This window comes from Enterobacter sp. A8 (genome assembly GCF_004296595.1).
Taxonomy (GTDB): Bacteria; Pseudomonadota; Gammaproteobacteria; order Enterobacterales; family Enterobacteriaceae; genus Enterobacter; species Enterobacter cloacae.
This window is the reverse complement of sequence record NZ_SCMF01000009.1, coordinates 1-56,862: the sequence shown is the minus strand read 5'-3', so window position 1 is coordinate 56,862 and position 56,862 is coordinate 1. Positions and strand designations below refer to the sequence as shown.

Genomic DNA, 56,862 nt, shown 5'->3' with positions numbered 1-56,862 from the left:
CATCCAGACCCTGGGCGGTTCAGGCGCGCTTAAAGTGGGTGCGGACTTCCTGAAAAAATACTTCCCGGATTCAGGGGTATGGGTCAGCGATCCCACCTGGGAAAACCACGTGGCGATTTTTGAGGGTGCCGGCTTTAAGGTGGCGACCTATCCATGGTTCGACAGTGAAACCAACGGCGTGCGCGTTGACGCGTTGCTGGAAAAACTAAATACCCTGCCAGAGCGCAGCATAGTGCTGCTGCACCCGTGCTGCCACAACCCGACCGGGGCAGATCTCACCAACACCCAGTGGGATGCGGTGATTGAGGTGCTGAAAGCGCGCAACCTGATCCCCTTCCTCGACATCGCCTATCAGGGCTTTGGCGCAGGGATGGAAGAAGATGCCTATGCCATCCGTGCCGTGGCCAGCGCTGGTCTGCCTGTTCTGGTCAGCAACTCGTTTTCAAAAATCTTCTCCCTGTACGGCGAGCGCGTGGGTGGCCTCTCTGTGGTGTGCGAAGACGCCGAAGCGGCAGGTCGCGTACTGGGGCAACTGAAGGCGACCGTGCGCCGCATCTACTCCAGCCCGCCAAACTTTGGCGCGCAAGTGGTGGCGACCGTGCTGGGAGACGAACAGCTAAAAGCCAGCTGGCTTGCAGAAGTGGAATCCATGCGTAAGCGTATTCTGTCGATGCGTCAGGAGTTGGTTAACGTGCTGAAAGAGGCCGTACCGGGGCATAACTTCGACTATCTGCTTAAACAGCGCGGGATGTTTAGCTACACCGGGCTGAGCGCCGCACAGGTTGAACGTCTGCGCGAAGAGTTCGGCGTCTACCTGATTGCCAGCGGACGTATGTGCGTGGCGGGTCTGAATGCCAGCAACGTTCATCGCGTGGCGCAGGCATTTGCTGCAGTAATGTAAGTACTTACTCACCCTCCCTCTCCTCGTTGGAGAGGGCCGGGATGAGGGCATCAGGCCGCACAAACAGGTTGCCCGGCATTCTGTGATCTTCTTCTTTTTATCCAACCTCATAAGCAAAAACTCCTTCCCTTCATCTCCCGCTGGGGTTATGGTCGGATAGATTTTTGACCAGTCGCTCAAATTAAAACGATAACAAACTGAATATTCAGGGGAAAATATGCGCAAGATCACACTGGCGCTCAGCGCCGCCTGCTTATTGTTCTCGCTTAACAGTACGGTCGTCGCGCGCGCTTCCGCACCGACGCCGCTTTACACCGGCACTACCGCCGCTATTCTGGCTGAACAAGCCCCCATTCACTGGGTCTCTGTAGCCCAGATTGAAAACAGCCTGATGGGCCGCCCGCCAATGGCCGTGGGCTTTGATATTGACGATACCGTCCTCTTCTCCAGCCCCGGGTTCTGGCGCGGTAAAAAAACATACTCACCGGACAGCGAAGCGTATCTGAAAAACCCTGAGTTCTGGGAAAAGATGAACAACGGCTGGGACGAATTCAGCATCCCGAAAGAGGTGGCCCGCGCGCTTATCGCCATGCATGTAAAACGCGGCGACAGCATTTACTTCGTTACCGGACGCAGTCAGACCAAAACGGAAACCGTCTCTAAAACCCTGCAGGATGATTTCCTGATCCCGGCGGCCAGCATGAACCCGGTGATTTTCGCGGGTGACAAACCGGGACAAAACACCAAAACCCAGTGGCTGGAGCAGAAACATATCAAAGTCTTCTACGGTGATTCAGACAACGATATCAGCGCCGCGCGTGATGTGGGAGCCAGAGGGATCAGGGTGTTACGCGCCTCAAACTCGACCTATCGCCCGCTGCCAATGGCCGGGAAGTTTGGCGAAGAGGTCATTGTGAACTCAGAGTATTAAACCGTTGGCGGCGAGTTTGGCTCTTTTTTAATCAAATCTCGTCGCTGCGGGTTTTACCTTTCGTCTTCTTGCTGCACACTTAGAAAGATTCACTTTCATAACGGAGCAGCACATGTGGTACCAACAAACCCTGACCTTAAGCGCTAAACCTCGCGGATTTCACCTGGTGACGGATGAAGTTATCGGGCAGATCCGCGATCTGTCGCGCGTCAAAACGGGTTTGCTGCATCTGCTGCTTCAGCACACGTCGGCCTCTCTCACGCTTAATGAAAATTGCGATCCCACCGTCCGGTCTGATATGGAGCGGCATTTTCTGAAAACCGTTCCGGACAACGCCTCCTACGAGCATGACTATGAGGGGGCGGACGACATGCCTTCGCATATCAAATCTTCTCTGCTGGGCGTATCGCTAATGCTGCCGGTACACAACGGGCGGCTTCTGCTGGGAACATGGCAAGGGATCTGGCTGGGAGAACATCGCATTCACGGTGGTTCGCGTAAAATTATCGCAACGCTACAAGGGGAATAAAGATGACAATTTCGGAGCTACTGCAGTACTGCATGAGTAAGCCAGGCGCGGAGCAGAGCGTTCACAGCGACTGGAAAGCCACGCAGATTAAAGTGGGAGATGTGTTGTTTGCGATGGTGAAAGAGGTGGAAGGCCGCCCGGCGGCGTCGCTGAAAACCAGCCCGGAGCTGGCGGAGCTATTACGTCAGCAGCACGACGATGTCCGGCCGAGCAAACATCTGAACAAAGCGCACTGGAGTACGGTCTATCTCGACGGTTCACTCCCGGGATCGCAGATTTACTACCTTGTGGACGCGTCTTATCAGCAGGCGGTTGAGCTGCTGCCGGAAGCGACCCGACAGCAACTCTCCGTGTGACAATTACAACAACGGTTTAAGGAAGCGCGCGGTGTGCGAGGCTTCGCACTCTGCAACGGTCTCTGGCGTACCGGAGACGAGGATTTCACCGCCGCCGCTGCCGCCTTCCGGGCCGAGATCGACAATCCAGTCCGCGGTTTTAATCACGTCCAGGTTGTGCTCAATGACCACAATAGTGTTGCCCTGATCGCGAAGCTGATGCAGAACGTCGAGCAACTGCTGGATATCCGCAAAGTGCAGACCGGTGGTCGGCTCATCGAGAATGTACAGTGTCTGCCCGGTTCCGCGTTTGGATAGCTCACGCGCCAGCTTCACGCGCTGCGCTTCACCCCCAGAGAGCGTGGTCGCTGACTGTCCCAGACGAATGTAGGTCAGGCCTACGTCCATCAGCGTCTGCAGCTTACGCGCCAGCGCAGGAACGGCATCAAAGAACTCGCGCGCCTCTTCGATGGTCATATCCAGCACTTCGTGGATGGTCTTGCCTTTGTATTTAATCTCCAGCGTTTCACGGTTATAGCGTTTGCCTTTGCACTGGTCGCACGGCACGTAGATATCCGGCAGGAAGTGCATCTCAACCTTGATCACGCCGTCGCCCTGACAGGCTTCACAGCGGCCGCCGCGAACGTTAAAGCTGAAACGTCCTGGCGTGTAGCCGCGCGAACGCGCTTCCGGTACACCGGCGAAGAGTTCACGGACGGGCGTGAAGACGCCGGTATAGGTCGCCGGGTTGGAACGCGGCGTACGGCCAATCGGGCTTTGGTCGATGTCGATAACTTTATCGAAATGTTCCAGCCCCTGAATGTCGCGGTACGGTGCAGGTTCGGCCAGCGTCGCGCCGTTCAGCGCCGTCTGCGCAATCGGGAACAGCGTATCGTTGATCAGCGTCGACTTACCGGAACCGGATACGCCGGTGATACAGGTAAACAGCCCGACGGGCAGCGTCAGCGTCACGTCTTTCAGGTTGTTGCCGCGAGCGCCGGTGAGCTTAAGCACTTTTTCCGGGTTCGCCGCCACGCGCTGTTTCGGCACCTCAATTTTGCGCTTGCCGCTCATGTACTGGCCGGTTAACGACTCTGGCACCGCCATGATATCTTTCAGGGTGCCTTCCGCGACCACCTGGCCGCCGTGCACGCCCGCACCCGGGCCGATGTCGATCACATGGTCGGCAGCACGGATAGCATCTTCGTCGTGCTCGACCACAATCACCGTGTTGCCGAGGTTACGCAGATGAATAAGCGTTCCGAGCAGACGCTCGTTGTCGCGCTGGTGCAGGCCGATGGACGGTTCGTCCAGGACATACATGACGCCCACCAGGCCCGCGCCAATCTGGCTGGCCAGACGGATACGCTGGGCTTCACCGCCGGACAGCGTCTCTGCGGAGCGGGAAAGCGTCAGGTAGTTCAGGCCGACGTTCACCAGGAATTTCAGACGGTCGCCGATCTCTTTCAGCACTTTTTCGGCAATCTTCGCCCGCTGGCCGGAGAGCTTCAGGTTGTTGAAGAAGTCCATTGCGTGACCGATGCTCATGTCTGAGATGGTCGGCAACGCCGTGTTTTCGACAAACACGTGGCGCGCTTCGCGACGCAGACGCGTGCCCTCACAGGTGGCGCAGGAGCGGTTGCTGATGAACTTCGCCAGCTCCTCGCGCACCGCGCTGGATTCGGTCTCTTTGTAGCGGCGCTCCATGTTGTGCAGCACCCCTTCGAACGGGTGGCGACGCACGGAGGTATCGCCGCGATCGTTCATGTATTTGAACTCGATGTTCTCTTTACCGGAACCGAACAGGATCACTTGGTGCACGTTCGGGCTCAGGCTGGCCCACGGCGCTTCCACGTCGAACTTATAGTGCTCTGCCAGCGATTTAAGCATCTGGAAGTAGTAAAAGTTACGCTTATCCCAGCCACGGATCGCACCGCCAGCCAGCGACAGTTCAGGATTCTGGATCACGCGGTCCGGGTCAAAATACTGCTGTACGCCCAGGCCGTCGCACGTCGGGCAGGCTCCCGCCGGGTTGTTAAAGGAGAACAGACGTGGCTCCAGCTCACGCATGCTGTAGCCGCAAATCGGGCAGGCAAAGTTGGCGGAGAAGAGCAGTTCTTCCGCGTTCGGGTCGTCCATATCGGAGACCACCGCCGTACCGCCAGAGAGTTCCAGCGCGGTTTCAAAGGATTCCGCCAGACGGGTCGCCAGATCGTCACGCACTTTAAAGCGGTCAATCACCACTTCGATGGTGTGTTTTTTCTGCAGCTCCAGCTTCGGGGGATCGGACAGGTCACACACCTCGCCGTCGATACGGGCGCGGATATACCCCTGGCTTGCCAGGTTTTCCAGCGTTTTGGTGTGCTCGCCCTTACGCTCTTTAATGATTGGGGCAAGCAGCATCAGGCGTTTGCCTTCTGGCTGCGACAGCACGTTATCCACCATCTGGCTCACGGTCTGCGCCGCCAACGGCACGTCGTGATCCGGGCAGCGCGGCTCTCCTACGCGGGCATACAGCAGACGCAGGTAGTCATGAATTTCGGTAATGGTACCGACCGTTGAACGCGGGTTGTGGGAGGTGGACTTCTGCTCAATAGAGATAGCAGGCGAAAGCCCCTCGATATGGTCTACATCCGGTTTTTCCATCAATGACAGGAACTGGCGCGCATACGCAGAGAGTGATTCAACGTAACGGCGCTGTCCTTCGGCATACAGAGTGTCGAAAGCCAGTGAGGATTTGCCAGACCCCGAAAGCCCGGTCACGACGATGAGTTTGTCGCGAGGGATTATGAGGTTGATATTCTTGAGATTGTGGGTGCGGGCGCCCCGAACTTCGATCTTATCCATTCACCTTTCCCGGTTGGAACACGGATTGCCTGGTTTGTTTGAAGGACAAACGGCTGTCAGAAACGGCTAATTATGACACAATTTAACCTGTTTGAATATACAGTATTGGAATGCATTTTCTGATTAGCTGTGTAACAATGTCGAGTTCGCGAGAGATTTCTGAACCCGCCACGCAACTATGCAAATTGAGGCGTGGAAATGGTACACTCGCGCGTTTACACTATTAAGAAACGTATTCAGGAGACACGAACATGGCCAGCAGAGGCGTAAACAAGGTGATTCTCGTCGGTAATCTGGGCCAGGACCCGGAAGTACGCTACATGCCGAGTGGTGGCGCAGTTGCCAACATTACGCTGGCTACTTCCGAATCCTGGCGTGACAAAGCGACCGGTGAGATGAAAGAGCAGACCGAATGGCACCGCGTTGTGCTGTTTGGCAAACTGGCAGAAGTGGCCGGTGAGTATCTGCGTAAAGGCTCTCAGGTTTATATTGAAGGCCAACTGCGTACCCGCAAATGGACCGATCAATCCGGTCAGGAAAAGTACACCACTGAAGTGGTGGTAAACGTTGGCGGCACCATGCAGATGCTGGGAGGCCGTCAGGGCGGCGGCGCACCAGCAGGTGGCGGCCAGCAGCAGGGCGGTTGGGGCCAGCCTCAGCAGCCACAGGGCGGCAACCAGTTCAGCGGCGGCGCGCAGTCTCGCCCGCAGCAGCAGTCCGCACCGGCACCGTCTAATGAACCGCCAATGGACTTCGACGACGATATTCCGTTCTGATTCACGGATATGCAAAATATAAAAACCCAGACATCGGTCTGGGTTTTTTATTCAGTCAGGTATCAGGTAATTACCATCGGCCAGTCTGGTGGCGTATGGCTCATTGCCTCAACCATCACTACTTTAATATTTTCCCAGACGGCGGCAATATCCAGCAGGGTGATACCAAGCAGACCCGTTGCAAACCAGCAAGCCGCGCCCAGTCCTAACAGCGTACTGATGACCGCAAGACCCGCGTAGTCAGATTTACGAAACTGAATGTTCAGCGTGCTGGCTAAAAACATCAGTACCGCACTCAACAAAGGCCAGCGCAGGAGAACCATGCTGGTCGTAATGGTTGCCATAAAACCCATCCTCTCCAAAACAGACGAACTGAATGAAACAGTGTTTCTCGTTACATGATATGTGTGAACTATATCACATTTGTTGATTTATTCGCCAGTGCCTGTGCGAGCAGATTGGGGATTTTATTACGCTGAAAAAGAGAGGCGGCAGGATGGGGTTGCCTTCGACATCGGCGGATGCGAACCCACCACGTGCCGGGAGCAACCTCCTTTGGCCGAGTAGAGGAGGGCAACGGCGTTCCCAGCGATGCCTTTTTATAAATGAAGCCTTATTCTCTGCTGATCCTGGAAATAATGTGGTAATAGCAGAACGTTTATAAAACATTGATCAAATTACACCCGTTCAGGCTGGATAAATATTTCCCTTAATAGAAACGGAACGAATACTTTTAGTTTAGCTTACGGACAAATATTATCGTCATAACGAAATTTAAGATTTTTAATACTAAAAGTCAGTTGCTAACTTCGCATGATTCATGCAACGTAATCACCTGTTTATCAAAGCATCCGGCCTTCATTACTACAGGCGTACAACATGCAGGGATATAGGGCGGGAAATGAATCGTAGCGCGCGGCGCAAGATGCTCAGAGTGGTAGGGATCATCATGGTAGTTATGCTGCCGGTGATGCTTGCGCTATGGTTTGCCCAGCTAAGAGCGGTGTCGGAAACAAGCGCGCAGTTACGCACATTTGCTGAACTGGCTTTAGACAAAACTGAACTGGTTATTGAACAGGTTGATCTGGCCCGGGCCGAAGCGGAAAAATATCAGGGTAAAGTTTGTACGCCGTCACATCGGCAATATATGTTGAACGTGGTTCGCGGCCGTCTGTTCATCGCTGATTTAATTTATGCCGAAGGCCAGAATTTTCGTTGTTCATCCATTTTTACCCCGGATCGGCCTTATGCGATCTCCCCCGCTAATTACATCCGAAAACCTGATATCGCTATCTATTATTACCGTGATACGCCATTTTTCACTGGCTATAAAATGACATATATGCAGCGCGGGAATTATGTCGTGGTGGTTAATCCACTCTCGTACAGTGAAGTGATGTCCACCGATCACTCTCTCTCATGGGGCGTGTACGATACGGTAACGAATGCCTTCTTTTCCGTCAGTCAGAAAGCCAACGTTTCTTTATTAAACTCGATGATTCGGGATAAGGACGTGGTATTTCAAAAAGATGACCGTTTTTATACGGTGGTAAAATCGGATAAACGCCCGATTGCCGCCATCGTTTCAACGTCGAATAAACGCTTCTATGAAACGCTCTACCATCAGGCGACGTTGACGCTGCCGCTGGGAATGATCTGTAGCATCATTATTTTGCTGGTCTGGTCGCGCACCCACCGTGAGCTGAACTCCCCAGGACGATTGCTGCATCGGGCGCTGAATAAACGTCAGCTTTGTGTCCATTATCAGCCAATCATCGATATCAAGAATAATCAGTGCGTGGGGGCAGAGGCATTGTTGCGCTGGCCTGGTTTTAACGGGCCTGTCATGAGCCCGGCGGAATTCATCCCGCTGGCGGAAAAAGAGGGGATGAGTGAACGCATCACGGATTATGTTGTAGAAGAGGTCTTCAGCGATCTGGGCCATTTCCTGGCCGCGCATCCTGACCTCTATATTTCGATCAACCTGTCGGCGACGGATTTTCACTCTTCGCGGCTGATCGCCATGATTTCCGACAAAGCGCGGCACTATGCCGTGCGTGCGCAGCAGATCAAAATCGAAGTGACGGAGCGCGGTTTTATTGATGTGCCGAAAACTACGCCGGTTATCCAGGCTTTTCGTCAGGCGGGTTATGAAGTGGCAATCGACGATTTTGGTACAGGTTACTCGAACCTGCATAATCTCTACTCGCTGAATGTCGATATTCTGAAAATCGACAAATCCTTTATCGACACCTTAACCACCAACAGCACCAGCCATCTTATCGCCGAGCATATTATCGAGATGGCGCAGAGCCTGCGGCTCAAAACCATTGCGGAAGGGGTAGAAACTGCCGAGCAGGTAAGTTGGTTGTTGAAGCGCGGCGTACAGTTCTGTCAGGGATGGCACTTCGCGAAAGCGATGCCGCCCCAGGAGTTTATGACCTGGCAGCAGCAACCTTTGCACTGATAAACCTTAATTCAACTGGTGACGGTAATCGCTTGGCGTGCGGTCAAACTCGCGGCGAAACACGCGGGAAAAGGTTTGTTGCGACACATACCCCAGATCCATCGCGATATCAAAAATAGGCCGCTGCGTAGAGCGTAACGCCTGCGCTGCCAGCAGTAACCTGCGCTGACGAATGTACTCACCCAGCGTCTGGTGCATTACGGTCCGGAACATTCTCTGTAAATACCATTTCGAATAGCCCGACTTTTTCGCGACCACATCAATGTTCAACGGTTGGTCGATATGTTCATCAATCCATTCAATAAGTGTCTGAATAATTTGCTGATGCGACATAAGGTTGCCCTCTGTAGATACAACTTTCCTGGTTGATTCGTCGTTTTCTCTGTGGGGGAGTATAATTCCTCAAGTTAACTTGAGGTAAAGAGGTTTTATGGAAAAGAGATTGCCGAGAATAAAAGCGCTTTTGACCCCGGGTGAAGTGGCTAAGCGAAGCGGTGTGGCAGTATCGGCGCTCCACTTCTATGAAAGTAAAGGGTTAATCAAAAGCATTCGTAACGCCGGAAACCAGCGGCGCTACACCCGTGACGTGCTCCGCTACGTGGCGATTATTAAAATTGCGCAACGAATCGGAATTCCCCTGGCCACCATCGGTGAGGCGTTCGGCGTGTTACCGGAAGGCCACACGCTGAGCCCGAAAGAGTGGAAAGAGCTGTCATCCCAGTGGCGAGAGGAGCTGGACCGGCGTATTCATACGTTGGTGGCGCTGCGTGACGAACTTGACGGGTGCATCGGTTGCGGTTGTTTGTCGCGCAGCGATTGCCCATTACGCAACCCCGGTGACAAACTGGGCGAACAGGGGACGGGGGCGCGGCTGCTGGAAGAGGATTGAGATCTGTTTGCCGGGTGGCGGCTGCGCCTTACCCGTCCTACAAAACCGAGAACGTAGGCCGGATAAGCGAAGCGCCATCCGGCAAAAAGCATAATAAAGAACTAAAGCGCCACATAAGGGCGCTTTAGTTTTTTCCGGTCTTTGTCTTTCTCTCTATCCCGCTGGCTCACGGGAGGGTTTCCCCCGACATCAGCACCCCTCATGTCGAGCTGGTTGAGGAGGTTCCGGTTTGTGCTGACACTTTAATTCTATGTAAGGGCCGCTTTTTAGCCAGTCACCGGGGCCGCTTTTTTGACGAATATTTTTCGCGGTGTTGTTCAATTTTCTATAGTTAAAAAGTATGAATAACAGGAGACCTCTATGCTCACGGTACATCACCTTAACCAGTCGCGCTCACACCGCGTGATCTGGGCTCTGGAAGAACTTTCTCTGCCCTATGAGATTGTTCACTACCAGCGCGAAAAAACGATGCTGGCTCCCGAGTCCCTTAAACGCGTGCATCCGTTGGGCAAGTCACCGGTCATTGAAGACAATGGGCTGATCCTTGCTGAATCCGGTGCCATTCTGGAATATCTGCAGGAAACCTACGACGCAGAATCGCAGCTTAAGCCGCTGGATCCTGCCCATAAGGTGCAATACCGCTTCTGGCTACACTATGCAGAAGGTTCTCTTATGCCGCTGCTGTTAATGAAGCTGGTATTTAGCAGCCTCGGTAAACCGCCCGTGCCGTTTGGGATACGAACGCTGGGGAAAGCGCTGGGTCAGGGCGTGCAAAAAGCCTATCTCAACCCCCAGCTCGAAACCCACGCGCGTTTTATTGAATCTCACCTGGCTGAAAATAGCTGGTTTGCCGGAGAGACTCTCAGCATGGCCGATATTCAGATGAGTTTCCCGATTTTTGCTCTGCTGGCACGCGGCGGTGTCGAGGATCTTCCGCACACCCATGCCTGGAAGAAAAAGGTCGAAAATCGTCCTGCCTGGCAGAGAACCCTGGAACAAGGTGGGCCGTTAACGATCCCTGGCGAGGCGTAATTTGTAACCCCATTGCGCATAAACGATAACGTTTGCGCATCCTCTGCTTATTTCTTCATCGTCATAAGGGAAATTTAGCGAAAAACGAGAAAGTTCAGTTGAAAAGGGCGGTGATTAGGCTGGATAATCGTTTGCCTAAATTTGACCACCCGTTTTGTAAGCGCGGAGCTAAACGTTTGCTTTTTTTGTGACGCCCCTTTTCGTCGCAAACGCAGCACAAGGATTTGACGTTTTGCTGGCAGTGGAGTCTCCACCACGCTTACGGACTTTCTATAAAAACTCTCAGGGGATGTTTTCTATGTCTACGCCATCCGCGCGTACCGGCGGTTCACTTGACGCCATCTTTAAAATTTCTGCTCGCGGCAGCACCGTGCGCCAGGAAATCGTTGCCGGTCTGACAACGTTTCTGGCAATGGTGTACTCCGTCATCGTTGTGCCGGGCATGCTCGGTAAAGCAGGCTTCCCACCGGCAGCGGTCTTTGTTGCAACCTGTCTTGTCGCCGGTGTTGGCTCCATCGTAATGGGGCTGTGGGCGAATCTGCCGATGGCGATTGGCTGTGCCATTTCCTTGACCGCCTTCACCGCGTTTAGCCTGGTGCTGGGCCAACACATCAGCGTACCGGTTGCCCTGGGCGCCGTCTTCCTGATGGGCGTGCTGTTCACCATTATCTCGGCAACCGGTATTCGTAGCTGGATTTTGCGCAACCTGCCGCACGGCGTAGCACACGGCACCGGTATCGGTATCGGGCTGTTTCTGCTGCTGATTGCCGCCAATGGCGTGGGTCTGGTCATTAAGAACCCGCTGGACGGTCTGCCGGTGGCGCTGGGTCACTTCGCCAGCTTCCCGGTGATCATGTCCCTGATTGGCCTAGCGGTGATTATTGGTCTGGAAAAACTGAAAGTCCCAGGCGGCATTCTGCTGACCATTATCGGTGTGTCCATTGTTGGCCTGATTTTCGATCCGACCGTGCATTTCTCCGGTATTTTTGCCATGCCGTCACTGAGCGATGACAACGGTAACTCCCTGATTGGCAGCCTGGATATTGTCGGCGCGCTGAACCCGGTGATCCTGCCAAGCGTGCTGGCGCTGGTGATGACGGCGGTGTTTGATGCCACCGGGACCATCCGTGCGGTGGCCGGTCAGGCGAACCTGCTGGATAAAGACGGTCAGATTATCGACGGTGGCAAAGCGCTGACCACCGACTCCCTGAGCAGCGTCTTCTCGGGTCTGGTAGGGGCTTCTCCGGCTGCGGTCTATATTGAGTCCGCTGCGGGCACCGCGGCAGGCGGTAAAACTGGCCTGACCGCCATTACCGTTGGTGTGCTGTTCCTGCTGATCCTGTTCCTCTCTCCGCTCTCTTATCTGGTGCCAGCCTACGCTACGGCTCCGGCACTGATGTACGTCGGCCTGCTGATGCTGAGCAACGTGGCGAAAATTGACTTTGCGGACTTTGTGGACGCGATGTCAGGCCTGATCACTGCGGTATTTATCGTGCTGACCTGTAACATCGTGACCGGCATCATGATCGGCTTCGCGTCGCTGGTGATTGGTCGCCTGGTCTCCGGTGAGTGGCGCAAGCTGAACATCGGCACCGTGGTTATCGCCGTTGCGCTGGTGGTGTTCTACGCGGGCGGCTGGGCAATCTAAATTGTCCTTTGATGCGAAAACGGGTGGCTCAGGCCGCCCGTTTTTATTTTCAGGACTCATCCCGTTGCCTTTTGCGTTACTCTGGGGAAGATAGAATAAAAGGCACGACGCCTTCCGTAGTACATAAGTAACACAGCAAACAGGGAACGCATGGAAATCTTTTTCACAATACTCATCATGACCCTTGTGGTCTCATTATCCGGGGTGGTTACACGCGTACTGCCCTTTCAGGTCCCCCTGCCATTAATGCAAATTGCCATCGGCGCGCTGCTGGCGTGGCCGACGTTTGGCCTGCACGTTGAGTTCGACCCGGAACTGTTCCTCGTGCTGTTTATCCCGCCACTGCTGTTTGCCGATGGCTGGAAAACACCCACGCGCGAGTTTCTGGAACATGGGCGCGAGATCTTCGGTCTGGCACTGGCGCTGGTCGTCGTGACCGTGGTCGGGATTGGTTTCCTGATCTATTGGGTGGTTCCGGGGATCCCGTTAATCCCCGCTTTTGCGCTGGCCGCAGTCCTGTCGCCAACCGATGCCGTGGCGCTGTCCGGCATAGTGGGTGAAGGGCGGATTCCGAAGAAAATCATGGGCATCTTACAGGGAGAGGCGCTGATGAACGACGCCTCCGGTCTGGTTGCCCTGAAGTTCGCCGTGGCCGTCGCGATGGGAACGATGATCTTTACCGTGGGTGGCGCGACCCTGGAATTCTTTAAGGTTGCTATTGGCGGTATCCTGGCGGGCTTCGTGGTGAGCTGGCTGTATGGCCGCTCGCTGCGCTTCCTCAGCCGCTGGGGCGGTGATGAACCCGCAACGCAGATCGTACTGCTGTTCCTGCTGCCGTTTGCCTCCTATCTGATTGCCGAACACATTGGCGTGTCGGGCATTCTGGCAGCGGTCGCGGCAGGGATGACCATCACCCGCTCCGGCGTAATGCGCCGCGCGCCGCTGGCCATGCGTCTGCGTGCAAACAGCACCTGGGCAATGCTGGAATTTGTCTTCAACGGCATGGTCTTCCTGCTGTTGGGTCTGCAGCTGCCGGGCATTATGGAATCCTCTCTGGTGGCGGCGGAGGCCGATCCGAACGTTGAAGTCTGGATGCTCTTTACCGACATCGTGCTGATCTACATGGCGCTGATGCTGGTGCGCTTCGGCTGGCTGTGGACGATGAAAAACTTCAGCGTGCGCTTCCTGAAGAAAAAGCCGATGGAGTTTGGTTCGTGGACCACGCGTGAGCTGCTGATTGCCTCCTTTGCGGGGGTACGCGGGGCGATTACCCTGGCCGGTGTGCTCTCCATTCCGTTGCTGTTGCCGACGGGCGATGTCTTCCCGGCGCGTTATGAACTGGTCTTCCTGGCGGCGGGCGTGATCCTGTTCTCACTGTTTGTCGGTGTGATTATGCTGCCGATTTTGCTGCAGCATATCGACGCCGGGGACGCTACGCAGCAGCATAAAGAGGAGCGGATTGCCCGCGCTGCCACTGCCGAAGTGGCGATTGTCGCTATTCAGAAAATGGAAGAGCGCCTGGCCGCCGATGCCGAAGAGAACATCGACAATCAGTTGCTGACGGAGGTGAGCTCACGCGTGATTGGTAATCTGCGTCGCCGGGCTGACGGCCGTAACGATGTGGAAAGCTCGCTGCAGGAGGAGAACCTGGAGCGCCGGTTCCGTCTGGCGGCGCTGCGCTCCGAGCGTGCCGAGCTGTACCACTTGCGCGCCACGCGGCAGATCAGCAACGAGACGCTGCAAAAGCTGCTGCACGATCTGGATCTGCTGGAAGCGTTGTTGATAGAGAATCAGTAACGCTGTTTTTGCCCGGTGGCGCTGCGCTTACCGGGCCTACGTGCGCGATCGGTTCCCTCTTCCTGTGGGAGAGGGTTAGGGTGAGGGCACCCAAAATCCCTCACAACATTGCAGCCACGCCTGGGCGCTGTGCGACAAATATATCCCTTCTCGCCAGATCATCCCCAGCTGCCAGTGCAAATCGCTTTCGAGTGGGATCCAGCGCAGCGTGTTTTTATCCAGACGCTCGCAAATCGGCTGCGGCAGAATGGCAATCCCCACGCCTGCCTGCACCATCGCTGCCAGAAAATCCCACTGGCCGCTGCGCACCGCAATGCGCGGCTTCACGCTATGTTGATTAAACAGCGTCATCAGCTGGCGGCTGAGGGCGAAATCTTCGTTGTAGATCAGCAGAGGGTATTCACCGAGCAGTTCAGGTTTCACTGAGTCTCGCTTCAGCCAGTCGCCGGAGCGGGGAACCAGCACGCACAGCGGATGGCTAAAGAGCGGAAGCGTCGCCAGACCGCTCTCTTCCTCAACGGGGAGGGCTGTCATGGCGACGTCCAGCTCGCCGTTGGTTACGGCCTGCTGGACGGTTAATCCACCAAACTCCGAAATTTTGAGTTCAACGCCGGGGTAACGCTGGCGAAACAGGCTAATCGGCCCGGCCATCATCATCCCGACCATCGGCGGAATACCAAGGCGCAGCACCCCTTTGGTCAGGTGGTTAATATCGTCTAGCTCCGCTTCCAGCTGACGAAACTCGGCAAGGATCGCCAGGCCACGTTCAAACACCACGCGCCCGGTATCGGTAAGCAACAGCTTGCGTCCGTCGCGGATCAGCAGGGTACAGTTGAGTTCATCTTCGAGGTTTTTCAGCATTTTGCTGATGGTGGGCTGGGTAACAAATAACTTCTCCGCTGCGCGGGTAAAACTCTGCTGGCGAACCACTTCGACAAAATAGCGCAGCGTTCTTATGTCCATGATTATTCCTCGAAACTATACCTTCGATGATTTTAATTCATTTCAGTCCATACCGTGCGCTCACTATACTGGCGTCTCGTCTCATTTTTGAGGAAAACCCCCATGGCCGTGGCGTTAAGCCGTGTTACGCCTGCCGTTGTGCAACGACTCCAGGTACCGGTTCAGGTACTGCTCTACGCGGGACTGTTTGTTTTTGCGGAATATCTTGTCGGCTGGCTGCATCTGCCGCTGCCTGCCAACCTGGTGGGGATGGTGTTGATGCTGACGCTCATTCTCTGCCGCGTTATCCCCCTTAGTTGGGTGCGTGCCGGCGCGCGCTGGCTGCTGGCAGAGATGTTGCTGTTCTTTGTTCCTGCCGTGGTGGCGGTGGTGAACTATGCGCAACTGCTGATGGTGGACGGCTGGCGGATCTTCGCGGTCATCGCTCTGAGCACGCTGATGGTGCTGGGCGCCACCGCCTGGGTGGTGGACAAGGTTTATCGCTTCGAGATCCGCAGGCAAAAAACATGACTAACTTCCAGATAAGCGTGCTGTGCCTGATTGCCACGCTGGTTATCTACTTTGCCAACAAACGCCTGTATCGTCGCTTTCACGCGCTGCCGCTGATGCCGCTGGTCTTCACGCCGATCCTGCTGGTGCTGATGCTGGTTTTTGGCCATATCTCCTGGCAAAACTACATTGGTGAATCCCACTGGTTGCTGTGGCTACTGGGGCCGGCCACCATCGCCTTTGCGGTGCCGGTGTACGACAACCTGAATATCATTAAACGTCACTGGATGTCGCTCAGCGCGGGGGTGATTACCGCCACGGTGGTGGCGGTCTGTAGCTCCGTCTGGCTGGCGCGGCTGTTTACGCTGCCCGATGAAATTCAGCGTAGCCTGGCCGTGCGCTCGGTAACGACGCCATTTGCGCTGGCAGCCGCTAAACCGCTCGGCGGACAGCCGGATCTGGTGGCGCTGTTCGTGGTTGTCACCGGTGTCTTCGGTATGGCGGTAGGCGACATGCTATTTCTGCGGCTTTCTATCCGTGAAGGGTTGGCAAAAGGGGCGGGATTTGGCGCGGCGTCACACGGCGCGGGAACGGCACGCTCTTATGAGTTGGGTCAGCAGGAGGGGGTTGTAGCAAGCTTGGTGATGATGCTTTCCGGCGTGTTGATGGTGCTGATTGCGCCGCTGGTGGCGTGGGTGATGTTCTGAACTCCCCGGCCCGAAGGCCGGGGATCAAGACTCAGTGTGCGCGGCCTTGTTCCACGCCCAGGCCGGTTTGTGAGCGGATAAACTGGGCGCGGAATTTCTCACGCTCCAGGTTCCCCTCCGGCGAGTTGTCGGTTGCAGAGAAGATCCAGATACCGATAAACGCCACGGCGATTGAGAACAGCGCCGGGTACTCATACGGGAAGAGCGCCTTTTCGTGACCGAGGATCTGCACCCAAATCGTCGGGCCGAGGATCATCAGAATCACCGCGGTCAGCAGCCCCAGCCAGCCGCCTACCATTGCGCCACGGGTGGTCAGTTTAGACCAGTACATGGAGAGCAGGATGATAGGGAAGTTACAGCTCGCCGCAATTGAGAAGGCCAGCCCCACCATGAAGGCAATGTTCTGCTTCTCGAAGAGGATCCCCAGCAGGATCGCCACCACACCCAGAATCAGTACGGTGATTTTGGAGACTTTGAGCTCTTCACGCTCGGTTGCGCCTTTGCGGAACACGTTCGCGTACAGGTCATGCGACACCGCAGATGCTCCGGCAAGCGTAAGCCCGGCCACCACGGCAAGGATGGTGGCAAAGGCCACGGCTGAGATAAAGCCGAGGAAGAGATTGCCGCCTACCGCATCTGCCAGATGCACTGCCGCCATGTTATTCCCGCCAATCAGCGCGCCCGCCGCGTCTTTAAATGCCGGGTTCGCTCCCACCAGCATGATGGCGCCAAAACCGATGATAAAGGTCAGTATGTAGAAGTAACCCATAAACCCGGTGGCGTAGAAGACGCTCTTGCGCGCTTCGCGGGCATCGCTCACGGTGAAGAAACGCATCAGGATATGTGGCAAGCCTGCGGTACCAAACATCAGACCCAGACCGAGTGAAAGCGCGGATATCGGGTCTTTCACCAGCCCGCCCGGGCTCATGATCGCTTCCCCTTTCGGGTGGACAGCCATTGCTTCGGTAAACAGGTTGTTGAAGCTAAAGCCGACGTGTTTCATCACCATAAAGGCCATGAAGCTCGCACCGAACAGCAGCAGAACCGCTTTGATAATTTGCACCCAGGTGGTTGCCAGCATGCCGCCAAACAGGACGTACATCACCATCAGCACACCCACCAGCACCACCGCGACGTGGTAGTTCAGGCCGAACAGAAGTTCGATCAGTTTGCCTGCGCCAACCATCTGGGCGATCAGATACAGCGCCACCACCACCAGCGAACCGCAGGCGGAGAGAATACGAATCGGACCCTGCTTCAGGCGATACGAAGCCACGTCAGCAAAGGTAAAACGCCCCAGGTTGCGCAAGCGTTCGGCGATCAGGAACAGAATGATCGGCCAGCCCACCAGGAAGCCGAGAGAGTAGATCAGACCATCGTAGCCGGAGGTGTAAACCAGCGCGGAGATCCCAAGGAAAGACGCGGCAGACATAAAGTCGCCCGCAATCGCCAGCCCGTTCTGGAAACCGGTAATATTACCGCCCGCAGTGTAGTAATCATTACGGGAACGGACGCGTTTCGACGCCCAATAGGTGATATACAGCGTCAGCACCACGAAAATCAGGAACATGATAATCGCCTGCCAGTTGGTTGGCTGGCGCTGAACCTCGCCGGTAATGGCATCTGCGGCGTGTGCCGCAAAGGGAAGTGTGGCGGCAAGCGCCGTCAGGACTCTCTTCATGATGCTTTTACCTCACGCAGTACCGCTTTATTAAGACGATCGAATTCGCCGTTCGCGCGCCAGACGTAGACGCCGGTCAGCACAAACGAAATCACAATCACGCCAATGCCAATCGGGATGCCCCGTGTGACGCTGGTGCCCTCATGCAGCGGCGTACCCAGCCAGTGTGGGGCAAAGGCGATAAGCAGAATAAAGCCGACGTAGATAATCAGCATGATGATGGAAAGTAAGAAGGCAAACCGTTGCCGTTTATCAACGAGCTCCCTGTAGTGCGCACTATTCTCTATCTGCTGACAAATATCGTTATTCATCACAGAGTTCTCCAGAAGTAAGGTTGGTTTGTTTTATCCCCTCTCCCCTATGGGGAGAGGGTTAGGGTGAGGGGAGGAAGGTGCGGTCTGATGCCCTCACCCCGGCCCTCTCCCACAGGGAGAGGGAGAAAAGGTTACGAAGGCATTGCGATGGACTGCTTCTCTTCGAGCAGTTTTTCCACCACGCCCGGATCGGCGAGCGTTGAGGTATCACCAAGGTTGCTGGTGTCCCCTGCCGCGATTTTGCGCAAGATTCGGCGCATAATTTTGCCGGAACGAGTTTTCGGCAGCGAGTCAGTCCAGTGCAGTACATCCGGCGTGGCAAGCGGGCCAATCTCTTTGCGGACCCAGTTGCGCACGTCGGCATACAGTTCTGGCGATGGCTCTTCACCGTGGTTCAGCGTCACGTAGGCGTAAATCGCCTGGCCTTTAATGTTATGCGGGATCCCCACAACGGCGGCTTCGGCAATCTTCGGATGGGATACCAGCGCAGATTCAATCTCCGCGGTGCCCAGACGGTGGCCGGAGACGTTCAGCACATCGTCCACGCGCCCGGTGATCCAGTAATAGCCATCCTCGTCGCGACGCGCGCCGTCACCGCTGAAGTACATGTTTTTAAAGGTTGAGAAGTAGGTCTGCTCGAAGCGTTCGTGGTCGCCAAAAAGCGTACGTGCCTGGCCCGGCCAGGAATCGACGATCACCAGGTTGCCTTCGGTGGCGCCATCCAGCGGATTGCCTTCGTTATCCACCAGCGCAGGCTGGACGCCGAAGAACGGTTGGGTCGCTGAACCGGCTTTTAAGCGGGTTGCACCCGGCATTGGGGTGATCATGAACCCACCGGTTTCGGTCTGCCACCAGGTGTCCATTACCGGGCATTTTTCGTTGCCGATCTTCTTCCAGTACCACTCCCAGGCTTCCGGGTTGATAGGCTCGCCGACGGAGCCGAGGATGCGCAGGGAAGAGCGGTCAGTGCCTTCTATCGCTTTATCCCCTTCCGCCATCAGCGCACGGATCGCCGTTGGCGCGGTGTACAGAATGTTGACCTGGTGCTTATCGACCACCTGGCACATCCGCGCCGGGGTTGGCCAGTTTGGTACACCTTCAAACATCAGCGTTGTTGCACCGCAGGCCAGCGGGCCGTACAGCAGATAGCTGTGACCGGTGACCCAGCCCACGTCGGCAGTGCACCAGTAGATATCGCCCGGATGGTAGTCGAAAACGTATTTAAAGGTGGTGGCCGCATAGACCAGATAGCCACCGGTGGTATGCAGTACGCCTTTCGGTTTGCCGGTGGAGCCGGAGGTATAGAGGATAAACAGCGGATCTTCCGCGTTCATCTCTTGCGGTTGATGCTGGTCGCTTGCTTTTTCAATCAGGTCACTCCACCACAGGTCGCGCCCTTCATTCCAGTCGATCTTGCCACCGGTACGCTTAAGGACGATAACGTTGCTGACGGTTTTGACGTTCGGGTTTTTCAGCGCTTCGTCGACATTTTTCTTCAGAGGAATACCGCGCCCGGCGCGCACGCCTTCATCGGCGGTGATCACCAGTTTCGAACTCGAGTCGACAATACGCCCGGCAACCGCTTCCGGCGAGAACCCGCCAAAGATAACGGAATGGATCGCGCCGATGCGCGCGCAGGCCAGCATCGCCACCGCCGCTTCCGGCACCATCGGCATATAGATGGCGACCACATCGCCTTTTTTAATGCCCTGGTCCAGCAGCACGTTAGCGAAGCGGCACACGTCGCGGTGCAGCTCTTTATAAGAGATATGTTTGCTCTGAGAGGTGTCGTCGCCTTCCCAGATAATGGCGGTTTCGTTACCGCGTTCGGCAAGGTGGCGATCGAGGCAGTTCGCCGCAAGGTTTAGCGTGCCGTCTTCATACCATTTAATAGAAACGTTACCCGGCGCAAAGGAGGTGTTCTTCACCTTCTGGTAAGGTTTGATCCAGTCAAGAATATGGCCCTGCTCGCCCCAGAAAGCGTCAGGATCAGAGACAGATTGCTGATACTTTTCGTGGTACTGCTCCGGGTTGATCAGGCAACGGTCCGCAATGTTAGCGGGAATGTCGTGTTTGTGTATTTGGCTCATGGCTTTTTTTCTCCTTGTAAGATGTTAATAATATGTCGCAAAAACGTTAATAGTAGGGGCTTTACAAGCTTTGTTTATTATTTGGGCGGCAGATCACGCATTGTTTGAAGCGTATGAAAAATGAGCGAATGAAACTTTGAAGAAAAATAATTTACCGGGCGGATTATTCACATTTGCGCATAAAAAATCGTTTTTATAACAAATGGTTATTTATAAGAATTATCGTAAACTCGCGTCATAACGGCTTTTCGTAGTGAAATGCGTTGTTCTTTAAGGCTTGCGCAACACACCGCGCAGATGATACTCATACGCCGCGTTAAAAAATCCCATAAACCAACGCAACACAATTCATACCCTTTCAGTATGTCTCCATATTCATGCAGTCTGCATGAATAGGGCGCTTCATTGAGGAAGTCAGTTTCTATGAAAAACGTTAAAGTCAGCCTGGCCTGGCAAATCCTGCTGGCCCTTGTGCTGGGTATCCTGCTGGGTAGCTATCTCCATTATCACAGCGACAGCCGCGAGTGGCTGATTGCGAACTTGCTCTCCCCGGCGGGCGATATCTTTATTCATTTGATCAAAATGATCGTGGTGCCGATTGTCATCTCGACGCTGGTGGTCGGTATTGCCGGAGTCGGTGATGCAAAACAGCTGGGCCGCATCGGTGCAAAAACCATTCTCTATTTCGAAGTGATCACGACGATTGCCATCATCCTTGGCATTACCCTGGCGAATGTCTTCCAGCCAGGTTCCGGGATCGATATGTCGCAACTCGCGACGGTGGATATTTCGAAATACCAAAGTACGACCGCTGAAGTGCAGAGCCATGCGCACGGCCTGATGGGCACCATCCTGTCGCTGGTGCCGACTAACATTGTGGCGTCGATGGCGAAGGGCGAGATGCTGCCAATCATCTTCTTCTCGGTGCTTTTTGGTCTGGGTCTTTCCTCTCTGCCTGCCACGCACCGTGAACCGCTGGTCACCGTGTTCCGCTCCATCTCTGAAACCATGTTTAAAGTGACCCACATGGTGATGCGTTACGCGCCGGTTGGGGTGTTTGCGCTTATCGCGGTAACCGTGGCGAACTTCGGTTTTGCCTCCCTGTGGCCGCTGGCGAAGCTGGTAATTCTGGTGCATTTCGCCATCCTGTTCTTCGCGCTGGTGGTACTGGGCATTGTGGCGCGCCTGTGTGGGCTGAGCATCTGGATCCTGATCCGCATTCTGAAAGATGAGCTGATTCTGGCGTATTCCACGGCGAGCTCTGAAAGCGTGCTGCCGCGTATTATTGAGAAGATGGAGGCCTATGGTGCCCCGGCTTCTATCACCAGCTTCGTGGTGCCAACCGGCTACTCCTTTAACCTGGACGGCTCGACGCTGTACCAGAGCATTGCAGCCATCTTTATTGCCCAGCTGTACGGCATTGATCTGTCGCTGTGGCAGGAAATTGTGCTGGTGCTGACGCTGATGGTGACCTCAAAAGGGATCGCGGGCGTGCCGGGTGTCTCCTTCGTGGTGCTGCTGGCGACGCTTGGCAGTGTCGGTATTCCGCTGGAAGGCCTGGCGTTTATCGCCGGTGTTGACCGTATCCTCGATATGGCGCGTACGGCGCTGAATGTGGTTGGAAACGCGCTGGCGGTGCTGGTTATCGCCAAGTGGGAACACAAGTTCGACCGTAAAAAAGCGCTGGCGTATGAACGCGAGGTGCTGGGTCGTTTTGATAAGACGGCTGACCAGTAACATCCTAAGCCCGGTGGCGCTGCGCTTACCGGGCCTACGGGTTTTGTAGGCCGGGTAAGGCGAAGCCGCCACCCGGCACTTTATTCTCCGCTCAACGCATCAAACTCTTCACATCCCGTATCAAACCCTTCCGTACAGCTCAGGTTCAACCAGTAGAGCGCCTTCTGTTTATTGGGCGTGATAAAGCCTTTCTCGCCCTGCTGGAACAGCATCCCTGCCCAGTATTCGGCATAGCCAGTGCGTGACAAAGATGAGCTGCGCTTAAACCACGATGCCGCCAGAGCATCGTCCTGGGCCACTTCTACACCGTTGGCATAAATCAGACCCAGCAGCATTTGCGCATCTACCGCAGAGTCGTTGTCGATATCTTCGGTGGCCGTCTGCAGCAGTTTGATGGCCTGCGGGTAGTCTGTTTTGCCACCCTGGGTATTCACCAGAACGCGTGCCAGCATAATGGCGCCACGCTTGCTGCCCGCAATCGTGGCCTGCTGTGCCAGCGCTTTAGCCTGAGCGTAATCGCCCTGAGTAAAGTGGATCTGAGACAACAGGGCCATGGCATCGATGTCGCCCCCTTTTGCCGCTTTCTCTGCCCACATCGCCGCCTGCTTGCTGTCGCCGGAGCTGAACCAGGTGTCGGCGAGATAATACTGAGCGCGTGCATCGCCCGCCTCCGCCTGTGCTTTGTACTGGCTGCCAATCTCATCGGCATGGACGGACGACGTAACAAGTAATAACAACAGTAAAAATGGTTTCATGGATTCTTATCATCTGGGTACACGCCGCGCAGTATAATCGCGGCCATAGAATAAAAAAACGGGTGCGTTAAGACCTCAGCATCCTGCAAGCCGGGCGGAACTGTCATTCCGCCCGCAGAGGTTAGCCTGCAACGCAGGCTAATTTCGCCGCCACCTCCTGATGTTCACTCTTTATTGTCAGTTCGCATAACTTTCCGCGAGTGATAAAGGTAAAGATCACTATCGTCAGGCAGATAATAAAGACAATGCCTAACGCAGTTTTTAATGGCGTCATGCCTTTTACTCCTTGTCAAAAAAAGAATAAGAGGCTACTCTCAACCTGTAGGTTGTTGAGGGGTAGCCTCGGGTAAATGAATATTGCCCGGGGCTTTCCACTTTCTGTCCCTCAACAATGCTCAAGACAGAAAGTCTTAAGCACCCGCTGCACATCTTATCCATCTGAATCAAAATGCAAAGATGTAATTCTTTTTCGTGCAATTTACATTATTTCTGCGAGCAGCTTTCAAGATTAATAATTGATATTTTTAATGAGTTAGGCGGAAATAAAAAGGGAGTGAATATTTCACTCCCTTTATTCATCAATTAAATAATACCATTATCCCATCGCACTTTCGCGCAAGCGGGCTTTCAGCTTGTTATATTCGTCGATCACATACTGTTCCGCAGCGTGCTGATCCGCAATCGGCTCCACGCGTACGGCGCAGTACTTATACTCCGGCGTTTTGGTTATCGGGCTTAAGTTCTCCGTCACCAGTTCGTTACAGGCGCCAATCCACCACTGATAGGTCATGTACACCGCCCCTTTGTTGGGACGATCGCTGACCTGCGCACGGGTAATGATCCTGCCTTTACGCGAGTTCACCCATACCAGCGCTTCGTCTTCAATGCCAAGACGTTCAGCGTCGGCGGTGTTGATCTGTGCATAACCTGGCTCGTCCGCCAGCGCTGCCAGCGCCGCGCAGTTGCCGGTCATCGAACGACAGGAGTAGTGGCCCACTTCACGTACGGTGGAAAGCACCATTGGATACTCATCGGTGAGTTTATCAATGGGGGCAACCCAGTCGCAGGTGAAGAACTGTGCCAGCCCATTTGGGGTGTCGAATTTCTCTTTAAAGAGATACGACGTGCCCTGGTCGGCCTCAGACTCATCCCGGCACGGCCACTGGATATACCCCAGTTCACCCATTTTTTCATAGGTTGCACCGTAGAAGTCCGGACACAGATGCCGCAACTCGTCCCAGATCTCCTGAGTGTTGTTGTAGTGCATTGGATAACCCATGCGGGTGGCAATTTCGCTGATGATTTGCCAGTCGGTTTTCAGATCCCACTTCGGCTCCACCGCTTTAAAGAAGCGCTGGAAGCCACGGTCTGCCGCCGTGTAAACCCCTTCATGCTCGCCCCAGGACGTTGACGGTAAAATCACATCCGCCGCTGCCGCGGTTTTGGTCATAAAGATGTCCTGAACAATCACCAGCTCCAGATCCTCAAACCCTTTACGCACTGCAGAGAGCTCGGCGTCGGTCTGGAGAGGATCTTCGCCCATGATGTAAGCCGCCCGCACTTCACCATGTGCCGCCCGGTGCGGCAGCTCGCTGATGCGATACCCGGTGTGCTCCGGCAAACTTTCCACGCCCCACGCTTTGGCAAACTTCGCGCGGTTTTCCGGGAACTTCACGTACTGATAGCCCGGATAGGTGTCCGGCAGCGCACCCATATCGCAGGCACCCTGCACGTTGTTCTGACCGCGTACCGGGTTCACCCCGACGTGTGCCTTGCCAAGGTTGCCGGTCAGCATGGCGAGGCTGGTCAGGGAACGCACGGTTTCCACGCCCTGATAGAACTGGGTCACGCCCATGCCCCACAGAATGGCGGCGGTTTTCGCCCCGGCGTACATCCTTGCTGCCTGGCGGATCTCCTGCGCGCTGACGCCGGTGATCGCTTCGACAGATTCTGGCGTATAGCCTTCGACAATTTTCCGATACTCTTCAAAACCTTCCGTACGGGTGGCGACAAACGCCTGGTCGTAGAGGTTCTCCTCAATAATGACGTGCCCCATGGCGTTCAACAGCGCGATGTTCGAGCCGTTTTTCAACGCGATGTGCATATCTGCAATACGTGCCGTTTCGATTTTGCGCGGATCGCAGACGATGATTTTCGCCCCGTTCTGTTTGGCGCGAATAACGTGGTTCGCGACAATCGGGTGAGAATCCGCCGGGTTATAGCCGAAGATAAAGACGAGATCGGTGTTGTCTATCTCGTTAATTGCATTACTCATTGCGCCGTTTCCGACCGACTGGTGCAGACCTGCAACCGATGGGCCGTGTCAGACGCGAGCGCAGCAGTCTACGTTATTGGTTCCAATAACGGCGCGCGCGAATTTTTGCATTACATAGTTGGTTTCGTTACCCGTCCCGCGTGATGACCCGGTGGTCTGGATCGCATCCGGGCCATATTTAGCCTTAATGGCGCTCAGGCGGGTGGCGACGTAGTCCAGCGCCTCGTTCCACGAGACGGCTTCCAGCTTGCCACCGCGTTCACGGCGGATCATGGGGGTTTTCAGGCGCGGGGTGAGGATTTGGGTATCGTTAATAAAATCCCAGCCGTAGTAACCTTTCAGGCACAGCGTGCCCTGGTTGGTTTTCCCCTGTGCGGCCTCCGCCCGGACGATTTTGCCGTTATCGACCACCAGGTGGATCTTGCAACCTGAGGCACAATAAGGGCAAACCGTGACGACTTTTTTCATCAGTCTGCTCCAGTTAATCATTTCGCAGCCATAATGCAGCTTTTATGCCATATTTTTAGTGTGGGTATCACTCGACTTTACGGGCGTTCTTCTGGCAAAACCCTGACGAAAAGCAGGCAATCGTCAAAATTGACGTGTCGAAAAGGCAGCGGATGTGACATGGGTTGTAATTCCGTCACGTAAAAATCCATTTGGCTGGAGCCGACGGCAGAATAGTTCAGACTTAACATAATCCCCTGACGGAAGCATGCGATGAAACCGGCGATTCTGGTGGTTGATGACGATACGGCAGTGTGCGAGCTGCTGCAGGATGTGCTCAGCGAGCACGTCTTTACGGTGCTCGTCTGCCATAACGGACAGGACGCACTGAACCGGGTTCATCAGGAACCGGGAATTGCCCTGGTCCTGCTGGACATGATGCTGCCGGATATCAACGGCCTGCAGGTCCTGCTGCAGTTGCAAAAGCAACGCCCGGATCTGCCGGTAGTGATGCTTACCGGGCTGGGGAGTGAGTCTGACGTGGTGGTAGGGCTGGAGATGGGTGCCGACGATTACATTGGCAAACCGTTTAATCCGCGTGTGGTGGTCGCCCGGGTTAAAGCCGTGCTCAGGCGTACCGGAGCGCTGGCGGCCGACACGCCCGCGCCACGAGTGGCGGGCATTGCTTTTAATGGCTGGACGCTGGATACCACCCGCTGCGAACTGATCGATCCGCAGCGTAACCCCGTACCGTTGACCCAGGGTGAATACGGCCTGCTACTGGCGCTTACCCAGAACGCCCGCCGGGTACTGAGCCGCGAGCAGCTGCTTGAGCTGACCCACAGCGAAAGTGCCGATGTGTTTGACCGCACCATCGACGTGTTGATCATGCGCCTGCGCCGGAAAATCGAAGCCAATCCGCACCAGCCCGCATTAATCAAAACGATCCGCGGGCTGGGCTACGTCTTTGCCGCCGATGTCTGTCATCCCGATAGGGCGGCGTAAGTGCTTATGTTATGGCAGCGACAATAAGCGCGGCGAAAATCGCCGTGATGACCAGGTACTTCAGTGCGTAATAGAGCTTCCGATTACGCTTCTTCAGACGCTGACCGCGTTCTCGCCCGGCGTGCACATATTTGAAGATACGGTTGATTCCCCCGGTGCGGTCGTTATCGTCATTGGGGGAGCTGGCCGCTGACATCAGCGTTGTCCCGACCCAGTGGTTAACCGCCTGCGCCCAGCGCCATTTCATCGGACGTTCGATATCGCAGAAGAGAATAATCCGCGTGTGATCCGATTTATTCTCCGCCCAGTGCACGTAAGTTTCATCAAAGATGACAGCCTCACCGTCACGCCAGCTGTGGCGCTGCTGGTCAACCTCTATAAAGCAGCGATCGTCATTTGGCGTGACCAGGCCTAAATGGTAACGAACCGAGCCGGCGTAAGGATCGCGATGCTTGCCGAGCTTCGCGCCCGCCGGGAGTTCGGCAAACATTGCCGCTTTCACGGATGGGATCTCACTCACCAGTTGTGTCGTAACGGGGCACAGGGTCTGAGCCGAGGGATGCGCATCGGCATACCATTTGAGGTAAAACCGTTTCCAGCCGCGTTTAAAGAAGGTGTTAAAACCGGCATCGTTATGATTTTGTGCCGCCTTAATATGATCCTGCAAACGCAGCGCCTCTTCGCGAATGACCTCCCAGTTTTCCGTCAGTTTGTTTAATTCCGGAAAGCGCTCGGTTTCAAAAAAGGGCTGTCTGGCGGGCAGCGAAGAGAACGCCGTCATAAACATATTGATAGGCGCCATAAAGGTGGAGTGGTCGAAAAGTTGACGGGAAAGCGTCTGTTTTTCTTTGCCGCGCGAATGCGCATAAATAACACTGATAATAAATATAGCGATGATAATTGCTGCGAACATTTTTCCTTGTCCTCTGTATCTCTCATTTCGGAAAAGCGTGTGGGCAATATGTTGCCCACGCCGAATGTGCCAGACGCAGAGAGTGTAGTTCGGCTATGCAAAATTCATAGAACTGTAATCAAAAATCGCAATTTTTGTTAATTTAGGCGCTGCTCTCCTGAATAAAGCGCGTCAATTCCTCCAGCGTTTTTGCTCCATCAATGGCATTCGCGGCCAGCAGGCTTGCCCGGGCGCAGGCATGCGCCAGGTAAATACTCTCTGCCAGCGGCAGTGATTCATGACAGCCATATAAGAAACCGGCACAAAAGGCGTCGCCCGCGCCGACGCTGCCAATAATCTCCTCCTGAGTCAGCCTCCATGAGGGGATCCAGCGTCCTTCTTCGTTTGCGGCTTCTCCCCAGGCACCTTCCGGGCAGTGGATCACCACCCGTTGCCGGACGCCTGCCGCCAGCAGCTGCGCGGCGGCTTCAGCGATGTGGGCAACGTGCGGTGCGTCGTTGCCGTCGCGCATCTCAAGGCCGCTAAATTCTCCGGCTTCCAGTTCGTTAATGACCAGATAATCGAGATGACGCAGGGCAGGGAGGACCAGCGGCTGATAGCGCGGATCGCCCTTGCGGGAGACCAGATCAAGCGAGGTTTCATACCCCTGTTCGCGCATCTGCGCCAGCAGCCGTGCGCTACGGGTGCCGTATTCGTCATCTGGCATATCCAGACTGTCGAGCAGCAGCAGGTAGCCGAGGTGGAAGATTTTCATTGTGCCGTCGAGACGGTCAAACGCGGGGAGATCCAGCAGGCGGTTGGCCCCGGGAGAGTGGAAAAAGGTGCGCTGTCCGCTGGGGTCGGTCATCACCTGCGACATGGAGGTTGGCGCAAAGGTGGTGCGCTGTACGCGCTGCCGATTGACGTGATACTGGTCGAGCATTGCCAGAATGTAGTCCCCGTCGCTGTCTTCGCCAATCAGCCCCACCGCCTGCAGCGGCAGGCCGACGTGCATTTTCGCCAGCGTCAGCAGGACGTTGAGCGGCGCGCCGCCGGTGGAACGCTCGCTGTGGGTAATTTCTGCCAGCCAGCCGCGTTCCGGCCATTGCACGATCTGGTGAACGTGATCCACCAGCATATTGCCCGCGGCGATGATCCCTTTGCGTTCCATTATGCCTGCCCCGCGCTGCCAAAGATGCGCATCTGTTCGGCGACCGTATCGGTAATCGCCTCTTCTATGCCCAGCAGCAGCTCGGCAAACTCATCGTACAGCGGCTGGCGGTTGGCCATACGCTGCTCAACGGCGGAAAGCGCGGCCTGGGACATGCCGGTATAGAAATTGATTTTATGAATACCAAGTTCAATGGCGCGACGAAAATCAGCATCGCTGATCCCGGAGCCGCCGTGCAGTACCAGTGGCAGGCCGGTCTGCTGGCGAATGGCGTCCAGACGGGGGAAATCGAGCTTTGGCTCGCCCTTGTATTTGCCGTGTGCGTTGCCAATGGCGACGGCCAGCGCGTCAATGCCGGTTGAATCGACAAATTCCCGTGCCAGCTGCGGGTCGGTAAAGTACGCTTCATCCGCATGGCCGTAGAGCGCTCCGCCTTCATCGCCACCGACGGCACCTAACTCTGCCTCCACCGACACGCCCACCGCGTGACACATCTTCACCACTTCACGCGTCTGACGAATATTCTCCTCGTAGCTCAGTGTCGAGCCATCGAACATCACGGAGCTGAACCCTAAGCGCAGGGCGCGCACCACGGCGTCAAAGTGCAGGCCGTGGTCGAGGTTGAGTACCACGGGGATCGCGTGGCGGGCGGCTTCGTACTTAACCGCTTCGACAAGCGACTCCAGCGACACGTATTTAAAATGCACTTCGGCGATGTTGATGATAAAAGGCGAGCGCTCCTGCTTCGCCGCGGCAAACAGGGCGCGCAGGAAGTGGGTGTCGAGAACGTTGAACGCGCCCAGCGCGTAGCGATGTTGCCTGGCGTGCGCAAGACCGTCGGCAAAAGAAATCAATGGCATCATTTACCCCTTATATCCGAAACAGGTTGTACTCGTTGCACAGTACCAGCACCGCCGGTTCGTCTTCTTCGATGTTGTTATAGCGGGCAACGGGCTGCAAAAAGTGGTTGTCGTGTTCATCGTCATTGACCGATGACACTTCGCCCACCAGCACGTCGCCAAAACCGCGTTCACCCCAGAAACTGTGGTACAGGCCGGGCGTCAGGCAGATGCTCTCCCCTGGTGTAAGGCGCAGCTGGCTGCCGGGTGCGTGGGTCTGCTGGCAACCGTCTATCGTGACGGTGACGTCCGTGTTTTCGGTCTCTGCCTGTGCACCGGCATTCCATAACTCAATAATGAGATTTCCACCGCCGCGGTTGATGATGTCCTCCCGTTTGCGCCAGTGAAAATGCATGGGCGTGAGCTGACCGTCGCGTACGTGCATGATTTTTTCGGCGTAGCATTTTTCATACGGCGTGCCGTTTGGTGAGCCGTTGCGCAGGGTAAACAGCGTGAGCCCCTGCGCGGCAAAGCTGCTGCCGCCAAAGGCTGTTACGTCCCAACCGAGCTTAAGATCAAACACTTCCTGCCAGGCGGCCTGATCGAGCTGTTGCCATTTTGTGGGTGGGAAGCTGGCAAAAGGGGGGAGATGTACGTCGTGCATGGAGAAAAACTGCCGCGTGTGGCCGAGGATTTCGTTGATTTCGGAGCGTTTCATGGAGACTCCTTGTGTTTTTTGTCGGCCCAGTCCCCTCTCCCTGTGGGAGAGGGTTAGGGTGAGGGCATCGGGCCGCGCAATTGTTACTTAACCGTCCACCCCTTATACGTGCCGACGTTCTTTTTATCGATCATCGTCACCGGGATCAGCACAGGCTCTTTCGGTGCCGGTTTGCCCTGTAGAATGTCATAGCCGATCTCAACCGCTTTTGCCGCCATGACCTGCGGATCTTGTGCCGGCGTCGCCACAAACAGGGAGTTTTCCCGCTTCAGGGCTTCTTCGCCGTCCGGGCTACCGTCCACACCAACGATAAAGAACTCGTTGCGTTGCGCTTGTTTCGCCGCCAGATCGGCACCGATCGCGGTCGGATCGTTAATCGCGAAGACGCCATCGATCTTCGGATTGGCCGCCAGCAGCGAGGTCATGACTTCCAGACCCCCTTCGCGGCTGCCCTTGGCGTTCTGGTTATCGGAGAGTACTTTGATATCCGGGTGTTTTTTGAACTCTGTCTGGCAACCTTCCACACGGTTCTGGACGGCAGAGACCGGCGGTCCGTTGATGATCACCACATTGCCTTTGCCGTTCAGGCGGTCGGTGATGTACTTACAGGCCATTTCGCCCGCCTGGGTGTTATCGGAGGTGATCGTCGCGTCTGCACCTTCTGCCGCCACGTCAACCGCGACCACCACAATCCCGGCCTCTTTCGCGCGTTTCACCGCCGGGCCGATCCCTTTAGAATCTGCGGCGTTGAGGATGATCATGTCCACTTTGGCGGCAATAAAGTTGTCGATCTGCGCCACCTGCTGTCCCAGATCGTACCCGCTGGAGACCAGCGTCACTTTGACGTTATCCCCCGCCAGCTTGCGCGCCTCCAGCTCGGCACCTTTGGTGATCTGCACGAAGAACGGGTTGGCCAGGTCACCCACCGTTACGCCGATGGACTTCAGATCTTTCGCCTGCGCAAACGGCGTTGCGGCAAGCAGCGCGCCAGCACAGAGCGCGGTCACTAAGGGCTTCAATCTCATGCTCTCTTCCTCACGTAGGGTATTGTTGTTAAGCACTTTGATGGTGTCGGGTACGGTATTTGTCGATCAGCACCGCAATGATGATCACCGCCCCTTTGATCACCAGTTGCCAGAAGTAGGAGACGCCCATCAGCGTCATGCCGTTGTTGAGAGTGGCGATAATCAGCGCTCCCACCAGCGTGCCGGTGATCGTGCCGATCCCGCCAACGAAGCTGGTGCCGCCGAGGATCACCGCCGCAATCGCATCCAGCTCGTAACCCATGCCCAGGTTTCCGTTGGCGCTGTAGAGGCGCGATGCGCTCATCACACCGCCTAACCCGGAGAGCAGGCCGCTCATGCCATACACAAACAGCAACACCAGCCAGACTTTGATGCCCGTTAAGCGTGCCGCCTGCATGTTGCCGCCTACCGCATAGATGTGAACGCCAAGCGTAGTGCGACGCAGGATAAACCAGCACACCACAATCACCGCCAGGGCAATCACCACCAGCCACGGCACGGGGCCAAGATAGTTATTGCCTATCCACTCAAAATTGATGTTCGAGTTAATTACCGTCGTGCCATCGGCCAGCAGGTACGCTGCGCCCCGCAGTGCCGTGTAGGTGCCGAGGGTGACAATAAACGGCGGTAGTCCGGCAAAGGCCACCAGCGCGCCGTTGAACAGCCCCAGCACCAGTCCGAGCATCAGCGCGGCGGGAATAGAGAGCCCGGCGAATTCCGGTATTAACGACACCACCATCGCGGCGACCGCCGTGGTACCCAGAATCGACCCGACGGAGAGGTCAATCCCCCCGGTCAGGATGATGAAGGTCATCCCTGCCGCCAGCACGATGTTGATCGACGCCTGACGGGTAATGTTGAGCAGGTTGCTTTCGGTAAAGAAGTTAGGGGCGATAAAGCCAAAAACCGCCACGATCAGGATGAGAATGGGCAAAATGCCGACCGTTTGCATCAGATCGCTCATCAGCATTTTTTTGGCGGAGGCAGATTTTGCCACCTGCTGCGGATGGGTTGGAGTTGTCATAGTTGCACCGCCTGATGATGTGAGTCGTTCACGCCGGTTGCCAGCGTCATGATGTTTTCCTGAGAGATGTCGTGTCCGTGGAGCTCCCCGGCGATGCTGCCTTCACGCATGACATAGACGCGGTCGCTCATGCCCACCACTTCCGGCAGTTCGCTGGAGATCATCAAAATCGCCACGCCCTTGCGCGCCATCTGGTTCATGATGCGGTAGATTTCGCTTTTTGCGCCGACATCGACACCGCGCGTCGGTTCGTCGAGGATCAGAATACGCGGACCAATCGCCACCCAGCGGGAGATCAGCAATTTCTGCTGATTACCGCCTGACAGACCGCCCGCGCGGACCTGTGCGTGAGGCACGCGGATATTCAGCAGGGCGATGGCATCGTCAGAAATGGACTGCGCTTTTTTGCGGTTAAGCATGCCGAAGGTGGCGTCGCGCTCCAGCGTCGCCATGGTGATGTTCTCCTGCGCCGCCAGCTCCAGGAACAGCCCCTGCTCCTTGCGGTTCTCGGTAAGAAAACCGATCCCGTTTTCAATGGCCGCGCGCGGGGAGTGGATCACCACCGGCTCGCCGTCCACTTCAATCATTCCGCCGGTAGCTTTACGTACGCCAAAGATGAGCTGTGCCAGCTCGGAGCGACCGGCACCGACCAGCCCCGCCAGGCCGACGATTTCCCCTGAGCGCACCTGCAGGCTGCAGGGTTGGACTTTTTTACCGTCGGTGAGGTGATGCACGTTAAGACGCGGGTTGCCGAGCGGGATATCGCGCTCTTTGTTGAACAGATCGCTTAAGGGGCGACCCACCATCATTTTCACCAACTCAGATGCGTTCAGTTTGTCGCGCGTCAGGCTACCGACGTATTGCCCGTCACGCAGGACGCTGACCCGGTCAGAGAGTTCGTACACTTCCGCCATGCGGTGGCTGATATAGATGATCGCCATCCCTTCATCCCGCAGGCGCAGGATCAGCTCAAACAGACGATGGGTTTCACGCGAGGAGAGGGCGGCAGTGGGTTCATCCATCACCAGAATGCGGCTGTTACGGTGCAGCGCGCGGGCGATTTCCACCTGCTGTTGTTCGGCGATAGTCAGCTTCATCACCAGGTCGGTGGCGTTGAAGTTTGCACCCAGACGGTCGATGACCGCCTGAGCCTGAGCGGCCATCTCTTTACGCTGCACCAGTCCGCTGCGCGAGAGTTCGCTGCCAAGAAAGATGTTTTCCGCAACCGTCAGGTTGGGGGCGAGTTGCATCTCCTGATAGATCAGGGTAATGCCTGCGGCCAGCGCATCCTTCGGGCCTTTAATGTGATACGGCTGACCGTCAATCAGGATCTCGCCGCTGGTCGCGGTGTAGGCGCCCGCGAGGATCTTCATCAGCGTGCTTTTTCCCGCGCCGTTTTCACCCATCAGCGCGTGGATCTCACCGGGAAAGACCGTCAAATCCACACCCTTGAGCGCGTGGAAGTTGCCAAACGTTTTGGCAATGCTGCGCATCTCCAGTACCGGGGTTCTGCTCATGGCGGATCTCCTGTGAAGGTTGATATCTGCACTTCATCACAGGTGCGTAAATGCAAAATGTCAGAAGCCGTTCATATTTGTCATAGTTATGAATAGCTAATCGCCGTCACATTTCTCTTTTCCCTCTTCCTGTGGGAGAGGGCCAGGGTGAGGGCACCCATTTGCAGAGGAGCCCAATCCCATGCCATCACGCTCGCCGTTCTTCGCCAGTGCCCGCGGTCGTCTGCTGATCTTTAATCTGTTGGTGGTGGCGGTGACGCTGATGGTCAGTGGTGTGGCGGTGCTGGGTTTTCGGCATGCCAGCCAGATCCAGGAACAGGTACAACAGCAGACGCTGGATGACATGACCGGCAGCATGAACCTCGCCCGCGATACCGCCAGCGTGGCAACCGCGGCGGTTCGGCTTTCGCAGGTGGTGGGGGCGCTGGAATACAAAGGAGAGGCCGAGAGGCTGAAGCAGACCCAAATGGCGCTGCGGCACTCGCTGGAACAGCTCGCAGATGCGCCCTTAGCGCAGCAGGAGCCGGGGCTGGTGGCGCGCATTATTCGTCGCAGTAATGAGTTACAGCAAAGCGTGACGGGCATGCTGGAGCGCGGACAGCGGCGCCATCTGCAGCGTAACGCGCTGCTTAGCTCGCTGTATCAAAGCCAGAGCTATTTACGCCATCTGCAGGATATTAACCGTCGGTTTGGCAGCAACATCCCGGATGCGCAGCAGCTTGCGGAAATGGACAGGCTGATTCTCGCCGCCATCGATACCCCCTCACCGCGCGCCACCCTACAGCAGCTGGACGCCGTTACCGCAACGTTGCCCCATCGCGCGACGCAGCCCGTGGTGAATCTTGTTCTGCCCGATTTCAACGACGAGCTACGCAGGCTTGCCCCGCTGTCAAAGCAGCTTGAAGAGAGCGACCTGGCGATAAGCTGGTATATGTTCCACATCAAGGCGCTGGTGGCGATATTAAATAGCGATATCAATCAGTACGTTGAGCAGGTAGCGGAGGCTTCCCGGCTGCGTACGGCCCAGAGTCATCAGGAGCTGCGGTCCATCAGCGTATTTATCAGCATATTCGCCGTACTGGCGCTGATCATCACCGGTTGCGCCTGCTGGTATATCTACCGCAATCTGGGCTCCAACCTGACGGCGATCTCCCGGGCGATGTCGCGTCTTGCCCATGGCGAGCAGGACGTTTCGGTGCCCGCGCTGCAGCGGCGTGATGAGCTGGGAGAGCTGGCTCGCGCGTTTAACGTCTTTGCCCGCAATACCGCCTCGCTGGAGCACACTACCCGTCTACTGAAAGAGAAAACCTCCCAGATGGAGATCGACCGCATCGAGCGTCAGGGACTGGAGGAGGCGCTGCTGCACAGCCAGAAGATGAAGGCCGTTGGTCAACTGACGGGCGGGCTGGCACATGATTTCAACAACCTGCTGGCGGTGATAATCGGTAGCCTGGAGCTGACCGATCCCGACTCCAGTGATGCCCCACGTATCGCCCGCGCGCTCAATGCCGCCGAGCGCGGTGCGTTGCTGACCCAGCGTCTGCTGGCTTTTTCCCGCAAGCAATCCCTGACTCCGCATGCGGTAGAGATGAAACCGCTGCTGGAGAATCTCAGAGAGCTGATGCGCCACTCCTTGCCCGCCACCCTGAGCCTGGAGATAGAGGCTCAATCCCCGGCCTGGCCGGCGTGGATAGACGTTGGTCAGCTCGAAAACGCCATTATCAACCTGGTGATGAACGCCCGCGACGCGATGGAGGGGCAGACGGGCGTGATTAAGATCCGCACGTGGAATCAGCGCGTCACTCGCAGCGACGGACGCAGGCAGGATATGGTGGCGCTGGAGGTGATCGACCGCGGCAGCGGTATGACGCAGGAGGTCAAATCCCGGGTGTTCGAGCCGTTCTTCACCACCAAGCAGACCGGCAGTGGCAGTGGGTTAGGGCTGTCGATGGTGTACGGTTTTGTGCGTCAGTCCGGCGGCCGCGTCGAAATTGAAAGCGCGCCGGGACAAGGCACCACCGTGCGGCTCCATCTGCCGCGCTCAACGCTGCCCGTCGTTCCTGAAGATGAAACGCACTCTGCCACCGCATCCGCTGAAAACGAACGGCTGGTGCTGGTCCTGGAAGATGAGGCCGATGTTCGCCAGACCCTGTGCGAGCAACTGCATCAGCTTGGCTACCTGACCCTTGAAGCGGAAAGCGGTGAGCAGGCACTGAACATGCTGGCGGCCTCGCCGGATATCGGCATGTTTATCAGTGATCTGATGCTGCCGGGCAGCCTGAGCGGGGCGGAGGTTATCAACCACGTGCGCAGCCACTACCCGCAACTGCCGGTGTTGTTGATCAGCGGTCAGGATTTACGTCCGACGCACAATCCACAACTGCCGGATGTAGCGCTACTGCGCAAACCGTTTACCCGCGTACAGCTGGCGCAGGCGCTGCGGAAGGTGATCATAATTTGAGATTCCTCCGCTACCTCTCCCGTTTGCGGTTAATTACCGTAAGGCCAGTTCACCTGCGAGTCTGGCCTTATGAAACGTTACTCTACCGCTCTGTTATTTGGTCTGCTGTCACTCTCCAGCCAACTGGCGCATGCCGATGTGATTGATGATGCCATTGGCAACATTCAGCAGGCGATCAACGATGCCTATAACCCCGGCAGCAGCCGCAGCAACGATGATGACGATCGTTATGACGATGACCGTCGCATTGATAGCCGTCAGTATGACGACCGCCGTCGGCAGCTTGAAGACAGACGCCGCCGTTTAGACGAGCGCCAGCGCCAGCTTGATGACGACAGACGACGCCTGGAAGAGGATGAGCGGCGGTTAGAAGAGGATTACGATCGCGGTTAAGTGCGGCCTGTTGCCCTCACCTCAACCCTCTCCCACGGGAGAGGGAGAAAACCTAATCCAGCACCAACACCATGCCGTCATATCCCGCTTCGATGCCGTCCGGCAGCGGGTTATCCATCATCCACTCGTCAAACTGATGGCTGATATGGGTCAGGATCACCTGCGGGCAGCCAATCACCTCGTTCAGTGCCACCACGGTGTTTAAATCGCAATGGTTGCGCGGCGTCTGCGGGCGCGGTTCATGGCTACAGTCGATGATCATCGCCTGCGGCTGGTTGTTAAGCAGAAATTTCACCGTTTTCTCCGGCAATCCGGCAGTATCAGAGAGCCACGCCACGCGGCTGTGGGCGGACTCCAGCAGATAACCAAAGGTGAGTTTCGAGTGGTTGAGCGGCAGCGGCGTCACCCGCAGGCCCTGCAGCTCAAACATCACAAACGGCTCCAGCGTATGGCTGAAATCCAGAATGCCCGGGTGTTTGAAGAGATCGTCACATCCGGCTTCATCCGGCGGGCCGTAAACGGGGATCGTCGCGCCAACGCCCCAGCGCAGGGGAAACAGCCCCTGAACGTGATCCATATGGTAGTGGGTCAGCAAAAACTGCTGAAAGCTGCCGGCTGGCCAGTCGTCCATCAGGTGCGGAATACCCGCGTCCAGTAGCGTCACCGCATCATTGAATTTGACGGCCGCGCTACAGGGCCGACGACGATAATTCTCCTGCAGACGTGCCCGGCGGCATGCCGCGCAATCGCAGCCAAACACCGGGACCAGCTGGGCACTGCCGGTGCCCGTTAACGTGATGGTCAGACTCATCGTGCACCTCTACAACGGTTTGGTGAAACGAAAATGGCTCTGCGTATACCCTTCACGAACATAAAAACGGTGGGCGTCCAGCCGCCGGACGCTGGTGGAGAGCTCCGTCAGCTCCGCGCCCGCCTGCCGCGCGGTGTCCTCTGCCCATGCCAGCAGTTGGCTCCCCACTTTAAGACCACGCGCCTCGGGCATCACCACCAGCTCCTGGATTTCGCCGATCCATCTGGCGTGGTGCAGGTGAAACTGCATATGCAGGCCAATCATACCCACTACCTGTCCATTCAGCTCTGCCAGCTGATAACGCATATTGTGGTCCTGCAGATTGGCCAGATACCCGGTGTGGAACGCCTGATGATCAAATTCGGCCTGTTTTAACTCGCAGATCAGCGCGTAAACGATTTGCGCATCATCGGCGGTGGCGGGGCGAAGCGTGCAGTCAGGCATGCTGTTTCTCCTTCTGACGGATAAGTGATAAAACGTTATCGACTGACTGTAGCAAACTTCCGTCGTTGTTGAGGATGTGGCAATCCGCCGGGGTATAGCGCTCTGCGCGTTCGAGTCGCTGCGCGATCTCTTTTTCGCTTTCGCGTCCGCGGCTTTGCAGGCGGCTGCGCAGGACATCCGGCGAAACCTGCAGACAGACCGGCAGCAGCGCCGAGGCATACCTGGCGCGTGCCTGGGGCAGATGCGCACGGGAGCCGTTGACCAGCACGTCAAAACCCGCGTGTAGCCACAGGTCGATCTCAATGCCGATCCCGTAGTAGTAGCCGTTGGCGTGCCAGCTGAGCGCCAGCAGATTCTGCCCGGCGCGAGTGAAAAATTCCTGTTCGCTCAGGGCGATATGGTTTTCACTACCTGCATTCGCCGCCCGGGTAATATAGCGATGTGCGACCAGCAGCTGCGGGTGTTCCCGCTGCCGTAAGGCGGACAGCAGGCTGTCCTTCCCGGAGCCGGAGGGCCCCATTAACCAGATGACTCTTCCCATCAGAACACCCGTTTTCCCTGACGCCAGACGTGGTCGATATGGATGTGCTCGCCCTTACGGTGGGCCAGCACCAGATCCGCCCGTTTTCCTTCGGCTATCTCGCCCCGGTCGTGAAGATTAAGCGCCGATGCCGGGTTCTTCGTTACCAGGCGAATTGCCTCCGGCAGCGTGAAGCAGTTGCTGTCGTCATCCGCGACGCGGAAGGCGGCGTCCAGCAGGCTGGCGGGGTAGTAGTCGGAAGAGAGAATATCCAGCAGGCCGAGCGAGGCGAGTTTGCTTGCCGCCACGTTGCCGGAATGCGAGCCGCCGCGCACAATATTCGGTGCCCCCATCAGCACGTTCATGCCGTGTGCGCGGGAGGCTTCTGCCGCCTCAAACGTGGTAGGAAATTCAGCGATCACGCTGCCAAGCTGGTGGGATTCGCGGACATGATCGTGCGTGGCATCATCATGGCTGGCCAGCGCGATGCTACGGTCCCGGCACATTGCGGCAATCGAAACACGGTTCGGCTGTGACCACTGTGCCGCCAGCGCCAGCTGCTCTTCCTCGTAGCGCGCCATCTCCACATCGTTAAGAGAATATTTGCCCTGGTAATACTCGCGGTATTTTTCGAGGCTGGCGAACTGGCGCTGCCCCGGCGAGTGGTCCATCAACGAGACCAGCGACACTGGCTCGCGGTCTACCAGCTTTTCAAACAGCGGCAGGGTGGTATGATGCGGCAACTCGCAGCGCAGATGCAGGCGATGTTCGGCGCGGTTAAGACCGCGCTTTTGCGTCTCTTCCACTGCGTTGATCATCTTTTCCAGATTCTCCAGCCGATCGCCGCCGTCGCGCACGTCACCAATCGCCACCGCATCCAGCACAGTGGTGATGCCGCTGGCAACCATCAGCGCGTCGTGGCTGCTCATCGCCGAATGGGCGGGCCAGTCCACCTTCGGCCGTGGGGTGAAGAATTTATCCAGATTATCGGTGTGCAGCTCAATCAGCCCTGGCAGCAGCCAGCCGCCTTCGCCATCCATCGCTTCGGGCAAATGGCTTCGGGTTTCGGCATACGCGCGGATCGCGCCGTCGCGGATCTCAATCGAGCCGTCGATGACCTCATCTTCCAGCACCAGCCTGACGTTATTGATAATCATACGTTTGTCCCCATCGGGTGCAATCTGTCCGCCACGCGGTTGCGAACGCTCTCGTCGTGGAAGATCCCGACGATCGCCGCGCCGCGCGCTTTGGCCTGTTCGATCAGTTCCACCACTGCCGCGCTGTTTTTGCTGTCGAGCGAAGCGGTGGGTTCATCAAGAAGTAAAATCGGGTAGTCGACGATAAACCCGCGAGCGATATTCACGCGCTGCTGCTCGCCGCCGGAAAAGGTCGACGGGGCAAGATGCCAGAGGCGCTCGGGCACATTGAGGCGCGTCAGCAGGCTGGCGGCTTTGGCGGCGCAGGTTTCGCGCGGCACGCCGAGATCCAGCAGCGGCTGCATGACCACATCCAGAGCGGAGATCCGCGGGATCACCCGCAGAAACTGGCTCACCCAGCCGATCGTCGAGCGGCGGACTTCCAGCACCTTACGCGCGGGGGCCTGAACCAGGTCGACCCATTCATCGGCATGGCGAATATGAATGTGCCCCTCGTCCGGCAGATAGTTGGCGTACAGGGAGCGCAGCAGGGTGGATTTTCCGCTGCCGGAGTGGCCGTGCAGCACCACGCATTCGCCGCTGTTCACCTTCAGAGAGGCATTTTGCAGCACCGGCAGACGCACGCCGTTTTGCTGGTGGAGCACAAAGGTCTTACTTACGTTTTCTACGTGGATCATTTTGGCCTCGTGGCGTTTTCTTGCCGGGTGGCGGCTTCGCTTACCCGGCCTACAAGGTACGGCGTTCGTTTTGCCGGGTGGCGCCCTCAATTCTGCAATACGGATGACACCAGCAGCTGGGTGTAAGGATGGAGCGGATCGTCGAGCACGCGGTCGGTTAACCCACTTTCCACCACCTGACCCTGCTTCATTACCAGCAGGCGGTCTGCCAGCAGGCGAGCGACGCCCAGATCATGGGTGACAATCACCACCGCCAGGTTCAGCTCTACCACCAGGCCACGCAGCAGGTCGAGCAGGCGCGCCTGCACGGAGACGTCCAGCCCACCGGTGGGTTCATCCATAAACACCAGCTTCGGGTGGGTGACCAGGTTACGGGCGATCTGCAGGCGCTGCTGCATGCCGCCGGAGAAGGTGGTGGGCAAATCGTCGATGCGCGAGGCGGGGATCTCCACATCGGTCAGCCAGCGCTGTGCGGTTTCCCGGATGTTGCCGTAGTGCCGTGCGCCGGTCGCCATCAGCCGTTCGCCGATATTGCCTCCCGCCGAGACCTGACGACGCAGCCCGTCCAGCGGATGCTGATGTACCACGCCCCATTCGGTGCGCAGCAGGCGGCGGCGTTCAGCCTCGCTCATGCCATAGAGGGAGGCGCCCTCATACAAAATCTCGCCGTTCTGCGGGGCCAGGCGCGCGGAGATGGACTTCAGCAGGGTGGTTTTGCCCGAGCCGGATTCACCGACAATTCCCAGCACCTCGCCCGGCCACAGCTCGAACGAGACGTCGCTGAAGCCTTTGCCCGGCGCGTAAAGGTGGGTCAGGTTGTTCACTGAAAGCAGCGGTTTCATTGGCTGTTCGCCTCGCTCTGTTGGCGGCAGTAATCGGTGTCGGAGCAGACAAACATTCGTTTGCCCGTGTCATCCAGCACCACTTCATCCAGATAGCTGTGCTTCGAGCCGCAGATGGCGCACGGCTCGTCCCATTCCTGCACCGTGAACGGGTGGTCATCGAAATCGAGACTCTCCACGCGGGTGTAGGGCGGGACGGCGTAGATACGCTTTTCGCGCCCGGCACCGAACAGCTGCAGGGCAGGCATCATGTCCATTTTCGGGTTATCGAATTTCGGGATCGGCGACGGATCCATCACGTAGCGCCCGTTGACCTTCACCGGGTAGGCGTAGGTGGTGGCGATATGGCCGAAGCGGGCGATATCTTCATACAGCTTCACCTGCATCACCCCGTACTCTTCCAGGGCGTGCATGGTGCGGGTTTCGGTTTCGCGCGGCTCAATAAAGCGCAGCGGCTCCGGGATCGGCACCTGGAAAATCAAAATCTGATCTTCCGTGAGCGGCGTTTCGGGAATGCGGTGGCGGGTCTGGATAAGCGTCGCATCTTCGGTTTTTTCGGTGGTGTTGACGCCCGTCACGCGCTTAAAGAAGTTGCGAATCGACACGGCGTTGGTGGTGTCGTCGGCTCCCTGGTCGATGACCTTCAGCACGTCTGACTCACCGATGACGCTGGCGGTAAGCTGAATGCCCCCGGTGCCCCAGCCGTAAGGCATCGGCATTTCTCGACCACCAAACGGCACCTGATAGCCGGGGATAGCGACCGCTTTCAGGATGGCGCGGCGGATCATGCGTTTGGTTTGCTCGTCCAGATAAGCAAAGTTGTAGCCGCTTAGGTTAGCCATTTTCACGCTCCCGTTGCAGACGTTTCAGCAGTTCCAGTTCGGCCTGGAAGTCAACGTAATGCGGCAGCTTGAGGTGCGAAACAAAGCCCGCCGCCTCGACGTTATCCGCATGGGCCAGCACGAACTCTTCGTCCTGTGCCGGGCCGGAAATCTGTTCGCCGTAGTCCGGCGCCTGCAGGGCGCGGTCAACCAGCGCCATCGCCATGGCTTTACGCTCGCTCATGCCAAAGACCAGCCCGTAACCGCGGGTAAAGTGTGGGGTGTCGTCGTCAGGTGCGACAAAACCATTCACCATTTCACACTCGGTCATTAGCAGTTCACCGACGTTCACAGCAAAACCCAGCTCTTCTGGGATGATTTCGACGTCGAGATAGCCGCTGCGGATCTCCGCCGCAAACGGGTGGTTACGCCCGTAGCCGCGCTGCGTTGAATAGGCCAGCGCCAGCAGATAGCCTTCGTCCCCGCGCATCAGCTGCTGCAGGCGAGACGAGCGTGAACAGGGGTAAACGGGAGGCGTGCGGGTGATGTCGTCGGGTTGCGCTCCGGTCTCTTCTTCAGCCTTTGCCAGACCCTGCTTCGCCAGCAGGCTAAAGACGTGCGGAGATGCTTCCTGCCCGGTCTCCGTGGTGCTGAGCGTCGGCGTTTCGCCGTTCGCCAGCAGGGTGAAATCCAGCAGGCGGTGGGTGTAATCGTACGTAGGGCCAAGGAGTTGGCCGCCAGGAATATCTTTATAAATGGCGGAAATTCTCCGCTCCAGGCGCATTTCTGCCGTATTGACCGGCTCGCTCACCGCCAGGCGGGGAACGGTGGTGCGCCAGGCGCGCAGCAGAAAGATGGCCTCGACGTTGTCGCCGCTGGCCTGCTTCAGCGCCAGCGCTGCCAGTTCACGGTCGGCGACGCCGCCTTCGGTCATCACCCGATCCACCGCCAGGTTCAACTGCTGCTCAATCTGGGCGACGCTCAGCTCGGGAAGCTGTTCATCACCCCGTCGTCTGTGCGCCTGTAGCGCATGGGCGGCGGCGATGGCCTTCTCGCCCCCTTTGACGGCAACGTACATCAGCACACCTCCACGTGGGTGGTTCGCGGGATCGCCAGCAGGCGCTCGCCGCAGGTCAGGATCAGGTCAATGCCCAGCGGGAACGGATGCGGGCGTTCGGTCAGCTCATGAATAATGCACTCCGGCAGCTGTGGCGCGACCATGCGTTCGTCGGCAATCCCCGCCCCGGTCAGGCGCAGCATGCGACCACCGCTCAGGCTGGCGACCTGCAGGATCAGCGTGGCGCTGGTCTCCGGTGCTACTGCGCTGCCTTCACTCAGGGCATTGAGCTGCTCATGGCTGATTTGCTCATCGGCAACGGCAAACACCGCCTGACGGGGCTGCTCAACCAGCGGGGCGTTAGTGTGAAAACGCAGATTCTGGCTGGCGATGTCATTGGATAACGTCCCCGAAAGCCACACCGGCGTATCGTTGTCGGCGAGAGTCAGCAGTACGCTGGTGGTCGCCAGGTTCAGCGGCAGCCAGCCCTGGGAGAGCTGATGCAGGGAGACAATTACGCCAGGCTCGCTCATGGCTTTCAGCAGGCGACGAAAACTGTGTTGGGCATCCTGGACAGCCAGGGTAAAAGCGGGTTGAAGCGTCATGCGTTATCTCCGCGAACAAGCGTAAAGAAGTCGACCCGGCTGGTATTGACTTGCGCCTGACGTGCGGCAGTGCGCGCGGCGAGGTCGGCTTCCAGCGGGGCAATCAGGGTTTCCATCAGGGTCTGGAAATGGGGTTGTTCCTGCAGCAGGGCGTCGATCACCGCGCAGCGCTCGGCGTGCGGTTTATCGCGACCGAGCACGTAGCTGTAACCCAGCGTGCCGCTGCTCAGACGAATGACCGCGCGGGTGAGGGCGGCATCACCGGCGAAAAAGCGCTCCCCGGTGCCGCCCATTCTTGCCTGGATCTGTACCAGGCCGATTTCCGGCGCGCGGAGCGTTTCATAGTCTGGCGTCAGGTTAAGCGCGTTCATGCGGCTCGCCAGTGCAGCAGGCTGGCTATGGGCCAGGGCGCGCATCCAGCGCTGACGGGTGGAGGTGTCGAAATGCATTCAGTGCTCCATGGTGAATTCAATCATGTCGGCGCGGGTCAGGCTGACGGAGTACTCCGTTGCGTTGATCTCGCCGTCACGGTGGTTGAGGGTGCGCACGCAGAGCAGCGGAGCCATGTTGGGGATCTCCAGCACCTTGCTCTCTTTCGCCTGCGCGCGGCGGGCGCTGATACGCGTCTGGGTACGTTTGAGCACAAGACCCGTGGCGTCCTGCAAAAAGTCATGCAGTGAACCGCTGGAGAAGTGTTGCAGCACCGGCCAGAGGCTCAGGTCGCTGAAGTAGTGATCTATCTGGCAGACTGCCACGCCATTGACCCGGCGCAGGGTGCGCAGATGCACAACGTTGTCGCCCTCCTGAATACCCAGCGCATCGGCTACATGGCTGGAGGCCGGACGCAGCACGGAGAGCAGTTTTTCGCTGGTGGGATGGCTTCCCTGGTCGAGCAGGTTCTGACTAAAGCGCGCCTGGGCATTGAGCGGGTAATCGAACGGGCGCATCAGCACCAGCACGCCGACGCCCTGACGGCGCTGTACCCATCCGCGCTCAACCAACTGATCGATAGCGCGGCGCAGGGTGTGGCGATTCACTTCATAGCGGTCGGCAAGCTGCTGTTCGGCTGGCAGGTAGTCTCCGCAGCGATAATGGGTGCGCAGCTCCACTTCGAGCTTTGCTGCAATCTCTTGCCAGCGGGTAGGGTAACTGGTCGGATGTCTGGATAAGTGCATACCAATCAAAGCCTCGCTTCTCAGATGAAGTGCTTACGCAAACGTTGAGAGAGGAAATCCAGCAGGCTGACGGTGATGATGATGAGTACCATCAGGGCGCAGGTTTGCTGGAACTGGAAACCGCGGATCGCCTCCCACAGGGTGACGCCAATGCCGCCTGCGCCGACCATGCCGACGACGGTGGCGGAACGGACGTTAGATTCGAAGCGGTAGAGCGAATAGGAGATCAGCAGCGGCATGACCTGGGGCAGCACGCCGTAAAGGATCTCTTCAATTTTGTTGGCGCCGGTGGCGCGAATACCTTCGACCGGGCCGGGTTCAATGGCTTCCACGGCTTCGGAAAGCAGCTTGGAGAGCACGCCGGTGGTGTGGATGAACAGCGCCATCACCCCCGCGAACGGCCCCAGACCCACGGCAACCACGAACAGCATCGCGAACACCATTTCGTTAATGGCGCGGCAGGCGTCCATCAGGCGGCGCATCGGCTGATAAACCCACCACGGAACGATGTTTTCCGCGCTCATCAGGCCAAACGGAATGGAGAGGATGACGGCCAGGGCGGTCCCCCAGACGGCGATTTGCAGGGTGACAGCCATTTCGCCGAGATAGTCCTGCCACTGGCTAAAATCGGGCGGGAAGAAGTCGGCAGCGAAGGTGGCCATGTTACCGGCGTCTTTAAACAGCAGCAGCGGATCCATCTCCGCGCCCTTCCAGGAGATAACCAGCACCGCCAGCAGGATGGCCCAGCTAAATAGCGAGAACCAGCTGCGTTTCGGCGGTGGGAGGGTGATGGTTTGCATGTTGACTCCTTTTTGTATTCTCCCTCTCCCCGTGGGAGAGGGCCGGGGTGAGGGCATCAGCGTGCGCATTTCCCCCTCACCCTAACCCTCTCCCTCAAGGGAGAGGGGACTTAAGTTACTGCACCGCTTTATTCACACTGGTCATTGCACCAAGCGCGGCTGTCAGGCGGTCCAGGTCTTCCAGCTGGGCCTGAATAGCTGCCACTTTGCTGGTCTTCTCCTCGTCCTTAAGCCCCTTGTTGTCCTTCACGCCCTGCATCTCTTTAAACAGCGCCAGCTGGCGAATCGGGACCAGCTGCAGGTCGCTCGACGGGCGGAACGGTGCCCAGCCCAGACGCGTCAGCACGGCTTTCTCTTCCGGCGTTTTGCCGTAGGTCATAAAGAAGTCGTACACCTTGTCCTTGGTGCCTTCAGAAAGGTTTTTGCGCCAGACAATCGGGTCACCCGGGATGAGAGGGGATTTCCAGATCACCTTCAGCTCTTTCAGCTTGTCCGGTGCGGAGGTCTTCAGCTTGTCGAGGTTTTCGGTGTTGTTGGTGGCGACGTCCACCTGCTTGTTGGCCACGGCCAGGGCGTTGGTTTCATGGCTTGCATTGACGGTGCGTTTGAAATCGCTGGCAGAGGCATTATTTTTGGCGAAGACGTAATAGCCCGGCACCAGGAAGCCAGAAGTGGAGTTTGGATCGCCGTTGCCGAAGGTCAGTTCTTTACGTTTGGCGAGCATATCGTTGAGGTTATTGATCGGGCTGTCTTTGTTGACGATCAGCACGCTCCAGTAACCCGGAGAGCCATCGGCAGCAACGGTCTGGGCAAAGACCTGGCCGTTTGCACGATCCACCGCTTCCATGGCGGAGAGGTTGCCATACCAGGCGATGTCCACTTTGTTAAAGCGCATCCCCTGGATGATGCCCGCGTAATCCGGGGCGAAGAAGGCGTTTACTTTGATCCCCAGTTTGGTTTCCATATCTTTCAGGAAGGGCTCCCACTGAGGCTTCAGGTTCTGCTGTGATTCCGTCGAAATAATGCCAAAGTTCAGCGCTTTTTCCTGCTCCTCGGCGTACGCAGGGCTTAACAGGGTGCTGATGCTGAACATGCTGGTGAAAGCCAGCGCGGCAACCGTTTTATAGCTCATTTCCATTCCTCGTAGTGGGGACGTTATGCAGCCTTCGCGTTCTCTTCGACACGGTTAATGCTGCGGTAGAGATGGTCAAAACGTTCGTTATCAAACTGGTGGCTTGCGCCATCAAAGAACACATGTCCCTGACGCAGGGCGACAATGCGCTCGCAGTAGCGCAGGGCGTAATCCACCTGATGCAGCGTCACCACCACGGTGATGCCGTCGTTCTGGTTAATGTCATGCAGGGTTTCCATCACGATGCGGGCGGATTCCGGATCCAGCGAGGCGATGGGCTCGTCGGCAAGGATGATTTTCGCTTTCTGCATCAGGGCACGGGCGATGGCCACGCGCTGCTGTTGTCCACCGGAGAGGGTGGAGACGCGCTGATGGGCGAAGTGCGCCATGCCTACGCGGGTGAGTGCCCGCAACGCCTCTTGCTTCTGTAACGGGGAGAACCAACGCAGACAGGTGCGCCAGAATGGGGTGCTGCCGAGCGCGCCAATCAGCACGTTCTCCAGCACCGTCAGTCGATTTACCAGATTAAATTGCTGGAAGATGCAGCCTGTCTGCGCGCGGCTTTTGCGGATATCCCGCGCCAGTCGCCCTGCGCGCTGTACGGTGTTGCCCAGCAGTTCGACGTGGCTTTCCGGGATGCTATCGCCGGTAATCAGGCCGCTTAAGTGACGCAGAAGGGTGGATTTACCTGAACCGGATGGCCCCAGCAGCGCTACCATGTCGCCCTGCTGGACGGTCAGATCAACGGCATGCAGAGCCTTGTTGTGATGAAAGGTCTTGCTCAGTTTCTCTACGCGGATGACGGTTTGCATATGCTGGGCCTCACAATAAATGTGGCCTCATGCTGGCGCATCAATATGACATTTGGGTTAAGTGCAGGTTGCGGGAGTTTGAAGAGTTGAAGTGAAAACGATGACAATCTTTCCAGGCCCGGTCAGCGCAGCGCCACCCGGGGTTGTTGCCGGATGCGCTGCGCTTATCCGGCCTACGAACTTTGTTGCTGCTTAACGACGTTAATCATCCACGGCACGCCGTATTTGTCGGTGACCTTACCGAAACCGTGCGCCCAGAAGGTCTCCTGCCAGGCCATTTCAATATTTCCGCCATCCGCGAGATTGTCGAACCAGCGTTTGCCTTCATTGACATCCTGTGTGTCGAGAACCAGCGTGAATCCGGCATACTGCGCCTTACTGCCCGGCGGCAGGCCATCGCTCATCATGATATCGCTGCCCGCAATGCGAACGTTGGAGTGGGCTATAGCGGAGTCCGGGAACTGCATGCCAGACGGGCAGCCTTCTTCGCTGCTCTCGCTTTTTGGCATTTCGCCGAAGGTGATTTTATAGAGGAGTTCTGCGCCGACGGCCTGCTGATAAAAGGCGGTTGCCTCTGCGCAGTTGCCGGCGAAAGAGATGTAGGGACTTAACGGCATAATCTTTACCTCACGTAAGAAAAGCCCATTAAGTGTAGTGGGTGTGTGCCCGGTAAGCGAAGCGCCACCGGGCGGGCAAATCAGTTCTTTTTCACAAACTCAGATTTCAGTTTCATTGGACCAAAACCGTCAATTTTGCAGTCGATATTATGATCGCCTTCAACCAGACGGATATTCTTCACTTTGGTCCCGATCTTCAGCATGGAAGAGCTGCCTTTAACCTTCAGGTCTTTGACGACGGTGACGCTGTCGCCATCTGCCAGCAGGTTACCGTTAGCATCTTTTACAATCAGCACGTCAGCATCCTGTGACGGCTCTGCGTCGTTCCATTCGTGGGCGCATTCCGGGCAAATGAACATGCCATTATCTTCATAGGTGTATTCAGAATTGCATTTCGGGCAGTGTGGAAGTTGCATCGGGGGTATCCTCAAAAAAGTGCTTAACACGCTGGAAAGTGCCAGCAAAATGACGGCAGAGCGCCGAAAAAGAGGGCAAGTATAACGCAAATCCACACGATTGTCGGTGATATTGTTTAATAAAAAAAAACCGAAAAGCGTGTTGCGGGTGACACTTTCTGTCAGTCGGTTAAGCGATGCTAACGCCATTAACGTGTTGGGAAGAATTGACACTGAATATATCGAATATTTTATTGCGGCAAATTGCTACGTTCCGCCATTTCGGATAAGGTGAAGCGACACATTGTTATTTATCGCCGGTTTTCGTCGTCGTACATCTGTTATGACGCTGAACCATTCCCTCTCTTTTTAGGTGGGTAAATAATGATGATATATCCTGAAGTTTCTTAAAAATGGGCTACGCTTTTTATCTTTTGACTATGAGGTCAGGAGAAAAGCTTTTCACGCCATGCAAGGATAGCGATTTATTTCTGATTGTCTTCAATCAGTTATATTTCGGTGAACATGTTTTCCACACGTGATCATATAAGCCGAAAAACATAATTAAAACCCGGTGGCTTAATAAAAGTAATAAATTTGCGTTAAGGAAAGGCTTTTATCATGCACACACAGACAATTTTTGAATTAAGCCAGGAAGCAGAACGGTTGCTACAACTCGCCCTGCAAAACCTTGATACCTTGAAATCAATGCCGATAGCGATGCTGGAGAGTACCGCGACGGCCATTACGGGTGAAAAGAACAACGTTTTACCTTTGCATTTTAGCGCGCGTGGTGTCGAAGCACAGCAGGCGATGCTGAATAGTGAATTACGCAAAATAACCCGTCTGGAAATGGTGCTGGCTATTGTTGGAACCATGAAGGCGGGGAAATCGACCACCATTAATGCGATTGTAGGCACCGAAGTGTTGCCCAACCGCAACCGTCCGATGACGGCGCTTCCGACCCTTATTCGTCATACGCCGGGCCAGAAAGAGCCGGTACTGCATTTTACGCATGTCTCTCCCATTGATGATTTGATCCAACTGCTACAGAAAAAGCTCTGCGATGACGATCGCGGTAAGCTGGCGCAGCGTCTGGAAATCGATAAAGACATGAATACGCTGCTGGAGAGAATTGAAAGAGGCGAGGCTTTCGAGAAGCACCACCTTGGGGCGCAGCCGATATTTCATTGTCTGAAAAGCCTGAACGACCTGGTGAGGCTCTCTCAGGCGCTGGACGTGGCCTTCCCATTCTCAGAGTACGCGGCGATAGAGCATATACCGGTGATTGAGGTGGAGTTTGTGCATCTTGCGGGTCTGGATGCGCACCTGGGGCAGCTGACGCTGCTGGACACGCCTGGGCCAAATGAAGCCGGGCAGCCCCATCTGCAAAAAATGCTCACCGAACAGTTGTCCCGCGCCTCCGCGGTGCTGGCGGTGATGGACTATACCCAGCTCAAATCGATTTCTGATGAAGAGGTTCGTCAGGCCATTTCGGTAGCGGGAAAATCGGTGCCTTTGTATGCGCTGGTGAATAAATTCGACCAGAAGGATCGCAACAGCGACGATGAAGAGCAGGTCAGGGCGATGATCTCCGGGACCTTAATGAAAGGGAACATCTCTCCGGGACAAATTTACCCTGTTTCGTCGATGTGGGCCTATCTGGCAAACCGCGCCCGCTATGAGATGGCGAACCATGGGCAGCTACCGGATCACCAGGAACAGCGCTGGGTACAGGACTTTGCCGAGGCCGCGCTGGGGCGTCGCTGGCGTACGGCGGACCTGGACGATATCGAACATATTCGCCATGCGGCTGATTTGCTGTGGGAAGATTCGTTATTTGAACAACCTATCCGCAAACTGATTTACGCCGCCTATGCCAATGCGTCGTTATTTGCGCTGCGTTCGGCGTCGCATAAGCTGCTCAACTATGCCCAAAATGCCAGAGAGTATCTCGATTTTCGCTATCAGGCCCTGACGGTGGCCTTTGAATCGCTGGAGCTGAATATTACGCGTCTTGAAGAGGATATGGCTCTGCTGCAAACGCGGCAGCGCGTGGCCAGCGAAGAAGTCAAACACGAAGTGGAGCAGGCCCTCCACGCCACTGACGATTTTATGGCGTTGCAGAAAGGAGCCCTTCAGCAGGCGATTGGCCATATCTTCAACAGCCACACGCTACTTGATTTGGCAGGTATTGATCCGCTGAATCATCGGCAGGATGCACCGGAGGCGCTGACGCAGCTGGTGCTGGATGATGAGAGGCAGGCGCAAACGGTACTGAACAGCATCCGCTCCGCCTGCGAGCAGGTCATGCTGGACGCACAGACGAAAATCAGCCGGGAGCTGGCGCTTCGCTTCGATCAGCTGGAGTCTACGCTGGCGCGTTCGCTGAATGAGGCGATGCGGCCCATTGAGCTGCGTATTAAAGAGCAGCTCAGCCATGCCGGTTTCCGGGCGCGGATCAGTTTCCCGGCATTTCAGGCAAATCAGCTGAACTTCAATACGCGGGCGCTGTTTACTGATGCCATCGCGGAGGATACCCGTCCGGCAGGCCAGCCATCGGCTGCGGGAAGTGTACGGGAAACGGTGTCGCGCTGGCTGAACAATCCTGGCTGGGGCTGGGAAGATTATGTGGCGACGCGCACGCGATACGTTATTGATATTGCGCAGCTGCATGACAAGTTTATGCAGCATATTGATCAGTTTTGTGAACAAATCCGTAAAGCTTTAACCGCGCAGGTCGATGTCTCTGTTACGGCGGGTATGGCAACGTTCTTTGCAGAATTTTCGTTATGCCTTGCCGGGTTACAGGAAAGCTTGCGTGATAGCCTCGCAGTCCGTCAGCAAAATGAGCATTCGACCCGATCGCTCAGCCAGCTGTTGAAACAAAGTATCACGACTGCGACGTGGATTCAGGAAGATACCCGACTGTTACGCGATGATATTCAAACTCTTTTCGCGGCAGAGCAACCATGACAACACAGCTACTGGACGGTCCCGGGCGGACGCTGGAGTGTATCCATCCTAAATTTATGGTCGATCTGGTCCAGGGGGTAGACGCGCCGCGTCATACCCATCTGGGGCCGCAACAGCTGCAGTTTCGTGAGCGTTTGACGCAGGAGATCATGACGCACACCCGGCTGCGACCGTGGGCAATGGCGGGAATGCTCAACGAAAATGCGGCTCTGCGCCTGGGGCTGGCGGAAAAGCTGGCCGGCATGCTGGATCCGGGGCATCTCGCGCTGACGCGTATGGCCGATAAACTGGTTGCCCTGCGCCAGCAAACCTCTCTGCGTACGCAGCCCTCGCCGGGCCTGGTTCAGCAGTACGCTGAACTCTCTTCCCATTTTCTTCAACGCGCAGCCTATAAAGAAAAGGCGTTGTCCCAGCGTGGGTTAACGGTGCAGGCGGGCGATCATAGTGAGCAGATTTTTACCCGCTGGCGGGCCGGACACTATGATGGCTGGTCGCTGGCCGGGCGTTGCTACATTGTTCTGGAAGAGTTGCGCTGGGGAGCATTTGGCGATGCCTGTCGTCTGGCGAATGCGGACGTGGCGGCAATGCTCAAGGATAACCTGCGCAGCATGGCGGCAAATTATCTGGCGCAGGGGATCAATGCTTCTCCCACTACCCGCCATTTTTATCACCAGTGGCTCACAACCCCCTCTACGCCGGGGAGCATCGATCATAAAGATATGCTGGGCTGGCTGGGGGACTGGTGTCAGGCGGACAGCCACCCGGTGAGCTGGTCAGTAACCCAAAACTGGCAAACGGTCGCGCTGGGTATGCCGAGACTCTGTTCGGCAAAGCGGCTGGTGGATGGGATGGTGGAAGAAATTTTTGGTTGAACCCCTCACCCGGTGGGGAGAGGGGCCGGTCTTATGCGGTGCGTTAATGATGAAGCTCTACCGCTTTCGGTTCTGTATCCGGCTCGGGGAGATTGCCGAAGCGCTTCGCATACAGGGCCGTGATGATGGGCACCAGAATGGCGGTGACGATCACGCTGGCGGCAACCAGCGCCGTTGCCGAGGCCGCAACCGGTTCGAAAGCCGGGTTAATCTGGGCAATGATCACCGGATTCGCCACGGCGGCCCCGGCGGCTGAAGAGGCGGCTACACCTGCCGTTCCGTTTCCTCCGCCAATTACGCGATCGGCAATGATCAGCGGAATGCCGGTGATAATGATAACAGCCACGCCCAGGACAATACCCAGCAGACCGGTATCGAGGATCACCTTCAGGTTAATGGTATTCCCCAGCGCGAAGCCGAAGAACGGGATCAGCACCGGCGTGGCTTTGCTGAAGAAATCGCGCAGATCGTGGTCCAGATTCCCCAGCGCAAAACCGATCAGGAAAGGCAGGATCGCGCCGACAAAGTGGTGTGGTTCAAACGAGGCCAGTCCCGCCGAGCCCAGAATCAACATCGTCATCAGCGGACCGGACTCCAGAGACATCAGCACAAAGGCGCCAGACTCCTCTTTTGTGCCGTACTGGTTCATCAGGCTGGCATAGAGCCCACCGTTAGTCATATCCATCGCTGAGACAATAGCCAGAACGGATAATCCGGCGAAGAATCCGGTCTGAATGCCATTCTCCGGAATGAACAGTGCACAGACCATTGCCACAACCCAGGCAACCGCAATTTTCGTTATAACCAGCGTTCCGGATTTACGTAATACGGTACCCGTTGCCCGCAGGTTAATAGATGCTCCAATACAAAAGAACCAGACGGCCAGAATGGGCACGGTTCCCGTAATCATTCCTTTTGTGAAACCACCAAAATAAGCACCGGTATCAGGTGCCAGGGTATTCAGAATGGCGCCAAGCACCAGAGGAACCAGCATCATCCCGCCGGGGATGCGTTCTATTGTGGCTTTAATCTTCATGTACAACCCTCACATCGTGTCCCGCGTGGCGGACGGAATGCTATCGAAAATAAAATCAACAAATTCAATTAATTGAAAGGATGCTTAGCCTAGCGCTTCGTTATCCTTTCAGGGAAATTAATCGCGTGCTCTTGATTCATGCCGCTCAAAAGCCCGCTGGACGTTGCGTTCGGATTTATCATGCGATCATTGGAATGATGATTCAATGAAAATAAAACAGTGTTTTAGTTATCTCTATCACATATTCAGCGTAAATATTAGAACCGCGTTTTAATATTTAAAATTTATGTAAATCTGATGTGACGCAGTATGGTTTTGAGAATTGTTGTTCAGGCGATAATAACGTGCGTGAGCATGTTCTTTTTTGGTGGATAAGAAAGAGCTGATGGGCGGAAATTGACAAATATTGAACTCAGTTGACGATACGGAAAAATATATGTGAAGTTGATCACAAATATAAACGCTGGTAGGGTAAAAAGGTCATTAACTGCCCAGACAGGCGTCAACAGGTTCGGTTGTATCGACGTAAAACGTCAATGTAAGTAAACCTGCTACGCTTGAATAAGGCGATTCGCATGGAGCGGATCCCCGTTTCACGGTTCACCAGATGGCCGGTGAAATGGACAGGGCTGAGTCTACGAGGAAAGCTATGCTTAGAAGGAAAAAGATTAAACCCATCACGCTTCGCGACGTCACCATCATCGATGATGCAAAACTGCGTAAAGCGATCACTGCCGCCTCGCTCGGTAATGCGATGGAATGGTTCGATTTTGGTGTCTACGGCTTCGTGGCCTATGCGTTAGGTAAAGTGTTCTTCCCCGGCGCCGACCCCAGCCTGCAGATGATTGCCGCGCTGGGTACGTTCTCGGTTCCCTTCCTCATTCGCCCGCTGGGTGGTCTGTTCTTCGGTATGCTTGGTGATAAATATGGTCGTCAGAAGATCCTGGCAATCACCATTGTCATTATGTCGATCAGTACATTCTGTATCGGCCTGATCCCGTCTTATGCTTCGATTGGCATCTGGGCGCCAATATTGCTGCTGCTCTGTAAGATGGCTCAGGGATTCTCCGTAGGGGGAGAATATACCGGTGCCTCGATCTTCGTTGCAGAGTACTCCCCGGACCGTAAACGTGGCTTCATGGGAAGCTGGCTGGACTTTGGTTCCATTGCCGGGTTCGTCATGGGGGCGGGCGTGGTGGTGCTGATTTCAACCGTGGTTGGTGAGGCGAACTTCCTTGAATGGGGCTGGCGTATTCCGTTCTTCCTCGCGCTGCCGCTGGGGATCATTGGCCTGTACCTGCGTCATGCGCTTGAAGAGACGCCTGCGTTCCAGCAGCACGTTGATAAGCTCGAGCAGGGTGACCGCGAAGGTCTGCAGGATGGCCCGAAAGTCTCCTTTAAAGAGATCGCGACCAAACACTGGCGCAGCCTGCTGGTCTGTATCGGCCTGGTGATCTCCACGAACGTGACTTACTACATGCTGCTGACCTACATGCCGAGCTATCTGTCGCATAACCTGCACTACTCGGAAGACCACGGTGTGCTGATCATTATCGCCATCATGGTGGGTATGCTGTTTGTGCAACCGATTATGGGGCTGTTGAGTGACCGCTTTGGCCGTCGACCGTTCATTATTCTGGGTAGCGTTGCGCTGTTTGCCCTTGCTATTCCGGCATTCATTCTGATTAACAGCAATGTGCTGGGCCTGATTTTTGCCGGCTTGCTGATGCTGGCGGTGATCCTCAACTGCTTCATCGGGGTGATGGCCTCTACACTACCGGCCATGTTCCCGACGCATATTCGCTACAGTGCGCTGGCGGCGGCCTTTAACATCTCGGTTCTGATTGCCGGTCTGACGCCGACGCTTGCCGCCTCTCTGGTGGAAAGCACGCAAAACCTGATGATGCCCGCTTATTACCTGATGGTTATCGCGGTGATTGGTTTGATTACGGGTATTACCATGAAGGAGACGGCGAACCGTCCTCTGAAAGGGGCGACGCCTGCGGCATCGGATATTCAGGAAGCGAAAGAGATCCTGCGCGAGCACTATGATAACGTCGAGCAGAAGATTGAAGATATTGACGCAGAGATTGAAGAACTGCAGAAGAAACGCTCCCGACTGGTGGACCAACATCCACGCATCAACGAGTAATCAAAAACCCGCCGCTGGCGGGTTTTCTTTTATTAGCATCCTGCGGCGATGTAATCGCCATTGGCGCTGATGGGGATCACCGTCAGGAACAGGATGGTCGCAAACAGGATCAGAACAATCCCGCCGGCAATCTTGACCGCCGGAACCAGCCACTTCAGCGAGGTGTCGCCGCCAAACCAGGCGACCGTGCGCTCCCGGGCGTAACGCACGGCCAGCGATAGCCCCATAATCGACAGCGCGGTTCCCAGCGACATGGTCATTACCGCGGCCATTCCCCAGGTGACGATGCCCAGCGCATTCGAAAACATCAGGATCATAATCGCCCCACTGCACGGACGCGCGCCGATCGCCAGAATTACACCCAGACGGGTTTTCCAGTCACCCTGCGCAAGGTCTGCCCCTACGCCGTGATGGCCGCAGCCACAATGTTCATCATGCTGGTGAAGGGGCGTGATGGCGGAGATTGCCATCCTGCGCGGGCGCAGGCTTTTCAGCGCCTGGTAAATGATAAACGCGCCGAATGCGCCAATGAGGACCGCGCTTATCTTCTCGACATACCAGCGGCTGGTACTGATATCCCCGGACGCCAGGTTAAACCCCACCGCCAGAATAAAGACAAAGAGAATGGCGCTGACGCCCTGCAGCATACTGCCAAAAAAAGGAACGACCCGGGCAGCCAGTTCGCTCTCTTTATTTGTACTGAGATAGGTAGTGACAATGAATTTGCCGTGCCCCGGCCCGATAGCGTGAAGTACGCCATAGAAGAACGCGCCGGTTAATAGCCATAAGCCACCGCTGTACTGATGGTTATTAAGCTGCAACAGGTACATCACCAGATAACGGTGCAGGGTGATTTGCGTAGCAAGACACCACTGGATGAAAGCCCCCCAGTGTGCGTGCAGAGTGAAGCCCGCAATAAGGAGTAGCAGCGTCATGAGGCCAGCGCCAGGAATGCGCCAGTCTCGGGTGAGGCGTTGTGTGATCATGGATATTGTCTGTCAGGGAAAATATTTGCCAATAGTATAGTTGATTATCCCCCTCAATCCGTGGGTTCTTATGAAGCTTACGCGTTGTATTGTGGATAAGTCTGTGTGTAAAAGGGTATAAGGCGGGGTTTTGCTGGGGAATACAGCAGTCAGTCATCTTTTTGCAACTTTTCGGTTGCGGTCGCTCGGGAACTCCCTATAATGCGCCTCCATCGACACGGCGGATGTGAATCACTTCACAAACAACCCGGTCGGTTGAAGAGAAAAAATCCTGAAAATCAGGGTTGACTCTGAAAGAGGAAAGCGTAATATACGCCACC

Annotated in this window: 54 protein-coding genes (1 of these 54 only partly in view); 19 read left to right on the top strand and 35 right to left on the bottom strand. The window is 56.3% G+C overall.

From position 1 onward, the window contains the following. From tyrB to EQV24_RS22900, 4 genes are all read left to right on the top strand, one after another. Window positions 1-901, top strand: the 3' portion of a protein-coding gene (tyrB, locus tag EQV24_RS22915; RefSeq protein WP_029882661.1) for an aromatic amino acid transaminase. The gene continues 293 nt to the left of window position 1, outside the view; the window shows 901 of its 1,194 coding nt (coding positions 294-1,194); its start codon lies off the left edge, out of view; its stop codon occupies window positions 899-901. 217 nt (window positions 902-1,118) lie between these two features. Beyond that, window positions 1,119-1,832 (top strand): acid phosphatase AphA, encoded by a 714-nt coding sequence (gene aphA, locus EQV24_RS22910; protein ID WP_013095066.1) that lies wholly within the window; start codon window positions 1,119-1,121, stop codon window positions 1,830-1,832. A 112-nt stretch (window positions 1,833-1,944) separates the two neighbouring features. Next, window positions 1,945-2,361 carry a secondary thiamine-phosphate synthase enzyme YjbQ gene (locus tag EQV24_RS22905; RefSeq protein ID WP_013095067.1) on the top strand — a complete coding sequence of 139 codons (417 nt, stop codon included), beginning with the start codon at window positions 1,945-1,947 and terminating at the stop codon, window positions 2,359-2,361. 2 nt (window positions 2,362-2,363) lie between these two features. After that, window positions 2,364-2,717, top strand: coding sequence for an MmcQ/YjbR family DNA-binding protein (locus EQV24_RS22900; RefSeq protein WP_013095068.1), 354 nt, complete (start codon window positions 2,364-2,366; stop codon window positions 2,715-2,717). Between the two features lie 3 nt (window positions 2,718-2,720). Here EQV24_RS22900 and uvrA read toward each other — a convergent pair whose 3' ends face one another. Then, window positions 2,721-5,543 (bottom strand): excinuclease ABC subunit UvrA, encoded by a 2,823-nt coding sequence (uvrA, locus tag EQV24_RS22895; RefSeq protein WP_130627084.1) that lies wholly within the window; start codon window positions 5,541-5,543, stop codon window positions 2,721-2,723. Between the two features lie 251 nt (window positions 5,544-5,794). Between uvrA and ssb1 the strand changes: the two genes are divergently transcribed. Then, complete coding sequence (gene ssb1 / locus EQV24_RS22885; RefSeq protein WP_003860284.1) at window positions 5,795-6,319, top strand: single-stranded DNA-binding protein SSB1; 525 nt, start codon at window positions 5,795-5,797, stop codon at window positions 6,317-6,319. A 62-nt stretch (window positions 6,320-6,381) separates the two neighbouring features. Here the strand turns inward: ssb1 and EQV24_RS22880 are convergent, their stop codons facing one another. Beyond that, complete coding sequence (locus tag EQV24_RS22880) at window positions 6,382-6,663, bottom strand: YjcB family protein (RefSeq protein ID WP_008503385.1); 282 nt, start codon at window positions 6,661-6,663, stop codon at window positions 6,382-6,384. A 557-nt stretch (window positions 6,664-7,220) separates the two neighbouring features. Between EQV24_RS22880 and EQV24_RS22875 the strand changes: the two genes are divergently transcribed. Further along, on the top strand, window positions 7,221-8,786 hold the full coding sequence (locus tag EQV24_RS22875) for an EAL domain-containing protein (protein ID WP_023622182.1): 1,566 nt from the start codon (window positions 7,221-7,223) through the stop codon (window positions 8,784-8,786). Window positions 8,787-8,792: 6 nt separating this feature from the next. On the opposite strand, the gene soxS is transcribed toward EQV24_RS22875, so the two are convergent. After that, window positions 8,793-9,119 (bottom strand): superoxide response transcriptional regulator SoxS, encoded by a 327-nt coding sequence (gene soxS, locus EQV24_RS22870; protein ID WP_013095071.1) that lies wholly within the window; start codon window positions 9,117-9,119, stop codon window positions 8,793-8,795. Window positions 9,120-9,216: 97 nt separating this feature from the next. Here soxS and soxR point away from each other — a divergent pair, with 97 nt between their 5' ends. The 4 genes from soxR to EQV24_RS22850 all read left to right on the top strand — a co-directional run bounded on the left by soxR (window position 9,217) and on the right by EQV24_RS22850 (window position 14,152). Beyond that, window positions 9,217-9,675: a redox-sensitive transcriptional activator SoxR gene (gene soxR / locus EQV24_RS22865; protein WP_013095072.1), complete on the top strand. Its 459-nt coding sequence runs from the start codon at window positions 9,217-9,219 to the stop codon at window positions 9,673-9,675. A gap of 360 nt (window positions 9,676-10,035) precedes the next feature. Continuing rightward, window positions 10,036-10,707, top strand: a complete 672-nt coding sequence (locus EQV24_RS22860) for a glutathione S-transferase (protein ID WP_013095073.1) — start codon at window positions 10,036-10,038, stop codon at window positions 10,705-10,707. A 298-nt stretch (window positions 10,708-11,005) separates the two neighbouring features. Further along, entirely contained in the window at window positions 11,006-12,355 is a 1,350-nt protein-coding gene (gene ghxP, locus EQV24_RS22855; RefSeq protein ID WP_013095074.1) for a guanine/hypoxanthine transporter GhxP, read from the top strand. 150 nt (window positions 12,356-12,505) lie between these two features. Next, complete coding sequence (locus EQV24_RS22850) at window positions 12,506-14,152, top strand: Na+/H+ antiporter (protein WP_013095075.1); 1,647 nt, start codon at window positions 12,506-12,508, stop codon at window positions 14,150-14,152. Between the two features lie 75 nt (window positions 14,153-14,227). On the opposite strand, the gene EQV24_RS22845 is transcribed toward EQV24_RS22850, so the two are convergent. Then, the gene (locus EQV24_RS22845) at window positions 14,228-15,115 is read right to left on the bottom strand and encodes a LysR family transcriptional regulator (protein WP_013095076.1); all 888 of its coding nucleotides are present in this window, start codon (window positions 15,113-15,115) and stop codon (window positions 14,228-14,230) included. Window positions 15,116-15,217: 102 nt separating this feature from the next. On the opposite strand from EQV24_RS22845, the gene EQV24_RS22840 reads away from it, so the two are divergent. Both EQV24_RS22840 and EQV24_RS22835 read left to right on the top strand, forming a co-directional pair. Beyond that, window positions 15,218-15,625 carry a CidA/LrgA family protein gene (locus EQV24_RS22840; RefSeq protein WP_013095077.1) on the top strand — a complete coding sequence of 136 codons (408 nt, stop codon included), beginning with the start codon at window positions 15,218-15,220 and terminating at the stop codon, window positions 15,623-15,625. Continuing rightward, window positions 15,622-16,311 (top strand): LrgB family protein, encoded by a 690-nt coding sequence (locus EQV24_RS22835; RefSeq protein ID WP_013095078.1) that lies wholly within the window; start codon window positions 15,622-15,624, stop codon window positions 16,309-16,311. Before EQV24_RS22840 ends, EQV24_RS22835 begins: the two co-directional genes overlap by 4 nt. Window positions 16,312-16,342: 31 nt before the next feature. On the opposite strand, the gene actP is transcribed toward EQV24_RS22835, so the two are convergent. The 3 genes from actP to acs form a co-directional block, all read right to left on the bottom strand. Continuing rightward, a complete protein-coding gene (gene actP, locus EQV24_RS22830; protein ID WP_057072544.1) occupies window positions 16,343-17,992 on the bottom strand; it encodes a cation/acetate symporter ActP in 1,650 nt (549 codons plus the stop codon). Continuing rightward, a complete protein-coding gene (locus EQV24_RS22825; RefSeq protein ID WP_013095080.1) occupies window positions 17,989-18,303 on the bottom strand; it encodes a DUF485 domain-containing protein in 315 nt (104 codons plus the stop codon). Before EQV24_RS22825 ends, actP begins: the two co-directional genes overlap by 4 nt. A gap of 134 nt (window positions 18,304-18,437) precedes the next feature. Continuing rightward, complete coding sequence (gene acs, locus EQV24_RS22820) at window positions 18,438-20,396, bottom strand: acetate--CoA ligase (protein WP_130627083.1); 1,959 nt, start codon at window positions 20,394-20,396, stop codon at window positions 18,438-18,440. A gap of 423 nt (window positions 20,397-20,819) precedes the next feature. Here acs and gltP point away from each other — a divergent pair, with 423 nt between their 5' ends. Then, entirely contained in the window at window positions 20,820-22,133 is a 1,314-nt protein-coding gene (gltP, locus tag EQV24_RS22815; protein ID WP_013095082.1) for a glutamate/aspartate:proton symporter GltP, read from the top strand. A gap of 80 nt (window positions 22,134-22,213) precedes the next feature. Here the strand turns inward: gltP and EQV24_RS22810 are convergent, their stop codons facing one another. From EQV24_RS22810 to fdhF, 3 genes are all read right to left on the bottom strand, one after another. Continuing rightward, on the bottom strand, window positions 22,214-22,888 hold the full coding sequence (locus tag EQV24_RS22810; RefSeq protein ID WP_038418471.1) for a tetratricopeptide repeat protein: 675 nt from the start codon (window positions 22,886-22,888) through the stop codon (window positions 22,214-22,216). Between the two features lie 121 nt (window positions 22,889-23,009). Further along, complete coding sequence (locus EQV24_RS22805; RefSeq protein WP_013095084.1) at window positions 23,010-23,162, bottom strand: Hok/Gef family protein; 153 nt, start codon at window positions 23,160-23,162, stop codon at window positions 23,010-23,012. A 321-nt stretch (window positions 23,163-23,483) separates the two neighbouring features. Next, on the bottom strand, window positions 23,484-25,631 hold the full coding sequence (gene fdhF / locus EQV24_RS22800; protein ID WP_077681898.1) for a formate dehydrogenase subunit alpha: 2,148 nt from the start codon (window positions 25,629-25,631) through the stop codon (window positions 23,484-23,486). Between the two features lie 252 nt (window positions 25,632-25,883). Here fdhF and EQV24_RS22795 point away from each other — a divergent pair, with 252 nt between their 5' ends. Continuing rightward, window positions 25,884-26,615 carry a response regulator transcription factor gene (locus EQV24_RS22795; protein WP_013095088.1) on the top strand — a complete coding sequence of 244 codons (732 nt, stop codon included), beginning with the start codon at window positions 25,884-25,886 and terminating at the stop codon, window positions 26,613-26,615. A 4-nt stretch (window positions 26,616-26,619) separates the two neighbouring features. On the opposite strand, the gene lpxO is transcribed toward EQV24_RS22795, so the two are convergent. From lpxO to EQV24_RS22760, 7 genes are all read right to left on the bottom strand, one after another. Continuing rightward, window positions 26,620-27,528 (bottom strand): lipid A hydroxylase LpxO, encoded by a 909-nt coding sequence (lpxO, locus tag EQV24_RS22790; RefSeq protein WP_023622256.1) that lies wholly within the window; start codon window positions 27,526-27,528, stop codon window positions 26,620-26,622. A gap of 142 nt (window positions 27,529-27,670) precedes the next feature. After that, window positions 27,671-28,678, bottom strand: a complete 1,008-nt coding sequence (locus EQV24_RS22785; protein WP_047351897.1) for a carbohydrate kinase family protein — start codon at window positions 28,676-28,678, stop codon at window positions 27,671-27,673. Beyond that, a complete protein-coding gene (locus EQV24_RS22780; protein WP_130627091.1) occupies window positions 28,678-29,538 on the bottom strand; it encodes a ketose 1,6-bisphosphate aldolase in 861 nt (286 codons plus the stop codon). The genes EQV24_RS22785 and EQV24_RS22780 overlap by 1 nt, the downstream gene beginning before the upstream one ends. 10 nt (window positions 29,539-29,548) lie before the next feature. Then, complete coding sequence (locus tag EQV24_RS22775) at window positions 29,549-30,235, bottom strand: D-lyxose/D-mannose family sugar isomerase (protein ID WP_020684559.1); 687 nt, start codon at window positions 30,233-30,235, stop codon at window positions 29,549-29,551. Window positions 30,236-30,318: 83 nt separating this feature from the next. Then, complete coding sequence (locus tag EQV24_RS22770) at window positions 30,319-31,260, bottom strand: ABC transporter substrate-binding protein (protein WP_013095094.1); 942 nt, start codon at window positions 31,258-31,260, stop codon at window positions 30,319-30,321. Between the two features lie 28 nt (window positions 31,261-31,288). After that, window positions 31,289-32,284, bottom strand: a complete 996-nt coding sequence (locus tag EQV24_RS22765; RefSeq protein WP_013095095.1) for a ribose ABC transporter permease — start codon at window positions 32,282-32,284, stop codon at window positions 31,289-31,291. Further along, on the bottom strand, window positions 32,281-33,801 hold the full coding sequence (locus EQV24_RS22760) for a sugar ABC transporter ATP-binding protein (protein WP_130627082.1): 1,521 nt from the start codon (window positions 33,799-33,801) through the stop codon (window positions 32,281-32,283). Before EQV24_RS22760 ends, EQV24_RS22765 begins: the two co-directional genes overlap by 4 nt. 181 nt (window positions 33,802-33,982) lie before the next feature. On the opposite strand from EQV24_RS22760, the gene EQV24_RS22755 reads away from it, so the two are divergent. Next, window positions 33,983-36,262 (top strand): hybrid sensor histidine kinase/response regulator, encoded by a 2,280-nt coding sequence (locus EQV24_RS22755; protein ID WP_130627081.1) that lies wholly within the window; start codon window positions 33,983-33,985, stop codon window positions 36,260-36,262. A gap of 69 nt (window positions 36,263-36,331) precedes the next feature. Next, window positions 36,332-36,655: a DDRRRQL repeat protein YjdP gene (yjdP, locus tag EQV24_RS22750; protein WP_013095099.1), complete on the top strand. Its 324-nt coding sequence runs from the start codon at window positions 36,332-36,334 to the stop codon at window positions 36,653-36,655. A gap of 52 nt (window positions 36,656-36,707) precedes the next feature. Here yjdP and phnP read toward each other — a convergent pair whose 3' ends face one another. The 16 genes from phnP to EQV24_RS22670 form a co-directional block, all read right to left on the bottom strand. Beyond that, window positions 36,708-37,466 carry a phosphonate metabolism protein PhnP gene (gene phnP / locus EQV24_RS22745; RefSeq protein WP_057072552.1) on the bottom strand — a complete coding sequence of 253 codons (759 nt, stop codon included), beginning with the start codon at window positions 37,464-37,466 and terminating at the stop codon, window positions 36,708-36,710. A 9-nt stretch (window positions 37,467-37,475) separates the two neighbouring features. Further along, window positions 37,476-37,910: an aminoalkylphosphonate N-acetyltransferase gene (gene phnO / locus EQV24_RS22740; protein ID WP_023621470.1), complete on the bottom strand. Its 435-nt coding sequence runs from the start codon at window positions 37,908-37,910 to the stop codon at window positions 37,476-37,478. Then, the gene (gene phnN, locus EQV24_RS22735; RefSeq protein WP_095455743.1) at window positions 37,903-38,454 is read right to left on the bottom strand and encodes a ribose 1,5-bisphosphokinase; all 552 of its coding nucleotides are present in this window, start codon (window positions 38,452-38,454) and stop codon (window positions 37,903-37,905) included. Before phnN ends, phnO begins: the two co-directional genes overlap by 8 nt. Beyond that, window positions 38,451-39,587: an alpha-D-ribose 1-methylphosphonate 5-triphosphate diphosphatase gene (gene phnM, locus EQV24_RS22730; protein ID WP_130627080.1), complete on the bottom strand. Its 1,137-nt coding sequence runs from the start codon at window positions 39,585-39,587 to the stop codon at window positions 38,451-38,453. The genes phnN and phnM overlap by 4 nt, the downstream gene beginning before the upstream one ends. Further along, on the bottom strand, window positions 39,584-40,264 hold the full coding sequence (gene phnL, locus EQV24_RS22725) for a phosphonate C-P lyase system protein PhnL (protein ID WP_013095104.1): 681 nt from the start codon (window positions 40,262-40,264) through the stop codon (window positions 39,584-39,586). Before phnL ends, phnM begins: the two co-directional genes overlap by 4 nt. An 86-nt stretch (window positions 40,265-40,350) precedes the next feature. Continuing rightward, entirely contained in the window at window positions 40,351-41,106 is a 756-nt protein-coding gene (phnK, locus tag EQV24_RS22720) for a phosphonate C-P lyase system protein PhnK (protein ID WP_013095105.1), read from the bottom strand. Next, complete coding sequence (gene phnJ / locus EQV24_RS22715; RefSeq protein ID WP_013095106.1) at window positions 41,103-41,948, bottom strand: alpha-D-ribose 1-methylphosphonate 5-phosphate C-P-lyase PhnJ; 846 nt, start codon at window positions 41,946-41,948, stop codon at window positions 41,103-41,105. Before phnJ ends, phnK begins: the two co-directional genes overlap by 4 nt. Then, window positions 41,941-43,005 (bottom strand): carbon-phosphorus lyase complex subunit PhnI, encoded by a 1,065-nt coding sequence (locus EQV24_RS22710; protein WP_029882901.1) that lies wholly within the window; start codon window positions 43,003-43,005, stop codon window positions 41,941-41,943. Before EQV24_RS22710 ends, phnJ begins: the two co-directional genes overlap by 8 nt. Further along, window positions 43,005-43,589 (bottom strand): phosphonate C-P lyase system protein PhnH, encoded by a 585-nt coding sequence (gene phnH / locus EQV24_RS22705; protein ID WP_014830323.1) that lies wholly within the window; start codon window positions 43,587-43,589, stop codon window positions 43,005-43,007. Before phnH ends, EQV24_RS22710 begins: the two co-directional genes overlap by 1 nt. Then, on the bottom strand, window positions 43,586-44,038 hold the full coding sequence (gene phnG, locus EQV24_RS22700; protein WP_014830324.1) for a phosphonate C-P lyase system protein PhnG: 453 nt from the start codon (window positions 44,036-44,038) through the stop codon (window positions 43,586-43,588). The genes phnH and phnG overlap by 4 nt, the downstream gene beginning before the upstream one ends. Continuing rightward, on the bottom strand, window positions 44,039-44,764 hold the full coding sequence (gene phnF / locus EQV24_RS22695) for a phosphonate metabolism transcriptional regulator PhnF (protein ID WP_013095110.1): 726 nt from the start codon (window positions 44,762-44,764) through the stop codon (window positions 44,039-44,041). A gap of 20 nt (window positions 44,765-44,784) precedes the next feature. Continuing rightward, complete coding sequence (phnE, locus tag EQV24_RS22690) at window positions 44,785-45,564, bottom strand: phosphonate ABC transporter, permease protein PhnE (protein WP_014830325.1); 780 nt, start codon at window positions 45,562-45,564, stop codon at window positions 44,785-44,787. 115 nt (window positions 45,565-45,679) lie between these two features. Beyond that, a complete protein-coding gene (gene phnD, locus EQV24_RS22685; RefSeq protein WP_038980858.1) occupies window positions 45,680-46,696 on the bottom strand; it encodes a phosphonate ABC transporter substrate-binding protein in 1,017 nt (338 codons plus the stop codon). 23 nt (window positions 46,697-46,719) lie between these two features. Next, window positions 46,720-47,508, bottom strand: a complete 789-nt coding sequence (phnC, locus tag EQV24_RS22680; RefSeq protein ID WP_013095113.1) for a phosphonate ABC transporter ATP-binding protein — start codon at window positions 47,506-47,508, stop codon at window positions 46,720-46,722. A gap of 173 nt (window positions 47,509-47,681) precedes the next feature. Next, complete coding sequence (gene yjdN, locus EQV24_RS22675) at window positions 47,682-48,125, bottom strand: VOC family metalloprotein YjdN (RefSeq protein WP_023621457.1); 444 nt, start codon at window positions 48,123-48,125, stop codon at window positions 47,682-47,684. Between the two features lie 80 nt (window positions 48,126-48,205). Then, window positions 48,206-48,541 (bottom strand): zinc ribbon domain-containing protein YjdM, encoded by a 336-nt coding sequence (locus EQV24_RS22670; protein ID WP_013095115.1) that lies wholly within the window; start codon window positions 48,539-48,541, stop codon window positions 48,206-48,208. Between the two features lie 600 nt (window positions 48,542-49,141). Here EQV24_RS22670 and crfC point away from each other — a divergent pair. Then, window positions 49,142-51,496, top strand: a complete 2,355-nt coding sequence (gene crfC / locus EQV24_RS22665; RefSeq protein WP_013095116.1) for a clamp-binding protein CrfC — start codon at window positions 49,142-49,144, stop codon at window positions 51,494-51,496. Next, a complete protein-coding gene (locus tag EQV24_RS22660; RefSeq protein ID WP_029882903.1) occupies window positions 51,493-52,368 on the top strand; it encodes a diguanylate cyclase regulator RdcB family protein in 876 nt (291 codons plus the stop codon). The genes crfC and EQV24_RS22660 overlap by 4 nt, the downstream gene beginning before the upstream one ends. 43 nt (window positions 52,369-52,411) lie before the next feature. Here EQV24_RS22660 and kdgT read toward each other — a convergent pair whose 3' ends face one another. Continuing rightward, window positions 52,412-53,404, bottom strand: coding sequence for a 2-keto-3-deoxygluconate transporter (gene kdgT, locus EQV24_RS22655; protein WP_013095118.1), 993 nt, complete (start codon window positions 53,402-53,404; stop codon window positions 52,412-52,414). 649 nt (window positions 53,405-54,053) lie between these two features. Here kdgT and proP point away from each other — a divergent pair. Beyond that, window positions 54,054-55,556, top strand: coding sequence for a glycine betaine/L-proline transporter ProP (gene proP, locus EQV24_RS22650; RefSeq protein ID WP_013095119.1), 1,503 nt, complete (start codon window positions 54,054-54,056; stop codon window positions 55,554-55,556). A 32-nt stretch (window positions 55,557-55,588) separates the two neighbouring features. Here proP and EQV24_RS22645 read toward each other — a convergent pair whose 3' ends face one another. Next, window positions 55,589-56,542, bottom strand: a complete 954-nt coding sequence (locus EQV24_RS22645; protein ID WP_044159025.1) for a nickel/cobalt transporter — start codon at window positions 56,540-56,542, stop codon at window positions 55,589-55,591. Window positions 56,543-56,862 lie beyond the last annotated feature (320 nt).

Coding starts and splice junctions, on each gene's coding strand:
- phnD (WP_038980858.1), bottom strand. CDS start 46,696: ATGAGCTATAAAACGGTTGCCGCGCTGGCTTTCACCAGCATGTTCAGC.
- EQV24_RS22860 (WP_013095073.1), top strand. CDS start 10,036: ATGCTCACGGTACATCACCTTAACCAGTCGCGCTCACACCGCGTGATC.
- EQV24_RS22900 (WP_013095068.1), top strand. CDS start 2,364: ATGACAATTTCGGAGCTACTGCAGTACTGCATGAGTAAGCCAGGCGCG.
- phnH (WP_014830323.1), bottom strand. CDS start 43,589: ATGACGCTTCAACCCGCTTTTACCCTGGCTGTCCAGGATGCCCAACAC.
- EQV24_RS22775 (WP_020684559.1), bottom strand. CDS start 30,235: ATGAAACGCTCCGAAATCAACGAAATCCTCGGCCACACGCGGCAGTTT.
- EQV24_RS22670 (WP_013095115.1), bottom strand. CDS start 48,541: ATGCAACTTCCACACTGCCCGAAATGCAATTCTGAATACACCTATGAA.
- crfC (WP_013095116.1), top strand. CDS start 49,142: ATGCACACACAGACAATTTTTGAATTAAGCCAGGAAGCAGAACGGTTG.
- phnK (WP_013095105.1), bottom strand. CDS start 41,106: ATGAAACCGCTGCTTTCAGTGAACAACCTGACCCACCTTTACGCGCCG.
- proP (WP_013095119.1), top strand. CDS start 54,054: ATGCTTAGAAGGAAAAAGATTAAACCCATCACGCTTCGCGACGTCACC.
- EQV24_RS22875 (WP_023622182.1), top strand. CDS start 7,221: ATGAATCGTAGCGCGCGGCGCAAGATGCTCAGAGTGGTAGGGATCATC.
- uvrA (WP_130627084.1), bottom strand. CDS start 5,543: ATGGATAAGATCGAAGTTCGGGGCGCCCGCACCCACAATCTCAAGAAT.
- EQV24_RS22755 (WP_130627081.1), top strand. CDS start 33,983: ATGCCATCACGCTCGCCGTTCTTCGCCAGTGCCCGCGGTCGTCTGCTG.
- soxS (WP_013095071.1), bottom strand. CDS start 9,119: ATGTCGCATCAGCAAATTATTCAGACACTTATTGAATGGATTGATGAA.
- kdgT (WP_013095118.1), bottom strand. CDS start 53,404: ATGAAGATTAAAGCCACAATAGAACGCATCCCCGGCGGGATGATGCTG.
- phnM (WP_130627080.1), bottom strand. CDS start 39,587: ATGATTATCAATAACGTCAGGCTGGTGCTGGAAGATGAGGTCATCGAC.
- EQV24_RS22840 (WP_013095077.1), top strand. CDS start 15,218: ATGGCCGTGGCGTTAAGCCGTGTTACGCCTGCCGTTGTGCAACGACTC.
- EQV24_RS22770 (WP_013095094.1), bottom strand. CDS start 31,260: ATGAGATTGAAGCCCTTAGTGACCGCGCTCTGTGCTGGCGCGCTGCTT.
- actP (WP_057072544.1), bottom strand. CDS start 17,992: ATGAAGAGAGTCCTGACGGCGCTTGCCGCCACACTTCCCTTTGCGGCA.
- EQV24_RS22760 (WP_130627082.1), bottom strand. CDS start 33,801: ATGAGCAGAACCCCGGTACTGGAGATGCGCAGCATTGCCAAAACGTTT.
- EQV24_RS22805 (WP_013095084.1), bottom strand. CDS start 23,162: ATGACGCCATTAAAAACTGCGTTAGGCATTGTCTTTATTATCTGCCTG.
- aphA (WP_013095066.1), top strand. CDS start 1,119: ATGCGCAAGATCACACTGGCGCTCAGCGCCGCCTGCTTATTGTTCTCG.
- EQV24_RS22710 (WP_029882901.1), bottom strand. CDS start 43,005: ATGTACGTTGCCGTCAAAGGGGGCGAGAAGGCCATCGCCGCCGCCCAT.
- acs (WP_130627083.1), bottom strand. CDS start 20,396: ATGAGCCAAATACACAAACACGACATTCCCGCTAACATTGCGGACCGT.
- ghxP (WP_013095074.1), top strand. CDS start 11,006: ATGTCTACGCCATCCGCGCGTACCGGCGGTTCACTTGACGCCATCTTT.
- phnC (WP_013095113.1), bottom strand. CDS start 47,508: ATGCAAACCGTCATCCGCGTAGAGAAACTGAGCAAGACCTTTCATCAC.
- EQV24_RS22845 (WP_013095076.1), bottom strand. CDS start 15,115: ATGGACATAAGAACGCTGCGCTATTTTGTCGAAGTGGTTCGCCAGCAG.
- EQV24_RS22645 (WP_044159025.1), bottom strand. CDS start 56,542: ATGATCACACAACGCCTCACCCGAGACTGGCGCATTCCTGGCGCTGGC.
- phnO (WP_023621470.1), bottom strand. CDS start 37,910: ATGCCTGACTGCACGCTTCGCCCCGCCACCGCCGATGATGCGCAAATC.
- phnJ (WP_013095106.1), bottom strand. CDS start 41,948: ATGGCTAACCTAAGCGGCTACAACTTTGCTTATCTGGACGAGCAAACC.
- EQV24_RS22785 (WP_047351897.1), bottom strand. CDS start 28,678: ATGGAACGCAAAGGGATCATCGCCGCGGGCAATATGCTGGTGGATCAC.
- EQV24_RS22880 (WP_008503385.1), bottom strand. CDS start 6,663: ATGGCAACCATTACGACCAGCATGGTTCTCCTGCGCTGGCCTTTGTTG.
- yjdN (WP_023621457.1), bottom strand. CDS start 48,125: ATGCCGTTAAGTCCCTACATCTCTTTCGCCGGCAACTGCGCAGAGGCA.
- EQV24_RS22765 (WP_013095095.1), bottom strand. CDS start 32,284: ATGACAACTCCAACCCATCCGCAGCAGGTGGCAAAATCTGCCTCCGCC.
- lpxO (WP_023622256.1), bottom strand. CDS start 27,528: ATGTTCGCAGCAATTATCATCGCTATATTTATTATCAGTGTTATTTAT.
- EQV24_RS22660 (WP_029882903.1), top strand. CDS start 51,493: ATGACAACACAGCTACTGGACGGTCCCGGGCGGACGCTGGAGTGTATC.
- soxR (WP_013095072.1), top strand. CDS start 9,217: ATGGAAAAGAGATTGCCGAGAATAAAAGCGCTTTTGACCCCGGGTGAA.
- phnG (WP_014830324.1), bottom strand. CDS start 44,038: ATGCATTTCGACACCTCCACCCGTCAGCGCTGGATGCGCGCCCTGGCC.
- phnF (WP_013095110.1), bottom strand. CDS start 44,764: ATGCACTTATCCAGACATCCGACCAGTTACCCTACCCGCTGGCAAGAG.
- phnL (WP_013095104.1), bottom strand. CDS start 40,264: ATGATCCACGTAGAAAACGTAAGTAAGACCTTTGTGCTCCACCAGCAA.
- phnP (WP_057072552.1), bottom strand. CDS start 37,466: ATGAGTCTGACCATCACGTTAACGGGCACCGGCAGTGCCCAGCTGGTC.
- EQV24_RS22795 (WP_013095088.1), top strand. CDS start 25,884: ATGAAACCGGCGATTCTGGTGGTTGATGACGATACGGCAGTGTGCGAG.
- EQV24_RS22835 (WP_013095078.1), top strand. CDS start 15,622: ATGACTAACTTCCAGATAAGCGTGCTGTGCCTGATTGCCACGCTGGTT.
- EQV24_RS22905 (WP_013095067.1), top strand. CDS start 1,945: ATGTGGTACCAACAAACCCTGACCTTAAGCGCTAAACCTCGCGGATTT.
- yjdP (WP_013095099.1), top strand. CDS start 36,332: ATGAAACGTTACTCTACCGCTCTGTTATTTGGTCTGCTGTCACTCTCC.
- ssb1 (WP_003860284.1), top strand. CDS start 5,795: ATGGCCAGCAGAGGCGTAAACAAGGTGATTCTCGTCGGTAATCTGGGC.
- EQV24_RS22810 (WP_038418471.1), bottom strand. CDS start 22,888: ATGAAACCATTTTTACTGTTGTTATTACTTGTTACGTCGTCCGTCCAT.
- EQV24_RS22780 (WP_130627091.1), bottom strand. CDS start 29,538: ATGCCATTGATTTCTTTTGCCGACGGTCTTGCGCACGCCAGGCAACAT.
- phnE (WP_014830325.1), bottom strand. CDS start 45,564: ATGCAAACCATCACCCTCCCACCGCCGAAACGCAGCTGGTTCTCGCTA.
- gltP (WP_013095082.1), top strand. CDS start 20,820: ATGAAAAACGTTAAAGTCAGCCTGGCCTGGCAAATCCTGCTGGCCCTT.
- EQV24_RS22850 (WP_013095075.1), top strand. CDS start 12,506: ATGGAAATCTTTTTCACAATACTCATCATGACCCTTGTGGTCTCATTA.
- EQV24_RS22825 (WP_013095080.1), bottom strand. CDS start 18,303: ATGAATAACGATATTTGTCAGCAGATAGAGAATAGTGCGCACTACAGG.